Origin of the sequence: Streptomyces sp. NBC_01808, from assembly GCF_035917395.1 — a bacterium.
GTDB lineage: Bacteria > Actinomycetota > Actinomycetes > Streptomycetales > Streptomycetaceae > Streptomyces.
Genome location: NZ_CP109072.1, coordinates 6,651,553 through 6,707,759, shown reverse-complemented (window position 1 = coordinate 6,707,759; position 56,207 = coordinate 6,651,553). Strand labels below are relative to the sequence as shown.

Sequence of the window (56,207 nt, the reverse complement as noted above, 5' to 3'; positions counted from 1 at the left end):
GTCGGAGACGAAGGACAGGACGGCCTCCGGATCGGCCGCGCGCGGGCCGCCGGCGACGATCACCGGGATCGGGCAGGCCCGTACGACGTCGGCCATCTCCTCGGGCGTGCCCGCGTAGTCGGTCTTGACGACGTCGGCGCCGAGGTCGGCGGCGAGCAGCGCGGCGTGCGCCACGAGGTCCGGCGCGTGCGCGTCGCCGATCTGCGGCCCGCGGGCGTAGACCATGGCCAGCAGCGGTACGTTCCAGCGGTCGCACTCCCCCGCCACCGCGGCCAGGTCGGCGACCTGCCTGGCCTCCTGGCGGGAGCCGAGGTTGACGTGCACGCTGACGGCGTCGGCGCCCGCCCGCAGCGCCTCCTCGACGTGCGCGACCAGGTACTTGGCGTCCGGGTCCGGGGCGTGCCTGGTGCTCGCGTTCAGATGCAGGATCAGCGACATGCCGCCGAACCAGCCGTGGTCGAGGTGGCGCAGCGTGCCCTTGTGCAGCACGACGGCGTCGACGCCGGTGCCGGCCAGCTCGCCCAGCAGCGGGTCCAGCTCGCCGGGCCGCAGCGGCCCGTCGGTGACGGAGTGGTCGAGGGGGACGACGAGCAGCCGCCCGTCGCCGTGCCGGAAGAGGCGTCGCAGGCGCAGCCCGCGGCCGAACGAAGCGTTGAGTACAGCCACTTGTGTCCTGCCTCTCTCAAACGGTGGCGGAGTGGCCGGAGGCCGCGGGTGCGGCGCCGTCCGGTGGCGGCCCGCCGAGGTCGAACGCGCGGTGCAGGGTCTCCACGGCATCGACCGTGCGCTCCCGCGGCACGATCACGGACAGCCGCGTCTGCGAGGTGGAGATCCAGCTCGTCGGGATCCCGGCGGCGGCCAGCGCCGCCATCAGCCGGGCCGCGTACTCCGGCCGGCTGAGCAGGCCCATGCCGACCACGGAGACCTTGCCGACGTCCGTGTCGAAGTGCACGCCGCCGCCGAAGGAGGCGGCGACCTCGTGCAGCGCGTCGCGCACCCGGCCGGCCTCGCTGCGGCGGATCGTGAAACCCATCCGGAACTCGTTCTCGTACGGCCCCGACCTGGCCACCAGGTCCACGACGGTCCCGCGGGCGGCCAGCACGTCGAACACGTCGGGCGCGAGGTCGCGGCCGCTGTCCCGGCAGTGCACGAGCACCCGCGCGACGTCGGTGTCGTGGGTGACCGCGACGACCGCCCGCCGGGTCTCCAGCGGGCGGTCGTCCTGCCGCTCGGCGACCGTCGTCCCCGGCGCCTGCGACGACACGTTCCTCACGCGCACTTCGACCCCTTCCATGGCGGCCAGCTCGATGCAGCGGGTGTGCAGGACCCGGGCGCCCGCGAACGCCATCTCCGCCATCACGCCGGGATCGACCCACGGCAGGCAGCGGGCGGCGGGCAGCACCCGGGGGTCGGCGCTGAACACGCCGTCCACGTCGGTGTAGATCTCGCACCTCGCCGCGCGCAGCCGCGCCGCGAGCGCCACGGCGGTGGTGTCGGAGCCGCCGCGCCCCAGGGTCGCGACGTCGCCCGCGCCGTCGACGCCCTGGAACCCGGTGACCACGGCCACCACCCCGCGGTCCAGCGCGGCCCGTACCCGCTCGGCGCCGATGCCGGAGACGAGCGCGTCGCCGTGCCGGTCGGTGGTGCGGATCCCCGCCTGCGCGCCGGTCAGCGAGACCGCTGGCACGCCCATGGCGCCCAGCGTCAGGGCCATCAGCGCCGCCGACTCCGCCTCGCCCACGGCCAGCAGTTGGTCCAGCTCGCGGGAGGCGGCCGGGGCGCCGACGTCGGCGGCCAGCCGCAGCAGTTCGTCGGTACGGCCGCCGCGGGCGGAGACGACCACGGCCACCGACGGGCCGCTCCGCCACGCCTCCCGAATGCGCAGGGCGGCGCGGCGGACGCGGTCGAGCGTCTGCAGCGAGGTACCGCCGTATTTCTGGACGAGCACAGCCACCGCCGTTTCACCGCCTTCGTCGACCCGGTATGGCACGACAGTAAGCGCGGCTTTCTTCCCGGCCCACTACTCGCCCGGGTAGTGGCGTCGAATTCAGTGGGTCACGCCATGGCGAACGGGCGTTAACGCGAACACGCGATGGCGGCACCGCGCCGTACGCTATTGCGGCCCGCGGGAATTCGCCGGGTGCCGCGACCGCCGTACTGCCCGTCAAACTACTGTGTCCGCGGTAGTCGGATTGTCCTCCGCAAGCAGTACTCGGATGCCGGGAACTGCCGTTATGGTGCTCGGTATGAGCGCCCGGCTGTCCAAGGTCTGGGCCCGGGCGAGAAGCCTGGTGATCGCGGTCTGCGTAGCGGCCGTGCTCCTGATCACCGCGCTCTCCGGGGACCACGCCGCCACGAAGCTCGACCTGCTCGGCTACGGGCTGCTGGTGACCAGCGGCCTGGCGCTGGCCGGCAGCGCCCGCGCGCCCGTGCCGATCCTCGCCGTGACCGCGCTGTGCGTGGTGGGCTACAACGCCGCGGGCTTCGACGTGCCCGCCGTGGCCTACCTGTTCGCCGTCTACGCCGCCGTGCGCTCCGGGCACCGCATCGTCACGGTCGCGGTGAGCGTCGGGCTGGTGCTCAGCCTCCCGTACGCCGTGATGGCCTACCCGGGCGACGGCGCGGGCGACGCCTACGCGCAGGCCCGCGGCGTGCTCGAACTCGCCTGGCTGGTCGCCGCGGGCGCCGCCGGCGAGGCGCTGCGGCAGGCAATGCAGCGGGCGGACGAGGCCGAGCGCACCCGCGAGGAGACCGCGCGGCTGCGCGCCAGCGAGGAACGGCTGCACATAGCACGGGAGTTGCACGACTCGCTCACCCACCAGATCTCCATCATCAAGGTGCAGTCCGAGGTCGCCGTCCATCTGGCCCGCAAGCGCGGCGAGGACGTCCCCGAGTCGCTGCTCGCCATCCAGGAGGCGGGCCGGGAGGCGACCCGGGAGCTGCGCGCGACGCTGGAGACGCTGCGCGACGAGGAGGAACAGGCCCCGGCGCACGGTCTTGACCGGGTGCCGGAGCTGGTGGAGCGCACCCACGGGATAGGGCTGCACACGACACTCACCATCGAGGGGCAGCGGCACGAGGTGCCCGAGGCGGTGGGCCGTACCGCCTACCGGATCGTGCAGGAGTCGCTGACCAACACCGCCCGGCACGCCGCGGCCTCCACCGCCTCGATCCGCATCTCCTACCGCCCGGACGCCCTCGCCATCCGCATCGACGACGACGGGACGGCCCGGCCGGGCGCCGCGCCCAAGCCCGGCGTCGGCCTGCTGGGGATGCGCGAGCGCGTCGCCGCCCTCGGCGGCAGCCTGCGCGCCGAGCCGCGCACCGAGGGCGGCTTCACCGTCCAGGCCGAACTACCCGTGGCGAGAATCCCGTGATCCGTGTGCTGATGCTCGACGACCAGCCGCTGCTGCGCAGCGGGTTCCGCGCGCTGCTCGACGCCGAGGACGACATCGAGGTGGTGGCGGAGGCGGGCGACGGCAAGGAGGGCCTGGCGCTGGCGCGGGAGCACCTGCCGGACCTCGCGCTGGTGGACCTGTCGATGCCGGTGATGGACGGCATCGAGACGACCCGGCGGATCGCCGCGGACCCGGCGCTGGCCCACATCCACGTGGTGATCCTGACCAACTACGGCCTGGACGAGAACGTGTTCAACGCGCTGCGGGCCGGCGCGGCCGGGTTCCTGGTCAAGGACATCCTGCCCGAGGACCTGCTGCACGCCGTACGGGTGGCCGCCCGCGGCGACGCGCTGCTGGCCCCGTCGATCACCCGCAGGCTGATCAACAAGTACGTGTCCCAGCCGCCGCTGGACCCGTCGGCCGTCCGCGGCCTGGAGGAGCTGACCAACCGGGAGCGGGAGTCCGTCGCGCTGGCCGCGCAGGGTCTTTCCAACGACCAGATCGCCGACCGCATGGTGATCAGCCCGCTGACCGCGAAGACCCACATCAACCGGGCGATGTTCAAGCTGCACGCGCGCGACCGCGCCCAACTGGTGGTCATCGCCTACGAGTCTGGTCTGGTGACCCCGCGCGGCCGGTGACGGGCCGCGCGGGGCGCGGCTGGGCGCTCAGATGAAGTCCATCGTCCCGGCCTTCCAGCGGTAGTGCGACTCCAGCTTGTAGTACTCGCCCCCGGGCGCCACGGCGACGCCGTAGACGAACTTGCGGTCGCCGTCGCCGGCCGGGACGCCGCGCACGAACCGCTCGATCTCCGGCTCCACCCGGACCGGCAGCGCGGCCGGGTCGGGGGTGGTCACGGCGTAGCAGATCCGCTCGACGCGCGGCGAGTCCCAGCCGAGGGTGACGTACAGGCCGAACGCCTCCCGGCCCAGCCTGAGCATGTGCGCGCTCGGTTGCGCCATGCCCAGCTCGCGGAGCACCGCGGTGATTGCCTCCGGCTTGAAGAGACGCGGGGGCACGTCGTTGAAGTACACGTTCAGGGTGCGGTGGCGGTAGTCGACGCCGACGACGCCCACGCGGTCGGCGAGGCCGTGGCGGGCGAAGAAGCCGGCGTGCGCGGCCAGGGCGGGCGGCATGGCGGGCAGGTCGGCGAACTTCGCGACCTCCTGGAGATCGTCGGGGGTGAAGAAGGCGTAGACCTTCTTGAAGCCGCCGACGACGCCGAAGTCGACGCCGTGGCTGTCGACCCGGCAGCGCCCCTGCAGTTGGGCGAGCACCGCGGCCACGGGGTGGTCGGTGGGCGCGGTGAGGCCGGCGGCGAGCGCGGCGGCGTAGGGGTCGCGCTCGGCGGGGTGGGTCGTGAAACGGCAGTCGAGTTCGCCCGCGTGCCGCAGGCTGGTCGCGACGCGGAAGGCGACGACGGTCGCGTCGTGCCCGAAGGCGTCCGCGTACGCGGCGAGGACCGGGCGCACCGTCGCGGGCGCGCACGGCACGCCGAGCGTCCGGGCGGAGTGCTCGATGACCGAGTACAGCTCGTCCATCTCGGCGATTGCGGACATACGAACCCCTAGGTCGGCGAGTAATGTATTGCTGTACGTATCGGGGGTGCTGCGAATGCACCGTAATGGGATATCCAAAAAGTAATCCCGCCACGCGGCCCGGCCCACTACCCGTACGGGTAGTGGGGGCTACCCGAGTTGTCGGTACGGATTTCATTGACCCGCCATTGCCGCTCGATGACCATAAAAGCAAGGCTCATGGCTCGTGTTCGAGGATTCTCCACGGCACCGCGGGAGCGATCATGGCACCACTCGTAGGGCGTGAGGGCACACTGTCCGTGCTGGGCGGCCATCTGGACGCCGCGGCGCGGGGCGCCGGCGGCTGCGTCGTCGTCGAAGGGCCGCTGGGCATCGGCCGGAGCCGGCTGCTCCAGGCGACCGCGCGGGAGGGCGCGGAGCGCGGGCTGACCGTGGTGTCCGGGCGGGCCGGGGCGAATGGGGGCACCCCCGCCAGTGGGGGCACCCCCGCCAATGGGGGCACCCCCGCCAATGGGGGTGTAGCCGGTGGGGGAGGGGGTGTAGCCGGTGGGGGAGGGGGCGTAGCCGGTGGGGGAGGACAGCCGCTCCCCGTCCACCTGCTGTTGAACTACCTGCGGCGGGTGCTGTCCACCGATATGGACGTGGACGACCTGATACGTCCCGACGGCAACCCGTTCCGGCTGATGGACCAGGTCGGCGAGCTGGTCGAGATCGCGGCCCGCCGGCATCCGGTCGTCGTCCTGCTGGACGACGTGCACCTGGTGGACGACCTGGGCGGGCTTGCGCTGCGGGGGCTGGTGCAGTCGCTCGCGGAATCGCCGGTGCTGTGGCTGCTGACGCGGCGGTCGGTGGCGGCGCGGTCGCTCGCGCAGCACGCCGTCGACCGGCTGATCGACGGGGCCGCGGTCCGGCTGCACCTCGGGGCGCTGGACAACGAGGCGGTGGCGGAGCTGTGCACGGGGCTGCTGGGCGCCAAGCCGGACTCCTCCGTGCTGGACTGGGCGGCCCGCTGCGGGGGCAACCCGTGGCTGCTGGCGAGCGTCTTCGACGCGCTGGTCACCGCGGGCCGGGTGGTGTTCGTGGACGGAACGGCGGCGGCGCTGGGCGAGCAGCTCCCCGACGACGTGCCCGGCGTCGTCCGGGGGCTGCTCGACGAGCTGCCGGCGGCGGTGGGGCGGCTGCTGGTGGCCGGCGCGGGCATCGGCGCGGAGTTCACCGCCGGGCAGGCCGCCGCGGCGCTGGGCGCGCCGGAGGGTGTGCCGGTGGCGGGAGTGGACGAGGCGGTACGGGCCGGGCTGCTGCAACGGCACGGGGAGGAACTGGCGTTCGCGCACGGCGTGATCGCGGAGGCGCTGCGCCACCCGGTGTTCCGGCGGCGGGAACCGGCCGCCGCGGCGCTCCCGGCATCCGCCCCGGTACCGGCCGGCACCCCGGAGGCCGTACGGGACGGGCACCGCGAACAGCCGTACCCCGTACCGCCGGAGGACTCCCCCGCCGTGCCGCAGCGGCCCCGGTGCGGCTGTACGGGCCCGGTGGCCGGGGCGGTGGCGGCGCTGGCGGACCGCTCCGACACGGCGCCGCGCACCCTCGCGCGCGCCCTGCGGCTGCTGGCGGGCGCGGGGCGCACCGCGGAGGCCGCGCGGCTCGCGGAGGCCACCGTACGCGCCGGTGTCGACCTGCCCGACGCGCCCGCCGTGACCGACACGGCCGCCCGTTCCGCGGACCCCGCGCGCCCGGTGACCGCGCCCGCAAGTCCCGCCGCCGGGCGGCCGGACGGAGCGGCCGGGGCACACTGCGGCGTGTGCGCACGCCCGTTGTGGACCTGGCTGGTCCGCGCCCTGGTCGCCGCCGACGCCTTCGAGGAGGCGGCCGCAGTCTGCGACGCCGTACGGCACGGGGCCGGGCGGTACGGCGGGCCGTGGGCCGAGGGCCTGTGGCACGGCCACCGCGCCGAACTGCTGGCCGCTGCGGGGCGGCTGGAGGAGGCGCGCGCCGAGGCCGGGACGGCGCTGGGCCTGGCCGACCGGACGCCGCCGGAGGACCTGCTGCCCGCGCGGCTCGTACTCGCACGCATCAGCATGCACTGCGGCGATCTCGCCACCGCCAGCCAGCAGTTGCGGATGGCGGAGCGGCCCGCGGGCGCCGCCGCGGCGGCCGTGAAGCCGCGGCTGGACTGGACGCTGGCGCAGTTCCACGCGGCCAGCGGGCGGGCGGCGATGACGGTCCGCTCGCTGCTCGACGCCGAGCAGGGCGCGGCGCCGGAGCCGCTGCTGTTCGCCGAGGCGCCGACGGCGGCGGCGACGCTCGTACGGCTGGCGGGGCATACAGGGCTCGGCGAAGAGGCCGCGCAGGCGGCCGGGTTCGCCCGGCGGCTGGCCGCGGCCAACCCGGAGGTGACGTCCCTGGCCGCCGGTGCGGCGCACGCGGACGGCGTGCTGCACGACGACCTGGACGCCCTCCGGCGCGCCGCCGAGCTGTACCGGCTCGCCCGCCGGCCGCTGGCGGCCGCCGGCGCGCTGGAGGACGCGGCCCGCGGGAACGCTGCCGGGCCCGGGGACGGCGCCGCGCGGCTCCTCGCCGCGGCGGCGGACCTGTATCTGGAGTGCGGCGCGCAGCGCGACACGGCCCGGGTGCAGCGCAAGCTGCGCCGCCTCGGCGTGCCGCACGCGCGTGCCGCGCTGGGCGCGCAGCGGCCCAAGTCGGGGTGGGAGAGCCTGACGGGCGCGGAGCTGCGCGTCGTGCGGGCCATCGTCGACGGCAGGACCAACAGGGAGGCGGCCGGTGAGCTGTTCCTGTCGCCCCATACCGTCGACAGCCATCTGCGGCGGGTCTTCGCCAAGCTCGACATCAACAGCCGCGTCGAGCTGACCAAGCAGTTCCTGGCGCACGAGGCGGCCGCGCCCGAGGGCCCGGCCGCCTCCCGTCAGCTCGCTGCCGCGGGCCCCGAGCCGCGCTTGTCGTCGGTGAGGGAGTAGATGGCCGCGGCACCCGAGTAGGTGGCGGCCTCGCGGGCGAGTTCGACACGTGTGCCGATGCCCAGCTTCTTGTAGATCTTCCGCAGGTGGTAGTTGACCGTGTGCGCCGAGAGATGGACGCGCCGGGCGATCTGCCGGTTCGTCATCCCGACGCTGACCAGGTACGCGATGCGCCGTTCCATGTCGGACAGCACGACCCAGCAGGAGCTGTGCTGGTGCCCGGCAGTGCCGTCGGCGACCACCGCCGTGGCGTCGAGCGGGGCCGGCACGGCCCGCGGCCGGCGCGCCGGGGCCTGCCCGGCGTGCAGCCTGGCGAGCTCCTCGGTCGCCAGCGCTATGGAGATGGGGTCGGGCGACTGCGCGACGATGTGCGCGAGCGCCGAGGCGTCGCGCTCGGCGACCGCGTTGGCGTGCAGCGCGCTGAGACCGACGACGGAGATGCCGGGGTTGTCCCCGGCGAGGCCGTTGACGGTGTCGAGCACCGTGCGCCTGAGGCCGTCGTCGTCGGTGTCGAGCGCGAGCCGGACGAGGAACGCGGCGGCGGCCGGGTCCTCGACGTACAGCCGGCGCTCCGCCGGGAGGCGGTCGTACGCGCCGGACAGCAGGGCGACGCCCGCGCGGGGCCCCTCCCTTCTGACGGCGACCCGCACGTCCGTCCAGGCGTACCGCGGCGAGCGCCGTACGTCCCGGTCGTACGCGGGATCCGACCGGGCCCGCTCCAGGTGGTCGGTCGCCGTGGGCAGGTCTCCCGTATAGAGGGACACGGCGGCCAGGACCGCGTACGCGAAGGGCAGGAGCGCGGGGACGGCGTTCTGGTCCGTCGCCGCGGTGACCAGCTCCGCGTGCCTGCGGGCGTCCCGGAACCGGCCCGAGGCCAGGAACAGCCGGGCCCGCAGCGCGGCCGGCGCCGCGTGCCAGACGTCCGAGGACAGCGTGTACAGGCCCGCCTCGGCCTCGTCGACCAGCGCCTCGGCCTCGTCGTACTCGCGCAGGTCGGTGAGCTTGGCGGCCAGTTCGAGGCGGAAGTGCAGCCGCCACAGGGGGTCGGCGGCGCCGCAGTACCGGACCGCGGCGCGGCCCAGCCTGATGCCCTCGGCCAGCTCGCCGGCCCGCCAGCTCAGATGGGACAGCGCCGTCAGCGCCATCAGCGCGGCGACGTCGTCCGGCTCGTCCGTCCGCGCCGCCAGGATCTCCCGCGCCCGGGTCCCGGCCTCCTCCTCGCGGCCCAGCAGCAGGCCGCCCAGGAGGGCCGACGCCTCGGCGTCGAGCCGGTCCGCGGCGGGAATTCCGGGGGCGGCCAGGGTGCGTTGTGCGAGATCCGTGCCGACGGCCACCTTTCCTTTCATGATCAGCCCGTGTGCCCGCGAATAAGGGCCGCCGTCGCCCTCCGCCACCACGGCGAACCGCTGAGCCGGGTACTCGGTCACCCATGTTCTTCGGTCTGTTTCCTCCGCACTCCTGCCGGAATGGTGCATCGCCTCGCGCTGCAACGCACCGCGTGCGGGGGCGGGAATGGCGGCGACCGCGCCGCGCCTCAAGAAGTCGCTACGGAATACGAATTGACGCTCCGTAGCCGCCACGAACCCCGCGGACATCGCCTCGTCCAGCGGTGCGAGCAGGGTGGCCAGCGGGCGGTTCAGCATCCGGGAGACATCCTCGAGGAGGAAGGACCGCCCCTGCAGTGCGGCGATCTTCAGCAACTCCTGGCAACCGGGGCTCAGCTCGCCGAGCGCCAGCTTCACGAACGCCGGCACACAGCGCGCAGTCCGCGACTCCAGGAGCCGGACCGTGCCTTCATCCAGGGTCACCAGACCCTCGTCCACCAGCCCGTACGCCAGTTCGGCCAGTAACCTGCCGTTCTCACCCGCCGCTGCCGCCAGACCGCGCAACGCGTCGTCCAGATCGGCACCGAGCAGCTCGCTCAGAAACTGTTCGTTCGCCTCGGCGTGCACCGGCCCCGGCTGCGGACGCCCGTGCGTTCCGGCGTCACCGGGTATCGTCTCCGGCTTCTTCGTCCCCTTCTTCGACCACGTAGTCATATTGCCCCCGACTATCCAGGTATATCCCGGGACTTGCTCAGCCGTTACAGTGCCCTCCTCTCGACTCGTGTTCCACTTGATTTTCAACCTGTGGGCTTGGTCTGCACTTGGTGCCGACTTGGCGGCAAAATCAAGGGGAGTTGCTTCTTTTCCATAATATGGCGCACCCTTTACTTCCCTTTGACCACGCGCCAATTCGCGGGACAAAAGGGCGTACAAAAGATACCGGAAATACGCCATGCCGAAGCGGGGAACCCCGGCGTGGGATTCCCCGCCCGACTACCAGGAAAAGGTCAGACCTTGGCCTCTTCCCCGACCTCGGCCGGCGGTGGCGAGGTGGTCTCGGGTGCCCGGCGGCCGGGCATCCACCAGTTGGTCTTGCCGCACAGCTCCATCACCGCGGGCACGAGGATCATCCGCACGATGGTGGCGTCGATGAACACGGCGACGGCCATGCCCAGGCCGATCTGCTTGACCGACACGTCGTGGCCGAGGAGCGAGGTGGTGAAGACGGCGATCATGATGGCCGCGGCGGCGGTGATGACCTTGGCGGTCCGCGCCAGCCCACGGGTGACGGCCGTCCTGGTGTCGCCGGTGCGCTCGTACTCCTCGCGGACCCGCGAGATCAGGAAGACCTCGTAGTCCATCGACAGGCCGAAGAGCACCGGGAACATCATCATCGGCACCCAGGTCGTGATGGGCATGTCGGTCGGGAACCCGAGGGCGGAGCCCAGCCATCCCCACTGCACCACCGCGACCAGCACGCCGTACGCGGCACCGATCGACAGCAGGTTCATCACGGCGGCCTGGAGGGCGATCGTCACCGACCGCACCAGCGCGACCAGCAGCACCAGCGACAGCACGATCACGACCGCGATCATGAACGGCAGCCGCGAACCGGTCTCCTCCGCAAAGTCGATCGCCCCGGCGTTCGGCCCGCCGACGTGGACGGCCTCGCCGCCGGGCGCCTTGGGCAGCACGTCATCGCGTAGTTCGTGCACCAGGTCCGCGGTCTTCTCGTCCTGGTAGCCGGTCTCCGGGAACGCCATGAAGGTGGCGGCCTCGCCGTCCTCGCTCACCCGCGGCTGCGTCACCTGCGCGATGCCCGGCGTGCCGTCGACCGCCGCGACGGCGGGGGTCAGGTCGCCGCCCGCGGCGTCGACCTCGGCGGCGAAGATCAGCGGTGCGCCGTAGCCGGGGCCGAAGCCCTCGGAGACGATCTCGTACGAGGTGTAGCTGCTCCGGTCGCGCGGCTGGACGCTGGCGTCCGGCAGGCTGAGCCGCATCGACAGCGCCGGGGCGGCGAGCACCAGCAGCCCGGCGACGGCCAGCACCGCGGCGGCCAGCGGCCGGCGCTGCACCACGCCGGCCCAGCGCTCCGCGGGGGTGCGGCGCTCGGTGTCGGGAGTGTCGGAGCCGGCGCCCCGGGCCGTACGGCGGGGCAGCCGCAGCGAGTTGATCCGGTGCCCGGTGAAGCCGAGGAACGCCGGCAGCAGGGTCACCGCGGCGACCATCGTCACCAGCACCGTCAGGGACGCGGCGACCGCCACGCCGGTCATCAGCCGCTGCCCCATGGTGACCAGGCCGAGCAGCGCGATCACCACGGTGGTGCCGGCGAAGAGCACGGCGCGGCCCGCGGTGGTGATGGCGCCGACGGTGGCGTCCTCGGGGCTCTCGCCGTTCTGCAGCTTCTCCTTGTAGCGGGTCACGATGAACAGCGCGTAGTCGATGCCCACGCCGAGCCCGATGAGCGCGGAGACCAGGACGGTGAAGTCCGGCGAGGGGACGAGGTGCCCGGCGATCTTCATGAGGGCGATGCCGCCGAGGATCGCCATCAGCGCGGTGACGATCGGCAGCCCCATCGCCACCAGAGAGCCGAAGGAGATGAAGAGGATGACCGCGGCGGCCAGCACGCCGACGCTCTCGGCGGGGCCCTGCTTGGGCGTCTCGGCCTTCTCCGCCTTGTCGCCGCCGAGCCCCATCGTCACGCCGTCGCCTGAAGCGTCCTTGACGGTCGTCACCAGCGGCTTGACGTCGTCCTTCGTCGCTTCCTTGTCGGTGAGCGGGATGGTCGTACGGGCGATGCGGCGGTCCTCGGTGACCAGTTGGTCGTCGTCGTACGGCGACGTCACGGGCCCGGTGACCGGCGAGTCGGCCAGGTCGGCGACGACCTGCTCCACCTTCTGCCGCACGGCCGGGTCGTCGACGCCCGCGTCCGCCTTGATCGCGAGGGTCAGGGTGTCGCCCTGCTCCTCGGGGAAGTGCTTCTCCATCAGGGCCTGCGCCCTGGCCGACCCCGAGTCCCCGCCGGAGAAGTCGTTGTCGGGGTCGGCCGCGAGGCCGAAGCCGGCGGCCGCCACGGCGATCACGCCGACGATCCAGGCCAGCAGGACCAGGCGGCGGCGCCGGTGACAGAACCGGGCCAGCCTCGCCAGGGCGCCGTCCGGGCGGGCGGTCTCGGTGGGCATCATCGTCTCCTCGGGTCTCGTGCGGTGCACCCCTCATCCTCGGGACGGGGATCACCGGAGTCGACGTACAGACGCAGGCACTCCGCGGGCCGCACTACCGCGGCCGCGGTACTCCTCTTGCAGTACATGTCAATCGAAGGGAGCAGTCGTCCCGGCCGCGGACCGGACCGGGTGTGGACCGCTGACCGGGCGGGGAGCGGGCCTGGGAGGCCCGCGCCGACCGCCTAGGCCGACACCGCGCGGCGGGCGCGGGCCAGCGCCAGGCCGCCGAGGGCCAGTCCGGCGACGCCGAGCACCAGGGCCACGATCGCGCCGCCCCGGCCGGAGCCCGAGCCGACGCCGTCGGAGCCGGCGAGCGCCACCGCGCCGATGGCGATCCCTGCCACCGACACCACCACGGACACCAGCGGCCACCGCGGTCCCGCGCCCAGCTTGCGCGCCAGCGCGAGCCCGCCGAGGACCACGCCGATCAGCGCCAGGACCGCCGCGGCCGTGGCCGGGCCGCGCCCCTGGCCGTCGTCGCTCTCGGCCGCGACCGCAACTCGCGCGGCCGCAGGCGCCGCGGACACGAGGACGGCGAGCACGGCGGTCGCGGCGGCGGTGGACAGGTGACGAACGGACATCGGGGACCCCTTCGGTCGCACGGCGGTTGGCGGCGTCAGCGTACGAACCGGCCGGGGCCCGGGGCGTCCTCCAGACGCGGCCGGTTTCCGCTACCACCGCGGCGGTAGCGGCGCCCGGCGACGTCTGCGGCCACAGCACCCGGCTACCGCGGCCGCAGCACCGCGCGCCCCCACGCACCGCGGGGTTTCTCCGAATGGCGTCGAAACGCCCTGGAAGTGCCCCGCCACCCCGGCGTTAGCTGCGGCCATGGCTTCCAAGGTGAGTTCCTCTCCGCAGGCGCGGGGCGCGGGATGGCTGCTGTGCCTGATGTTCGCCACCTTCGTCATCGGCACGGACGACTTCGTCATCGCGGGCGTGCTCCCCGACATCGCCGCCGACCTCGACGTGAGCGAGGCCGCCGCCGGGCAGTTGGTGACGGTCTTCTCGGTCACCTTCGCCGTGGCCGCGCCCGTACTGGCCGTGGCCACCGCGCGGCTGCCCCGCAAGACCCTGATCGTCGGCGGCCTTTCCGCCTTCGCCGTGGCCAACACCGCCACCGCGCTGGCCCCGAACTACGCGACCCTCATGGGCGCCCGCGTGCTGACCGCGCTGATCGCCGCCACCGTCTCCCCCGCTGCCTTCGCCGCGGCGGCGCGGCTGGCGGCGCCGGAGCGGATGGGCCGGGCCATCGGCACGGTCGCGGCGGGGCTCACGCTCTCGCTCTTCACCGCCGTGCCCGCGGGCACGCTGCTGGGCGACGCCTTCGGCTGGCGGTCGACCTTCGTGGCGGTCGCGGTGGCCACCGCGCTGGTGGCGGGGGCGTCCGCCGCGGCGCTGCCCCGGCTGTCCGGGGCACCGCAGCTCGGCGTACGGGGGCAGTTGCGGATCCTGGGCCGCCCGGCGGTCCTGCTCTGCGCCGCCGGCACCGTGGTCTGCGCCGGCAGCGGCCTGATGGTCTACACCTACGTCGCGCCCCTGACCCGGGACCTCACCGGCCGAGGCGGCGGCGTGCTGGCGCTGTTCATCGCCGTGGTCGGCGTCGCCGGGGCGGTGGGCACCGGCGCGGGTGCGCTGCTGACGGACCGCTGGGGCCCGGACCGTACGCTGCGCGCGTCGGTCGCCGGAGTCGTGGCCGCGACCGCGCTGCTGGCCGTCACCGGGGCGACGGGCCGGACGGCGCCGGTGTGGCTGGTGGCGCTCAACCTGGCGGTGTGGGGTTGCGCGGCGTGGAGCTTCACCCCGCCGACGAACACCCGGATCCTGCAACTCGCGGGCGAGGCAGGCACGGAGGCGGTGGCGCTCAACACCAGCGGGCTGTACGTGGGCGTCGCGCTGGCCGGCGCGGGCGGCGGCGCGGCGCTGGCGGTCTCCGACGGCACCGGGGTGGCGGTCACGGCGACGGCGGTGGGCCTGGTCGCGTACGCGGTGACGGCGCTGGCGATCCGCCACTACCCGGCGGGCGCGCCCGACCCGGGAGCGCGGCAGCCCGCTCCCGTGCCCGTATCCCCGCGCCCGCGGCCGGAGGAAATACCGTGAACGCGGGATGAGCCCGCGGCCCCTGGCCGGGGTACGGTCGGGGCACCGGCTGTCCCCGGCCCCCGGGGGTCGACGGCATCCCCGCGCCCGCGTTCAGCGGTCGCTCGCCGTGATCCGCCACGGGCCCCACCACCCGGTCGCGCCCTGCCCGCGCTCCCGCTCCGCGCGGGAGTAGCGGGCGAGGTCGCGGGCCGAGAAGAGGGCCATCCCCGCGTGGAAGCCGGCCACCGGCACCGGCACCCGCGCCCAGTAGGCCAGCCGCCCGTCGACGTACCACTCCACCTCGGAGGTCCCTGCCCGGTAGCCGACCGCGTAGCGGTGCGCCTGCCCGGGTTCCGTGGGCACGTCCATGACGACCCGGTGGATGTAGTGGTCCTCGGGACGGCTCACCCCGGGGATCACCAGCCGCTCGACGACCGCGTACACCGTGTCGTTGGTGGCGGCGGCGTTGATGACGACGCCGGTCCGCAGATCGAAGAGGTTGACGGTGCCGAAGGCGTCGAGCAGGTCGTACGGCACCTGCCCGAAGGTCCGCACCGCCATCTCCACCTCGAACGCCAGCCGCCCCCCGGCCGGCACGTCGAACCGCCGCACCGACCGGTACATCTGCTTGGCGTTGTTGCGCCGCGGGTCGGTGTCGTGGAAGCGGCTGAACGGGTTCACGGTCAGCGTCAGCCGCCCGTCCCCGGTGCGGACCCGGGCGTTGTCGTCCCGGTACTCGTGCCGTACGCCCCCGGCCCCCGTCATCTCCATGACCCGCCAGCGGGCCGGGTCGAGGGCGACGCGGGTGAAGTCGTCGTACGTCCACGTACTTGCCACGGATGCGGAAGTCATACGCCCCACCATCGGCGCGCCCGCGCGGCCCGGAACATCCCGGGTTCACGCGGTCCGCCCGCTCTCCGACGCCAATTCCCGCCGGCGGGGCGGAGTTCCACTCCGTCGTGGGCGGGTCCGAGGGCTGGATCCGGGATCACCGAGGGCAGTTGGGCCGCACGGGCCGCTTCCCTCCCGGGGTGCTCAAGGTCCGTTCCCACGACTGCGATTACCGCTTCCGCCCGCACAGCGGGTACGCCTGGCTGACCGGTCTGACCGGCGAGGACCAGGCGGCGATGGCGGTGATCGCCGAGGGGCTGTACGACTGGGGCGTGCTGCGCGGCATCGGCGTGCGGATCGAGGACGGCCTCGTCATCGCCGAGGACGGCGCCCGGCTGATGTCGGACGGGCTGCCGCGGGACCCGGACGCCGTCGAGGAGTGGATGGGGACTCTGCTCGACGGCGGCCGCCGGGCGGTCTGAGCGGAGAGCCGGGCGGTGCGCCGTCGTCGCCCGCGTCCGGCCCCGCCCGCCCGGCCGTCCCACCGCCCGCAGCGCGGCACGGCGCCGCGGGCGGCTCCGCGTTGGCGCGCCGCGGGTGGCGCCGTGTATCAGCCCTCGCCGAGGCGCAGTGCGCTCGCGCGCTTCTCGGCGCTGCGCCGGCCGGCCGCCCACAGGGTACGGATGTGGCCGAGGTGTCCCGCCATCAGCTCCTGGGCCGCGGTGGCGTTGCCGGCGATCATCAGGTCGAGCAGGGTGAGGTGCTCCTGCGCGGAGTCGACGAGCACGCCGGCGCGGTCGAGGTCCGTCAGGCCGTACAGCCGGGAGCGGTTGCGCAGTTCGGCGACGACGGTGACCAGGTGGTCGTTGCCGGCGAGCGCGAGCAGGTCGAGGTGGAAGCGGCGGTCGGCCTCCAGATAGCCGATGAGGTCGTGGTCCCGGGTGGCCTTGACGATGTCCTCCGCCAGCGGGCGCAACGCCTCCAACTGCTCCTCGGTGGCCACTTCGGTCACCCGGCCCACGGTGGGGACCTCGATCAGCTCGCGGATCTCCGTGTAGTTGTCGAGGTCGCCCTCGGTCATCTCGGTGACGCGGAAGCCCTTGTTGCGTACGGCCTCGACCAGGCCCTCGCGGGCGAGGTCGAGCATCGCCTCGCGCACGGGCGTGGCCGAGACGCCGAACTCCGTGGCCAGCGCGGGCGCGGAGTAGATGACGCCGGGCCGCAGCTCGCCCGCAATCAGCGCGGCCCGCAGGGCGTTGGCGACCTGGTCACGCAGGTGCTTCTGCACCGAGATGAGCTTGCCCCGCTTCGCCTCAGCCATGGTGTTCCCTCCGGGAGCGGCGGGGCCCGCTGCGCGATGTGACATTGCTGTATCGTACTCCGCCCTTCCGCCCCGGCGGCCGGGACCGGGACGGAAGGCGGCTGCGGGTCCGTACGCGGGTAGGGTCCGTACGCGGATGACGCTGCCGGTCAGCCCAGGCCCTCGGCGAGCAGCTTCTCCGTGACGCCCCTGACCACCGCGGCCTGTTCGTCCGCCAGCGGCGAGCGCGGCGGGCGGCAGGGGCCGCCGTGCAGCCCGGCGACGTCCATGGACAGCTTGATCGCCTGGACGAACTCCGGCTTGGAGTCCCAGCGGAGCAGCGGGTGCAGGGCCCGGTAGAGCGGCTTGGCCAGCGCCAGGTCGCCGCCGGTGGCGGCGCGGTAGAGAGTGGCGCAGGCGTCGGGCAGCGCGTTGGGGAAGCCGGCGATCCAGCCGACGGCGCCGGCGATGGCCAGCTCCAGCAGCACGTCGTCCGCGCCGACGAGCAGGTCGAGTCCGGGCGCCAGCTCGGCGAGTTCGTAGGCGCGGCGGACGTCGCCGGTGAACTCCTTGACGGCGACGATGCTCTCCTCGCCGTGTATGGCGGCGAGGAGCGCGGGGGTGAGGTCGGTGCGGGTGTCGTACGGGTTGTTGTACGCGACCACCGGCAGGCCGACCTTCGCCACCTCGGCGTAGTGCGCGCGCACCGCCGCCTCGTCCGCCCGGTACGCGGTGGGCGGGAGCAGCAGGACCGAGCCGGCGCCGGCCTCCGCCGCCCGCTCGGTCCAGCCGCGGGCCTCCGCGCTGCCGTACGCCGCGGCGCCCGCCATGACCCGGTCGCCGTCGCCGGCCGCGGCCACGGCGGTGTGCACCAAGCGGATGCGCTCGTCGTCGGTGAGGGTCTGGTACTCGCCGAGGGAGCCGTTGGTCACGACCCCGTCGCAGCCGGCGTCGAGGAGCCGGCGCACGTGCTCGGCGTAGGCGTCGAAGTCAACGGTCAGGTCGGCGCGCAGCGGGAGCGCGGTGGCGACCATGAGGCCGTGCCAGGGGCGGGACCGTTCCTGTGGGGCAGAAGTCATGGAGCACTCCGGGGTGAGTCGCGGCAGGCAGGCGCGGGCCGCGCGGTCGCGGGCCCGCGAACAACAGTACAATGTCACATGATTCTCTGGATACCCGCCCGGGCGGCCGATGTCCCGGGGCCCGCGCGCCGGGCGCGCCGACGGCCCGGGTGGCGGCGGTGGTGCGCTCCCCTCGCCACCCGGGCTCCGGGCAGGAAGCCGTCGCTCACCTCTTCTTCCGGGCGTCGAGTTCGATGGCGAGCGGGGTGGCGGTGAAGACCGAGGAGTACGTGCCCGCGGCGATGCCGACGAGGAGTGCGAGCGCGAAGTCGGTGAGTGCACCGCCGCCGAGCAGCGCCAGCGCGGCGAGGATGAAGACGGCGCCCATGCCGGTGTTCACCGTGCGCGGCAGGGTCTGCAGGATCGCCGTGTTCGCGGCGGTGCGGAACGGCTTGCGGCGGTCGGCGGCGACGAGTTCGCGGACGCGGTCGTACAGGACGACGGAGTCGTTGACGGAGTAGCCGATGACGGTGAGCAGGGCGGCGAGGAAGATGCCGTCGATGGGCTTGCCGAGCCAGGCGAAGACGCCGACGAGGATCACCGCGTCGTGGACGAGCGCCGCGACCGCGGAGGTGGCGTACGTCCAGCGGAAGCGGACGGCGAGATAGACCAGTTGGGCGGCCAGGGCGACGCCGAGCGCGATGAGCGCGCCGGTGCGCAGCTCCTCGCCGAGGCTGGGCCCGATCATCTCGTCGCGGACCTTCTCCGCGCCGCCGCCCAGCTCGTCCACCGCGGCGGTGACCTCGGCCGCCTCGTCGTCGGAGAGTTCTTCCGTACGGACGGTCAGCTCGCTGTCGCCCGAGGTGTTGACGACGGCACGGGGCTGCCCGGCGTCGGCGAGCGCGGTGCGGGCGTCGTCGGCGTCGACGGGCTGCGTGGTGGCGTACTCGATGAGCCGGCCGCCGGTGAACTCCACGCCGAAGTCCAGCCCGCGGACCACGATGCCGCTGCCGGCCAGCAGCAGGGCGACGCCCGAGAGCGCGAGCCAGCGGCGCGAGTGGCGCATCAGCCTCGGGTCGCGCCGGACCAGCCAGGCCCGTACCCGGCCGTGGCCCGCGATCCCGGAGCGGCCGGGGCGTACCCGAAGGGCGCGGCGGCCCGCGGCGTAATCGGCGAGGACCCGGGTGACGAACAGCGCGCTGAACATCGAGGCCAGCACGCCGATCGCGAGCGTGACGCCGAAGCCGCGCACGGGACCTGAGGCCAGGAAGAAGAGCAGCCCGGCGGCGATGAGCGTGGTGACGTTGGAGTCGGCGATGGCGCTGAACGCCTTGCGGAACCCGCCGGCCAGCGCGGTGCGCACGGTCGGCCGCCGGCCGGCGGCGTACTCCTCCCTGGCCCGCTCGAAGACCAGCACGTTCGCGTCCACGGCCATGCCGATGGCCAGTACGAAGCCGGCGAGCCCGGGCAGCGTGAGGGTGGCGCCGAGGGCGGCCAGGGCGGCGTACGAGATCAGCGCGTAGCAGGCGAGGGCGACGGTGGCCAGGAAGCCCAGCAGCCGGTAGACGACGATGATGAACACCGAGGTGAGGGCGGCACCGATGAGCGCGGCCCAGGCGCTGGCGGAGATCGCCTCGGCGCCGAGGGTCGGGCCGACGGTGCGCTGCTCGACGGTCTCCAGCGGCATGGGAAGGGCGCCGCCGTTGACGAGCAGGGCCAGTTCGCGGGCCTCGTCGCGGCCGAAGTCGCCGGTGATCTGGGTGGAGCCGCCGGTGATGCCGGTGCGGCAGCCGACGCCGGGGTCGACCTGGGGCGAGGAGATGACCTTGCCGTCGAGGACGATGGCGATGCGGCGCTCCGGATCGCCGGGGGGCGCGCACGCGGCGGCGCCGGTCAGCCCGGCCCACCCGGAGCCGCCGTCGCCGTCGAAGCCGACGGTGACGAACCAGCCGCGGGCCTGCTGGGTGTCGAAGAGCGCCTCGGCGTCGGCGACGTCGGCGCCGGTGAGCGCGGCGGGCCCGAGGCGCAGCGGCTGCCCGGCCTCGTCGCGCAGCACCTTGCCGCCTGCTCCCTTGCCGTCTGCCGCGGCGTCGTCCGCGATGCCGAGGACGGGGTGGAAGGTGAGCTGGGCGGTACGGCCGAGGAGGTCGGCGGCCTCGCGGGGGTCCTGGACACCGGGCAGGTCGACGATGATGCGGTCGTCGCCGGAGCGGGTCAGGGTGGGCTCGGTGACGCCGAGGGCGTCGACGCGGTTGCGCAGTACTTCGAGGGTGTGGTCGGTGGTGTCCGCGTCGGCCTCCGCGGCGTCGGAGTCGCGGGCCTCCAGGACGATCTGGGTACCGCCGCGCAGGTCGAGCCCCAGGTGTACGGGGACGAGCACGGCGACGGTGACGGACAGGGCGAGCACGGCGAGGGCCAGCACGGCCCGCACGCGGGTAGCGCGTGTCATGGGGTTTGCTCCAGCCAGGCATGGCGCGGTGGCCCGCGTGCGCGGGGGCGCGCCGGGGTGGATGAAAAGGGGGTGGTGTCAGATGCCTGGAGCCGGCGGAGGTGCTCGTTCCCCACCGGGAGCGGGGCTGAAGCCGGGGAGGGTGCCGCCGTCCGGCGGGGCCGGAGCGGGGACGGAGGGGGTACGAGGGAGGTCGTTCGGGGGCCGGGGTACGGCGACGAACGGCGCGGAGGGCCGCTCCGCGGCGGCGCCGCGCTGGCCCTGCTGGGGCGCGGCGTGGTCCTCGGGCCCGGCCCCCGGGGCGCCGGCGAGGTGCTGATCGGCGCTCGGGGCGGGCTCGCCGACGACGTCGAAGGCGGCACCGTACGACGAAGGACCGCCGTACACCGCCGCCCCGCCACCCTGCCCGGCGCCGACCCCGAGCACACCGGCGACGGCGAGCACGACGGCGACGACCACACCCCGCCACCGGCCCCCACCGGGGGAGCCGGGACCGACCGCGCGCGCGTACCTGCTCATACGCGGTCTCCTAGGTAGCCGGATGGGGCCCGCAGAGCGAGCACGAACAGGCCACCCTACTCACCCCCATCCCACAAAGACACCCGCCCCCGCCGGACCCGGGAGCGGGGAACCGGCCCGGCGGATGCGGCGGCGCATGGGTGAGAGATGTCATGGGCATGTCTATACGCGTAGACGCGGCGGGCCGTTCGAACCTGCGTCAACCGTAGAGCAGTTCGACACCGGCGGACTTCGCCGGCTCTCCGCTCCGTTGCAGATGCTCCTCCTCACCCCCCTGGAGGCCCTGTTGCCCGGATCCTCGGCGATATCCCCGCGCGGCTGGATCGCCGCGCTCGCCCTGCTGGCCCTCGCCCTCGGTGTCGCGCTCGGTGCGGCGCCGCCGGCGGCGGCGTTTCCGCCCGATGTGCCGCCCAAGGCGCAAGTCCAGGCCGAGCTCAACAGCCTGACCGTGGCCGCGGAAGGCTCGATGACCGGCTACTCCCGTGATCTGTTCCCCCACTGGACCACCGTCTCCGGCACCTGCAACACCCGCGAGACGGTCCTCAAGCGCGACGGCACCAACGTCACCACCGGTGCCGACTGCTACCCCACCGGCGGCTCCTGGTACAGCTACTTCGACGGCGTCACCCGCAGCTCGCCCACGCAGATCTCCATCGACCACATCGTGGCCCTGGCCGAGGCCTGGCGCTCCGGCGCCAGCTCCTGGACCACCACCCGCCGCCAGCAGTTCGCCAACGACATCACCGGCCCGCAGCTCATCGCGGTGACCACCGAGGTCAACAGCTCCAAGGGCGACAGCGACCCGGCCGACTGGAAGCCCCCGCGCACCGCGTCCTGGTGCGGATACGCCAAGTTCTGGATCCACACCAAGTACCGCTGGAACCTGAAGATCGACTCCGCGGAGAAGTCCGCGGTGCAGAGCATGCTCAACGGCTGCTCGTACTAGACACCACCGCCGGGCGCCCTGGCCGACTACCGGGGTGCCCGGTGCCGCCGGGTCCGGTCAGCCGAGGGCGCGCAGCACGGCCCGTACGGCTCCCGAGATCCCGCGGCCGATCCACCCGAGTACGCCCAGCGACACGGCCATGTCCGCGCCTTCCACGGCCACGTCCGCCCGGCTCGACCCGGCCTGGCACGCCGGGCACGAACGGGGCCAGCGGCGCTTCCCTGCACCGCACTTCCTGCAAGTCGCCACGAACTCGATCTCCCCGCTGCTCCCGGCCCGAGGGCCCGCACCGCGTCCGGATCAGGTTACACAGCGGGCTGCGGGCCCCCGCGGGTCAGATCGCGCCGGTACCACGTCCCCGGCTTGCCGCCGAGGTGGGCGGGATCCGCCGGTCCTGCGGCCGCGAAACCCGCCTTGACCAGGACGCGCCGGGACGCGGCGTTCCCGTGGACGATGGCCGCCCGCATGGTGTGCAGGCCGTACGCGGCCGGCGCCCGGCGGCACAGCTCGCGGACGGCCTCGGTCGCCAGCCCGCGGCCGGTGGCGTGCTCCGCGACCCGGTAGCCGAGTTCCGCGGTCCCGTCCTCGATGTCTATCAGGTTGAACCTGCCGAGCACCGCGCCGTCCTCCCCGACCAGCACGTGGAAGGCGCAGACGCCGGCCTCCTGCTCCGCCAGCAGCGCGCCGAACCGGTCCGGGAAACGGTCGAAGAAGGCGTCGCCGCGGTCGGGGACCGCGGCCGCGAAGTAGGCACGGTTCGCCAGCTCGAAGGCCAGGACCGCCGCCGCATGTCCGGCACGCAGCCGCTCCAGCTCGGGCATCGTCCGACTCTACCCACGCGGCCACACGGAAAGCCCCCGGTTTTTCGCCGGGGGCGTCAGACGAAGAGGGTGAACATCTTCGCTTCGTAAGGCGCCAGCCCCGCGTGCTCCTCGGCCGCGATACCGGCCCGGCCCCTCGAAGAGACACGTCGAACATGCTGGACACTCCAGAACCGGAACGCCTGCAGACGTCAGAAGTCAGAGGTGAACAGAGGCAGGTCGTACAGGTCGTCGGGCAGGGCGGCGCCGAACGGATAGCCCTCGGTGAGGAACTCGTGCAGGAACTCCGAGAGGGTGGTGCCGTGGTCGGTGAATTCGGGGTCCCGGCCCTTGTTGAGCATGACGGTCCAGCCATCGGGGTCGTCGGTGGCGGCGAGCCAGTAGCCGGTGTCGCCGTTGTCGGTGACCAGGCAGGGATACAGCAGGCCGGGAAGCGCGGCGTCGTCCAGGTGCTCGTGTCCGTGCTCCCAGACGGTGATGTCGGCCACCGCGCGCACCGTGGCGATCAGCTCGGCCTCCCTGCCGAGCAGACTGCCGCCGAGGGCGCCGAGCGGGTGCTGCACCCACAGGAAGTCGAGGAAGCGACCCGGGGGCAGGTGGTCGCACAGTCGCTTGCAGTCGCCGGGCAACTGGTGGCCCAACTCGCCCTCGACCGCGACGGCATCCCCGCCGGGAGGAGGGCGGCGCAGAGCAGGCCGGCGAGGGCGGGGACGACGTAGCCGAGGAGCGCGCCGGGGCTGGGCGGGCCGATCCAGGCCACCTGCTCCGACTGCCGGGAGCTGACCACGGCGAGCGGGGCCAGCGCCGCCGCCACCGCGCCCGCCGTCCACGTCCAGGCCCGCAGGTCCTTGCGGGAGGAGGGCGAGATACGGAGGGTGGCCCCGTGCGCGTCCACGGCGAGCACCGCGAACTCGTGCAGCAGGCAACCGGCAAGGGCCACCGCCCCGTAGCCCGCCCACAGCCGGGTCCTGCGCTCTTCCAGGGCGCGTACGAAGAGCCAGGTCGCCCAGGTGACGGCGGCGCAGACGAGCGCGTACGAGCGGCCTTCCTGCGCGTAGCGCTGCACCGCGGGCAGCAGCGCGAAGGCCACGCCCGCGAGCAGCCCGGCACGGGGTACCGCCAGCCGGCCGCCGAGCAGCGCGACGCCGGCGGCCGCGGCGGACATGGCGAGCAGCGAGGGCAGGCGCAGCGCGTACAGGCTGTCGCCGAACACGGCGAACACCCCGTGCATCAGCAGGTAGTACAGGCCGTGGACCGCGTCCACGGTGGCGAGCGTGTCCAGGAGTTCGGGGAGGCTGCGCCGGGCCATGTCGTACGTGGCGGCCTCGTCCCGCCACATCGACCCCCGGCGGGTGAGCCCCCACAGCCCGAGGACGAGGGTGACGACGGCGGGGACCAGGTGGCCGCCCCGCGGCCGGTGCCGGGCCCGGCGGCGCGCCAGGGCTCCGTGCCGCCGCAGGAGGCACGGTCCGCTCCGGCAGCGCTACTCCGGTGCACCCGGCGCGGACGGACCGACCGCCGCCGCCTCAACCGGCCCCCGCCCCGGCGAGGGCCGGTTTCCGCTTCCGCCACCGGGCCCGGAGCCGAGGCTTCCCCTTCCCGGCCTGGTGTGGCATCTTGTACGTACAACAGATACGTACAAGTTCGGCGCCCGCGCCGTTCCTGATGCCGACGAGGAGGTTGGCGTGAGCGGTCCAGAGAAGTCCAGGGTCCCCCTGTTCGCCACCATGCAGCGCATACCTGGCGGACTGATGCTGATCCCGCTGATCCTCGGCGCGATCTTCGGCACCTTCGCCCCCGGGGCCCTCGGGATCGGCAGCTTCACCACCGCGCTCTTCCAGGACAGCGCGCTGCCCCTCATCGCCCTGCTGATCTTCGCGACGGGTACCCAGGTCTCCCTCCGCACCGGCGGTCCGATCCTCGCCCACGCGGGCACGGTGCTGCTGATGAAGAGCCTGATCCCCGCCACGCTGGTGGTGCTGCTCGGGCTCGGCGTCGGCCTCGACGGGCTGCTCGGCGTCTCGCTGCTCGCCCTGCTCGCCTCGATGGACAACAGCAACGGCGGCCTGTGGCTCGCCTTCTCCGGGCAGTACGGCGACGAGCGGGACCGCGGGGCGTACGTGGCCAGCGCCGTCAACGACGGGCCCTTCCTGACGCTGCTCTTCCTCGGCGCCTCCGGCCTCGGCGACATCCCGTTCCTCGCCCTGCTCGGCGCGATCGTCCCGTTCCTGCTGGGCGTGCTGGTGGGCAACGTCGACGCCGAGTGGCGCAAGGTCGTCCAGCCGGTGCCGAACATCGTCATCCCGTTCTTCGCGTTCTCCCTCGGCACCGGCATCGACCTCGGCGACATCGTCACCGGCGGCGTGACCGGCCTGCTCCTCGGCCTGGTCATCGCGCCGTTCACGGGCTACCTGGTCTACCTCGGATACCGGTACATCCTGCGCCGGGGCACCATGTCCGGCCTCGGCTTCGCCGCCGGCACCACCGCGGGCAACGCCATCGCCACCCCCGCCGTCGTGGCCGCCGCGGACCCCCGTTTCGAGGAGTACGTCGGCACCGCCACGGCGCAGGTCGCGGCGTCGGCCCTGGTCACGGCGATCGTCGCACCGCTGCTCGCGGCGTACATGCTGAAGCGGAAGGGCGCCCTGCGGCTGGGCGGCGTCGCGGAGGAGCCGGGAGACGCAGCCGGCACGGGCGGGGCAGCCGACACAGCCGACGCGGACGACACCGTGCACCATTCCGCGGGCGGCCTCGCGGACCGCCCGGAGCAGGAGCAGCGCGCATGACGTACGAGGTGGCGATCGTCGCCGACGACCTCACCGGCGCCGGCGACACCGCCGTGCAGTTCGCCGAGGCGGGCTGGCCCACCCTGCTGCGGCTGGGCGGCGACCGGCCCGGGGCGGCCGACGGGAGCGGCGGTGACATCTCCGTCGTGGCGATCACCACGGACTCCCGCGCCCGGCCCGACGCCGGGGCGGCCGACCTCGTACGCGAGGCGACCACCGGGCTGCTGCGCAGCGGCGTGACCCACCTCTTCAAGAAGGTGGACTCGACGCTGCGCGGGCCGGTCCGCGCCGAGATCGACGCCATGCTCGACGTGCTCGCCCCCGGCACCGTCGCGCTCGTGTGCCCCGCCTTCCCGGCCGTGGGCCGCACCGTCGTGGACGGCGTCCTGCTGGTCGAAGGACGCCCGGTCAGCGAGACCGCGGTGGGCCGCGACCCGGTGACGCCCGTGACGGTCAGCCATCTGCCGACGCTGCTCGACGCCCCGCTCGTACGCCTCGATCCGCGGGGCACACCCGCCGCCTGGGCCGCGGAGGTCCGCGCGGCGGGCAGCCGGATCGTCGTGCTCGACGCCGCGAGCGACGAGGACCTGGACCGGATCGCGCGTACGGTCGCGGACCTCGGCGAGCGGGCGCTCCCCGTCGGCTCCGCGGGTCTCGCGGGCCCGCTGGCCGCCCGGTGGCGGCCGCGGGAGGCGCAGGCGCCCGGCACCGCGCCGGAGGACAGCGCGGGCGCCGTATCCGCCGGGGACCCCGCGGGCACCGCCCTCGTGGTGGTGACGAGCCTGCACGACGCCTCCCGCGCCCAGGCCGAAGCCCTCGCCGCGTACTCCGCCGAACACCTGCGGCCCACCGCGCGGGACCTCACCGAGGACGACGCGTGGGCCGGGTTCCTCGACCGGGTGCGGACGGCGGCGGCCGGCCGCCCGGCCACGCTGCTGCTGAGCACCCCGGACCGGGGCGCCCCGGCCGTCGACCCGGAGCTGGTCGCCCGCCGGCTCTCGGCCGCCGCCGCGCACGCGGTGGCCGCGGGCGCGGTCGCCGGCCTCGTCGCCACCGGCGGCGACGGCGCCCGCGCGGTCCTGGAGCGCCTCGGCGGGACCGGTATCAGGCTGTACGACACCGTCGAGCCGGGCGTGCCGCTCGGCGTCGTCGTCGGCGGCCCGGCCGCCGGACTGCCCGTGGCCACCAAGGCCGGGGGCTTCGGCAGCCCCGATGTACTGATCAAGGCCGCGCAAGCGGTGCGAACGGAGAGGAGTCACCGGTGAACGACCCGCAGGTGCCCACGCTTGCCCTCACCCTGGGCGACGTGGCCGGAATCGGACCGGAGATCACGGCCCGTACCCTGCTGCACCACGACGAGCTGCGCGGCGTCAGCCGGCCGGTGGTGATCGGCGACGCCGACGCCGTCCGCAGAGCCGTCGCGCTGATCGGCGAGGACCCGGCCGCGGTGCGCGTCGTCGACTCGCCGCGCGACGCCGGGAACGAGCCGGGGACCATCGACCTGGTGCAGGACGGTCCTTCCCTGGGCGCGGTCCCGTACGGCGAACTCAGCGCGGCGGCCGGCGACGGCTCCGCCCGCTTCGTCAAGCGCGCCTGCGCCCTGGCCCGCGACGGGCTGGTCGACGGCATCGTCACCGCGCCGCTGAACAAGGCCGCCATGCACGCCGGCGGCCACCTCTGGCCCGGGCACACCGAGTTGCTGGCGCACGAGTTCGGCGTCGAGAACTTCAGCCTCGTGCTTTCCGCGGGCGAGCTGTACTTCTTCCACCTCACCACCCACGTGTCCCTCACCGAGGCCATCGCCGGGGTCTCCCCCGCGCGTACGGACAACGTCCTGCGCCTCGTCGGTTCGTTCGCCCGCGCCCTCGGCCTGCCCGAGGAGCCGATCGGCGTCGCCGGACTCAACCCGCACGCGGGCGAGAACCGCCTCTTCGGCGACGAGGACGCCGACGTGCTGGCTCCCGCGGTGGAGCGGGCGAACGACGCGGGCATCCGCGCGGTCGGACCGCTGCCCGCCGACGCGCTCATCCCCGCCGCGGTCAGGGGCGCGTGGAAGTTCGTCGTCGTCTGCTACCACGACCAGGGGCACGCCCCCTTCAAGGCGGTGTACGGCGACGACGGCGTGAACATCACCGTCGGCCTGCCCGTCGTCCGGGTCTCCGTCGACCACGGCACCGCCTTCGACATCGCGGGCAAGGGCGTGGCCCGGGAGGCGAGCCTGGTGCTGGCCACCCGGCGCGCGGCCGAACTGGCGCCGGGCTGGGGCCAGGTGTGGCGGACCGCGCAGGCGGGCGAGTCGGCCGCGGCGACCGCGGCGGCCGCCGTGGAGCGGCCGGGGACGGCCTCGTAGACTCCGGGCGATATGGCAGTCGACAGAAGTGACCCACGGCCCCTGCACCAGCAGGTCGCCCAGTCCCTGCGCCAGCAGATCCTGGGCCACGACCTGCCGCCGGGGGCGCCCCTGCCGAGCGAGGCCGAGCTGTGCGCCACGTTCGGCGTCGGGCGCAGCGTCGTGCGCCAGGCGGTGGCGGGGCTGGCGGCCGACGGCCTGGTCATCCGCCGCCAGGGGCGGCCGACGCTGGTGGCGTCGCCGGCCGAGTACCGGCGGCTGGTGCAGCGGGCGACCGGGCTCTCCGACCAGTTCGCCGTCGCCGGGCAGGAGTTGCACACCGTCGTCCGCACGCTGGGCCCCGGCACCCCGCCGCCGCGCGCGCAGGCGTTCCTGCACACGGCGGAGGCGCTGCGGCTGGAGCGCCTCCGCCTCGTCGGCGGCGACCCGCTGGCGTACGTACGCACCTGGCTGCCCGCCGCCAAGGTCCCGGGGCTGCGCGCCGAAGACCTGACCGACGCCTCGCTGCACCGGCTGCTCACCCGGAACTACGGGCTGCGGCCGGTCAGCGGGCGGCGGCAGGTCCGCGCGGTCGCGGCCGACGACATGCTCGCCGAGGCGCTGCGCACCGAGCCGGGCGGGCCGTTGCTGATGCTCGAAGGGGAGACCACCGACCAGCACGGGCACGCGCTGGAGTGGTTCACCACCTGGCACCGCGCCGACCGCGTGGTCTTCGACATCGACGTCTCCGAGACCACCGAGACCGTACGGCTGAGTGCGCTCGACGCCGAAGGCACCGATGCCCCCGAGGCCCCCGAGGCCGGCCCGGGCACCAGCGGGACCGGGGCACCGGCACCCGCCGACCTGGAGCGGGCCCGCGAACTCGCCGAGGAACTGCGGCGGCTGCTCGGCTGACCGGCCCGGCGGGCCGACCGGACCGTACCTCCCGGTCAGTACCGCCGGCGGGTGGCGTCGACGGTCTCGGCCCGGGAGCGGTCGGCGAAGAGACCGTCCTCCGCCCCGCGTACCGCGAGCAGCGCGTCGAAGAGGTGGTCCCCCATCGCCTTGCGCAGCACCACCGAGCCCCTGAGGTGCCGTACCGCTTCCGCCAGACCGGTCGGCAGCCGCTCGATGCCGCGCTGCGCGAGTTCACCGGGGTCGGCGTGGGCCGGGTCGTCGGTGAACTCCTCGGGCAGGCGCAGCGCGTCCTCGCGGCCCGCCAGCCCCGCGGCGATGACCGAGCCCACCACCAGGTACGGATTGGCCGCCTGGTCGAAGCACTTGAGCTCGGCGTTCGCGCGCTGGGCCGCCTCGCCCGCGGGCCCGGTGATGAAGCGCAGCGCCGCCTCCCGGTTCTCCCAGCCCCAGCAGCGGTAGGCGCCGGACCACGACGACGGTGCCAGCCGCAGATAGCTGGCCGGGGACGGGCAGCCGACGCCGGTCAGGGCGGGCAGCGACCGCAGCAGCCCGGCGAGGAACGCCTCGCCGTCCGGCGTCATGCCGCGCGGGCCCGTACCGCCGTGCATCAGGTTCTTCTCGCCGCGCCACAGGCTCAGGTGCACGTGCCCGCCGTTGCCGATGCCGGAGTGCCCGGGGAGGGGCGCGAAGGAGGCCCGCAGCCCGTGGGCGTGGGAGACGGCCCGTACCGTGTGCCGGACGAGGACGGCGGTGTCGGCGGCGTCCAGCGGGGCTTCCGGGACGGTGGAGATCTCGAACTGCCCCGGCTCGTACTCCGGGTGGATCTGGAGGACCTCCACGCCCTGCGCGGTGAGCGCGTCGACGATGTCGAGGAGGTACGCGCCGGAGTCCGCCAGCCTGGCCAGCCCGTACGCCGGGCCTTCGCCGAGGGCGCCGGGGCCGACGCTCCACTCGGTCTCGAACCCCATCCGCAGGCTCAGCCCCTGGCCGGCCGCGGCGCGCACCATGCGGTTGACGAAGGACCGGTGGCACCCCGGGTACCGCTCGCCGTCCTGGCTGTACCGGTCCGCGGGCGCCCACGCCCAGCCGGGCTGTGCGGCGAGCCGGGTGAGCCGGTTCAGGTCCGGCAGCAGGAGCAGGTCGCCGACGGGGCCGCCGTAGCCGTCGGTACGCGCCATCGAGTCGTCCACGAGGAAGGTGTCGAACACCGGGGACATCCCCACGCCGTGGACCGCGAGCCGGGGAAGCCGGGCGAGCGGCACGGTCTTGACCCGGCCGATGCCCGCGTTGTCGACCCAGCTCAACGCGATGAGCCGGACGCCGGCCTCGGACATCGCGGCCATCGCCCGGTCCACCGATGCCGCTCCGTCAACGGTACGCACAGTCATGCCCACATGATTGGGCCGGACGGGTCACCGGCGCCCCCGCCACTCCGACGGCGGACACGGTGTTCACCCGATCGGCGGCAGCGACGTCCCGCACCGGCGGGTCGACCCGGGGCCCCGGTGGGCTCGTTCAGCCTGGCAGGTCCTCGGGGCGCTTCTTCGCGAAGATGCCTTCGAGCATGCCGGTGGCCTGCCCCACCTCGATCAGATAGCCGTCGGGGTCGCGCAGGTAGCAGCGCTTCTCCGCCCCGCGGTCGATGGGCGGCGTGACGAAGGTGGCTCCCTTCGCGCTCCACTCCCGGTAGACCGCGTCGATGTCGGCGACGCGGAGGTTCATGAAGCTGGAGACGGTGTCGCCGGGCTCGTAGTCCACGACGGTGATATCCGGCTTGTCGGGGGTCGGGCCGCCGCCCGGATTCATGATCACCCACGAGTTGGCGAGCTTGACGATGCAGGGGTTCTCCTCAAGGACCACCTGCCCGCCCAGGACCTCGCTGTAGAAGGCCCGGGAGCGGGCGATGCGCCGGACGGTCAGGAAGAGCGTCACGACCATCCCGGTCTCGGGGGCGGGCAGGTTCTCCAGGTCGATGGCCGGCTTCCGGTCGGTCATGGCTCTCCCTCTGTCAGCGCGGCCCCGCCCGGCGGACGGGGTCGTCCTCCAGGGCGGCGCGGTCCCAGTCGCCGTGGAGGGCGGCCGCCTCGTACGTGGACTGCAGGAAGCCCAGCAGCAGGGCGTCGGAGTCCGCGGCGGTGCGTACGGTCTCGTACGGCAGGAGGAACTGCTTCCACTCCTGCGAGTAGGCACCGGCCGGGACCGGATGGTCGCTGAAGCCCGGCGGCTCCGGATAGGCGTACGCGTAGAACATGCCCTCGCCGTCGCCGCCCGGCCAGAAGCCGGCGCTGCTCAGCTCGTGCGAGTAGCCCTCGGTCATCACCCAGTCCGGGCAGTTGGGGGCGCCGCCTGAGTGGACGGGCGCGGTGCGTCCCGAGAACCGCGTGACGGCCATGTCCATGCCGCCCCAGAAGAAGTGCACGGGGCTGACCTTGCCGATGAAGCGCGACCGGAACTCGCTCAGCACCCGCGACGCCTGCACCAACTGGCCCCAGAAGGCGTGCGCGTGCGCGGGGTCGTACGCGGTGTGGGTACGGTCCTCGGCGAACGGGATCGCCACATCCACCTCGACCGGGCGGGCCAGAATGGAGACGTCGACCCCGGCCCGCTCCAGGGCGGCCATCGTCTCCCGGTAGAAGTCGGCGACCGGCTTCGCCTCCAGCGCGACGGTCTCCACGGCTCCGGCGGTGGTGCGCAGCCGCAACTGGTGGTCGACGAAGTCGAACTCCATGTCGAACGTGCGGCGGCCGGGGATCGCGGACGTCGTCAGTCCGCGGGCGGAGACGTAGAACGCCACCTGCCACCAGTGGTTGACCATCGGCGCCAGCGCCAGCCGGACCTTCCCGACGATCTGGGTCCACATGTGCAGGGTCTCGCGGGTGTCCGCCCAGTCCGCGACGCGCAGCGCCGGCCACGGGTCGGCGGTGGGAAGCACATTCGTCATCGACAGCTCCAGGACGCGTCAGTGGAGGTGCTGCTGCCAGTCCTGCGGAACCTTCCCCGCGGGCCCCGGCACGGGCTGCCCGTCGGGGTGCGCGTGCGGCGGGCTCATCGCGGGCCCGTCGACGAACTGCCCGGTGTCGGCGTTCCAGAACCAGTCCTCGCCGGGCTCGAAACTGGTCAGCACCGGGTGCCCGCTCTCCCGCGCGTGCCGGCTGGCGTGCTGCGAGGGCGAGGAGTCACAGCACCCGATCCGCCCACAGGCGGCACACCGCCGCAGGTGAAACCACCACCCGGGCCCCTCCCCGGCCAAACACCCGGCACACCCTTCGCCACTGGGGCTGGAGGCAGGATCGATCCCAGACATCCGCTCGGCATCCATACCCCCATGCTGCGCGCGAGGTCCGGCCAAAGCCTCCCGAGAGACCCATTCGAGTGCCACCGCACCGCCGGGCGGACCTGTAGGCCCGTCGCGAAGTCGCAGCTCAGCCCGCCTGTGTGGGGGTACGGACCGGAGCCCGTACCCCCACAGGGCCATGCGTCGTGCTGCTCCCGGCCCGGGGGCCTACGGCGTGCCTCCTCCGTTGCCCAGGGAGAGGCGGTCGAGGTCTGGGGCGGCGTCTGTGGCGTTGCCGATTCTGAGGGTGTTGGTGCCCGGCTGGAGGGTGATCGGGAGCGACGTCGTGCGGGGGGTGTTGTTGCCGATGTCCGTCACCGTCGCCTCCGCCGGCGGGCCGCCGTTGACGCTCACCTCGAACGTGCGCGTGCCGTTCACCGTGTAGTCGATGTACAGCGTCCGCTCACCGCCCTCGGCCACCCTCACGTCCGGGAAGACCACCGACGCCCCCCCGCTGCCGCCGATGTTGCGGACCTTCTCGTCGCCCGAGCAGGGGCCGCACCCGGTGATTCCCGTCGTGCCGAGGTCGTTCGCCGAGTCCTCCGCCTCCCGCATCCACGCCCGGTCCCCGGGCAGCGTCCGCAGCGACACCTCGTCCGACACGCTCTCGCCGCGCCCGAGCACGTCGAAGTCCGCCGCCACCGGGATGTCCGCCGAGCCGATGTCCTGCCCGGGCGGTGACGTGACCGTCCAGCTCGCCTCAAGCGTCTGGCCCAGCCGCAGCGACGAGGCCGTGGCCGGCCCGCCCTCCGCCGTCCAGCCGGCCGGCAGCCGCGGCGCGAGGCGGACGTCGGTGAGCTGCTCGTCGTCGTCCAGCCGGAGCTGCGCGGTGACCGTGGTCGAGCGCTGCCCGGCGCCGGCCCACTGCAGGCCGTGCGGGCGGACGGTGAGCGTCGTCTTCGGCCGGTACGAGGCCGGGGGCAGGGGGCCGACCGAGATCCGGTCCAGGCCGGGGCCCCGGCGGTCGGTGCTGAAGACCTTCACCGTGTTCGCCCCGGCCTTCAGCGGTACGGAGACCGCCGTGCTCTCCGGCACCTCCGCGTTGCTGCCGGCGACGGAGACGCCGACCGGCGCCGCGCCGTTGACGCTCACCGACAGCGACGAGTCGCCGCCCGCGGTGTGGTCGAGCTGGAGGCGGTAGTCGCCGTCCGCGGGGGCGCGGACGTCGTGGTACGTGACGGAGCTGCGCTCCCCGCCGCCGAGCCCGGCGACGTGCCGCGAGCCGGAGCAGGCGTCGCACCCCGCCGCACGGGCCCCGCCCTGGAGGCGGTTGTCCCGTGCCTCGGCCTCCAGCGGCAGCGCGGTGGGGGTGGCCGCCGGGCGGCCGTGGGCCACCTGGATCTCGTCGACGCGCAACTGGCCGAAGAACTCCGGGGCCTGCGGGCCGCCCCAGAGGCTGCGTACCTCCAGCTTGAGGTAACGGGCCTGCTGGTCGCCGATGTCGACGACCTGCACCCCGCGGGCGCTGCGCATCGCCCCGGCGCGTACCTGCCTGAAGTGCTTGCCGTCGTCGCTGGCGTAGACGCGGTAGTCCTTGATGCGCGCGGAGTCCTCGGGGCGGCCGAAGGTCGTACGGGCGTGCGTCGGGGACCACTCGCGCTGGTTGACCGCCAGCGCCGTGGCGGGCTTGCGCGCTCCCAGGTCCAGGGTGACGGAGGCGGGCAGTTCGGCGTCGCTGTCCCAGTAGGTCTCGTAGTCGCCGTCGGTGAGGTCGGCGGCCGGGTGGCCGGCGCGTGCGGAGGAGGCGGTGGCGGTCACCCCGGCGGCGTCGTAGTAGGGCTGCCGGCCGTCGGTGGTGACCTTGAAGACGGTGTCGTACGGGTCCCAGTCGCGGATGTCCAGGATCGACAGGTAGCCGCCGGACTGGCTGAAGCGCATCTCCTCGCCGGTGCGCAGGTCGGTCACCGCGGTCGCGCGATAGCCGTTGTCGCGCAGCCGGACGGAGTCCGTACGGGGCCGGGTGAGCACGTGGACGTACTGGGTACGGGTGCCGCCGTCGCCCCGGCCGACGGTGACCACGCCGTGGGCGCCGTCGTTCCAGAAGCCCGGCTGCATGCCGCCGTACATGTAGCCGCCGCCCTCGACGCCGTAGACCGACTCCCTGACGGGCTCGACCCACCGGCCCATGAAGTCGTTGAACTCCTCCTGCTGCGGCGGCATCTTGCCGTTCACCATCGGGGTCTCGGCCATGAGCGACTTCATCGAGGCGCCGGCGTTGGTGATGTACCGGCCGGTGCTCAGCCGGGCGTCGACCTCGTGGTCGCCGCCGTCGTACCACCAGCTACCGGTGGTGGGCAGCTTGTAGTCCGCCTCCGTCAGCCGCGGCATGGGCACGGTCACGGCGGACGGGTAGTCGTACGAGGGGGTCATACCGGTCTTCTGCTCGTTGCTGACGGTGTCCATGATCGGCGTGTCTTCGTTGTTGTTGCTCAGCAGCCAGTCGGGACGCCGCTCGCGGATCTGCTCGTAGAGGCCGTTCTCCTCCCAGTACTCGTTGTCGTTGTCGATCCAGAAGCCGGCCAGGCCGGGGTAGTTCTCCATCAGCTCGAAGAACAGGTCGTAGCTGTACATGCCGAACCCTGGGCGGGTGGTCAGGTCCACGTCCCGGCCCTTGTGGGCGGAGTACGCGGCCGAGTCGAGCGTCTCGACGCCCTGCTCGTTGTGCCACTGGGGGTCGTCGGTCATATACATGATGATCTTGACGTCCTTCTCCTGCCCGGCCGCGACGAGTTCGCCGAGCAGGTCGCGCTCCGTGGCGCAACTGCCCGGGATCTTCGACGGCCACGGGCGGGCGTAGCCGAGCCGGCTGTGGAAGGTCGCCAGCACGATGTACGAGGCGCCGAGCTTCTTCGCCTCGTCCACCCAGTAGTCCGCCGACCAGCCGCCCCCGGTGACGTCGCGCTCCCACTCCTCGCAGTCGAGGTGCCGGGGCGCGGTGAACATGCCCCAGTGCAGGAAGAGGCCGGCGGTGGAGTCGCGGAGCCACTCCTGCCGCGGATGCTGGACCTCCGCCTGGGTGGCCGGGGCGGCAAGGAGGCCGGCGGCCAGCGCCAGGACGAGCGCCACGAACAGGGCGCGCCAGCGGGAGAGCGGTGCTCTTCGCCGGCCGCGGTGTGAAAGCCGTGCTGCCATGTGTGTCACTCCTCGGGTCCTCGGAACCTGGCCTTCGCGCTTCTCCCCCACTCAGTCCACGTCCCCGTACGACGTCCCGACCTTCAGCGCGTCCACGTAGTGGTCGACAGCCGAGGATCCGGCGCCGTAGACGCCCCACTTCGGGTGGTTCTCGGCGTCGAAGGTGCGGCAGGCCCACCGCTGTGTGCCGTCGCTGAAGGTCTGCCTGGCTCCGTCGATCCACAGTTCGACCCAGCCGCCGCGGGTCTCGTCGGACAGGTGGAGGCCGACGACGATGTGGCTCCAGGAGTTCGCCGCGAAGGGGCGGGACCAGATCGTGTCCACGGTGCCGTCGGGCTGCCGCTGGATCATCGTCAGCCTGCCGTTGATCATCTTGAGCACCACCGGCCAGTTCTGCAGGTGGTCGCCGTAGGACTTCCACTGGAAGACCGCGTTGTTGTCCACCGCGGCCGACAGCTTGCTCGTCCAGCCCAGGTAGTACGTGCCGCCGTTGGCGAAGGTGTAGTCCGTACCGCCGACGGCGATGCCGCGGCTCTCGCAGCGGTCGGAGCCGGCGGGCTTGCGGAAGCGCCACACGTCGCCCCGCGCGGTGTCGGCGACCGCGGTCACGCTGCCGGGCGCGGCGCAGTTGCTGCCGATGTGGGCGAAGACGCCGGTACCGCGGGAGGCGTCTCCGTCCCAGATGACCGCCGCGTGCGCCTGGCCCGCGAGCAGGGTCGTCACCGCCAGGACAGCGGTGCCGAGCGTGGTCAGGGAGGTGCGCTTGTGCCTGTTCACAGGAGCCTCCTCGTCGGTGGCGTGGGCGTCAGGAGTCCCACGCGATCGCCGTGCGGGTCACGAACTCCACGGTCAGCGGCCGGTCGACGGCGAGCTTGAGGATCATGTCCGGCGTGGACTTGGTGAACGTACGCAGATCGAGAAGCAGATCGCCCTTCTCGTCCTCGGTGTAGGGCACGGCCCTTCCGTCGAAGGTCCTGACGGACCGCACCCGGGCGTTGAGGCGGGGCAGCCGCAGCCTGGCCGGCCTGAGGTCGTCGGTGAGGTGTACGTAGACCGTGCTGCCGCGGTACGTCGACCCGCCGATGCCGCTCGCGCGGTACGGCCCGCCGTGCGTCCCGACGATCGCCTCCCGCCCGTACTCCGCCATCCACTGACCGACCTCGCGCAGCGTCGCGGTGACGCCGTCCTCCAGGTAACCGGTCTTCGTCGGCGGGACGTTGAGCAGCAGGTTGCCGTCTCCGACGGCCGCCGCGACGAGGGTCTTGACCACGGTCGTGAAGTCGGAGTGCGGCCGGCCGGGCTGCCAGGACCAGTGCGGCGGGGTGATGGTGAGGCACGACTCCCACGGCCGGATCGGGTCGAACGCCCCGACGCGGTGCTCGGGTGTGCTGTAGTCCCCGGCGAGGGTGGCCGGCTTCGGCTCGAAGCCCATGGTGGCGTAGCCCCGGTCGTTGACCAGCAGGCCGGGCTGCAATTCCCGGGTCACGAACATGCCGAACCACAGGGAGGCGAGCTTGTCGCCGGCCTGCCGCGGGTCCGGGCCCGTCACCGACCCGTGCGCTGCCCGCGGCCCGCCGCCGGCCGCCCCCGCGGCGGAGCCGGCCGTGACGACGAGGGGTACGCCGAGCGCGGTCGCGAGCACGCCGCGCCGCCCGAACGTTGCAGACATCCGACTCTCCTGTCAGGGGATCGCGGAGGAACGTAAAGGCGGTTTCATCGGATGTCAATGGGCTACGTCGTCATCAAGTACGGGGCAAACAGCCCGACTTGGGACGCATTAGTCGGAGGTCTGACTCATGCAGCACGCACGCATCGGTCGTTCAGATATCCCACAGAAGCAATCAGAAAACAACAGTCACTGCGGGACCGGCGCCGGGCGCACCTGCCGTCGGACGGCTCCTGACCGCCGCCGGGCCTCCCTGCGGAACGGCACGAGGCGCGGTCGGAGCGCCGGACGAGCGTGAGGGGCCCCGGTCGTCAGTCCGCCCCTGCCTCCCCACCGGGTGCGGCGCGGGGGCGGGGGGCGACCGGGGTGCCGCCGGGGTCCGCCGACGGCGGGGCGGCGGCGGGGCGTTCCTGCTGCTCACGTACGTCGAGCGGACGGGCTTCCGCGTCGACCCGGGCACGCAGCAGGGTGGTGAAGGGGGAAGCGGGAGCGAGGACGTCCAGCAGGGCGTGAGCGCGGTGGCGCAGGTCGGCCAGGAGCCGGTTGCACGGGCGCAGCACGTCCGGGGACCTGAGGAGTTCCGTCAGCTCGCGGTGGTGGGGTTCGGAGACGGCGGCCCGGCTGAACAGCAGCCGCACCCGCTCCCTCTCCGTCTTGTCCGGCCGGTGCAGCAACTGCGCGAGGCGGTAGGTGGCCGTCCCGTTCCGGAGGTCCGCGCCGGTGCCGTCGCGCAGGTCGTCGTGGTCGTTGCGGAGCTGCGCCAGGATCCCCAGGACCTCGCCGAACTCACCCCACGCCGCGACCTGGTCCGCTTCGGGCCCGGCCACGGCAGACCCGGCGCCGTGCGCCACCCGGGCGGCCAGGAGGCAGGCCATGGCGTAGACCGCGCCGCTCTTCTTCCGGTAGACCTCGCGCACCTCGTCGGGCCCCACCTCGCCCGGCTCGTTGAGGAGGTCGCCGAGCTGCCCGTCGGTGGCGGCGGTCCAGCTTTCGAGGTAGTCGGCGGTCAGGGCGCGGCGCAGCGGCTCCGGCGCGGGCAGGGTGGCGAGCACGCGCAGCGGCAGTCCGTAGCCGCACTCCAGGGCGGCGGTCAGCGCGGCGCTCCCGTCCATCCCGTACGTCCGCGGGCCCGCGTCTCCGTCGACCACGTCGTCGAGCGCGTTGGCCGCCCGCCACCACAGCGCGTGCACCGCCGCGACCGGCTCGGCGGGCCCGGTGCCGCCGCGGATCGCCGCGTGCACGAGGAGGGGCAGGGAGAACTCCTGGGGATCGCGCCGGCCGCGGGCGACGAGCGTCTTCAGCGAGGCGTGGAGCATCGGGTGCGGGACCGCGTAGCAGCGGTCGATCAGCTCGTCGAGGTACTGCTGTACGCGCGGGAAGGCTGCCCGGAGGTGACTCTCCGGGCTCGGCCGGGCCTGGACGGCCGGGCCGTCACGGTGGAGGTGGCCAGAGGGCGGGTGGGACAACCTGGGCTCCAGGAGTCGAGGGCTGCGGAGGGCATCGCACGCGTCGGCAGGCGGCGTCACTCACGCTGCCGGCACGGACCGGCAGGAGCCGGCGGGCCGTACCGGCCCCTGCGCGGAGAGCGCGCACCGCAAGGGAACTATCGACCGGCCGCGCCCGGCCCCGATCCCGGCGGCGGTTGGCCCAACAGGGCTAACGGTGCCACCCCTCCGTATGCACACGGCCGGGGCGAGGCCACCCTGCGGCCGCTCTGCCGGGACGCGTCCTGGACCTCGGGACGCGTCAACGCCTTCGGCCACCTCATCGTGCCGGCACTGGCGACCCTGCCGATCGCCCTGGCCCTGCGCAAGCGGCTCCGGACCCCGTCCCGCTGCCGCGGGTTTCGGACCTCACGGCAGCAAGGAAGGGACACCGCATGACGGATTTCACGACGGCACCGCTCACGCCCGCGACATGGCGGGACTTCAGCGTCGACGACGCCCGCGCGGCGGCGGCCGTCGGCACCCGCTGCGTGCTCTACGCCAGCGGGCTGCACTCCGGCACCGCCCTCCGCGCGGAGGGCTTCCCGGTCACCCGGACCCTGAAGGACGCCTTGGCCACCGCTCTCGGCCCCACCCGATGACGGAACCGGAGACCGCCCAGGCGGACGGCGGCCCGCCGGGTCATCGACCGCACCGGACAGCCTTCCGTCCTCCGACAAGCCGGCGAGAGGATCCGTGGAGACGTGTCCGGGTGCGGGACGGGGTTCTACGCTGGGTCCTCGCTGCCGTGGCGGCACTCGGGGAGGAACGGCGTCGTGCATCTGATCGAATTTCCAGCAGGAACTCCACCTGGACCTGGATGTCGAGGCTCGCCAGGGTGTCCTCGCCGTCGGCGATGACCTCCGCGACGGCGCTCTCCAGTTCCTCGCCCGTACACCGGTAGTGGGCGAAACCGGGGACGGCGGACGACGACGCGTCCTCCTTCGTCCAGGACGACAGCACGTACTCGTCCGTCTCGACGTCGAACCACTCGACCTGTATGGCGAGGTAGGCGGTCGGCTCGCCGGCGGACGCCGGCACGGGAGCCAGGGTGCGGCGCAGCTCCTCCCACGCGGGGAGCAGGCCGAGCGCCGTCGCCACCGCGGTGTTCCAGTCGCACAGCCGGCCGGCGGACACGGCGGGCGCGAACGCGGCGACGTGCTCGACGTAGACCATGCGGGGCAGCAGTCCGTCGGACTGCGCGTTCGCCTCCAGGAGATGCTCGAAGGCGCGCAGGACGTCGGAGCGACCGGGTGGCAGCCGCTCGTAGACGCCGCGCGCCGCACGGTGCAGCTCCGCGACGGGCAGCCCCCGGCAGCCCGGCCGGCCCGGTCAGCAGCTCGCGGATCTGCGCCAGTTCCTCCGTCGTTGCCAACACATCCGACGATGCGGGAGGGCTGTTCGTCATGTTCGGCGGTGAGCGGGCCCCTGGTGAACCCGATCTCCTCCCACCCCCACCCGAGGGAGCCGGGGAGGCGGGTCAACCGGCCGCCCGGTCGCTGCGGGTCAACGGCCGCCCGTACCCTCTGCATGAGGACTTCGACGCCTTCAGCAAAGACGCGGTGGCGGGGAAGACCGCGCTGCTGAAGACGACGATCGCCGGCCTGAGCATCGACGACATGAGTCGGCTGTTCGGCGCCATGTCAGCGGCGTTCGGTGAGGACTCCCCCGAAACGCGCGCCGTGTCCGCTGCGGACTTCTACTGCCTGACGTGCTTCGAGGGCTACTCGTCGGCGGTCGTCTTCCTCCGCGATCGCCTGCACAGGGGCGGACGTGCGAACGCTCAGGACATCACCGAGTGCCGGGGCTGCGGCGGCCAGGATGCGGTGTGGATCTACCGGCCACCGCCGAAGGACCCCTCGTGAACCACCTGCTCACGCCGCTCCACACCCGGGTCGGCCAGCCGCCCCGGCCCCTCCGTACGCCGGTGAGACCTTTTGGCTACTGGAAGTCGCAGCCGGGGTTGGGGGCATCCTCCGACAGTGGTGCACCGTGAGGGAGGACATACAGCACGTCCAGGACGACGGGTGTGGTGCCGAGGTTGCGCCCGATGTGGACGTTCTGTGCACCGGAAGGTTCGGTCAACGCACTTCCCGCCTCGTAGACACCGTCGGACTTGCACGTGGAGTCGAAGTGGCTGAGCGTTCCCTTCTCGACGTAGCCGTACAGAGTGCCGTCATGGAAGTGCCAGCCGGTGCTCTGACCCGCAGGGATGGTGATCTGGCGCAAGAGGTAGTCCTTGCCGCCCACCGTCGTCTGCGCAATGGTCTTTCCTGTCACGCCAGGGCCACTTGGTGTCGCCCCGGCCGTGGCCACACCCGCCAGTGTTGCTGTCGCGGCGACAGCCGCGACCATTCCCACTCGCATCCGCTTGCTCATGTCGATGTCCTTACGTTCGGGACGGCCCTCGCCGCCCGCGGAAGACGCGGCGCCGGCGAACCGCCGGTACGGCGCAGCCCAGGGCCGAGCCCCGGGCACCCATCGGAACACGTCATCGCCTGGCCTCACGGCTCCGAAACCCCCGGCGGACTCGGACCGACGCCCTCACGTCGCGACCGTCGGGTTCCACCCGGAGACGTACTTCCACCTCCGCAACGTCACCAGCGGGCTCGCCCTCGACGGCGGTGGCGGACGCCGAACCGGGGAGCGACGCCAAGCAGGGGGCCTGGGACGGCAGTCCGGACCTGCTGGGGGGCGTTCGGCACGTAAGCCCGGGTGGGTCCGCAGGCAGGAGACTCCGGGAAGGGCTGACCGCCCCTCCCCGGGGAAGACGATCGTGAAGACCCCCGAGCGGGTGGGGCCGGTGGCGTCAGCGCCGGGCCCCACCCCCCGCACGCTGCTGACCGGCCACCGGGCAGCGATACGCCCCTGGAGGAACGCCGGCCATGAAAGTCCGCCTCGCCTACGGTACGAATGGGCTGGACATCGACGTCGACCCGGCCGTGACCACCGTCGTACGCCCCGTCCACCACGACGCGGCGCCGGACCAGGCGGCGGTCCTCGCCGCCGCCCTGCGGAATCCCGTCGCCGGGCCGCCGCTGCGCGAGCGCGTCCGGCCGGGCCAGACGGTGGCGATCTCGGTGTGCGACGGCACGCGCCCCCAGCCGCGGCACCTCATGGTCCCCGCGGTCCTCGCCGAACTCGACGGGATCATCCGCCCGGAGGACGTCGTCATCCTGGTCGCCACCGGCACCCACCGCGGCAACACCGACGCCGAGCTGCGGCGGATGCTCGGCGACGAGATCGTCGACCACGTGCGGATCGTCAACCACGACGCCCGCGACCGCGAGGAGCTGACCTGGGCGGGCACCCTCGGGGACGGCGTCCCGGTGTGGCTGAACTCCGCGTGGCTGCGGGCGGACGTCCGGATCACCACCGGCTTCGTCGAGCCGCACTTCTTCGCCGGGTTCTCCGGCGGCCCCAAGCTCGTCGCCCCGGGCCTTGCCGCGCTGGAGACCGTGCTGACCCTCCACGACGCCGCCCGCATCGCCAGCCCCCGGGCGACCTGGGGCGTCATCCACGGCAATCCCGTCCACGACGACGTACGCGCCATCGCCGAGGCCACCGGCGTGACGTACGCCCTGGACGTCATCCTCAACCGGGACCAGCAGATCGTCGCCGCCTTCGGCGGTGACCTGCTGCCCATGCACGCCGCGGCCACCGCCGCCGCCGGACGGCTGACCATGCGGCCCGTACCGCGGCCCTTCGACGTGGTGGTGACCACCAACTCCGGCTTCCCGCTGGACCAGAACCTCTACCAGGCGGTCAAGGGCATGTCGGCGGCGTACCAGGTGACCCGCCCCGGCGGCACGATCGTGTGCGCCGCCGAGTGCCGCGACGGCTTCCCCGACCACGGCTCGTACCGGGCCGTCCTGGCCTCCGAGCCCTCGCCGCAACGGCTGCTGGAGACGATCGAGGCCCGATCGGCCGGCGAGACGGTGCCGGACCAGTGGCAGGTCCAGATCCAGGCCCGCATCCAGGCACGTACCGACGTGCTGATGCACACCGGCTACCTCGGCGACGACGAACTCGCCACCGCGCACCTGCGCCAGACCCGCGACATCTCCGGCACCGTCGCGCGCGCCCTCGCCACCGCGGGACCGCGGGCGCGGCTGTGCGTCCTTCCCGAAGGCCCCCAGACCATCCCCTACCTGGCACCGGCGCCGGATGCCCCGCCGCCGGCGGCCGGGCGCTGACCGGTCTTGGCCGGCGGCAGGCCGGCGACAGGGCGGCGGCCCCGAGCCGGGTGGAGACGTAGGCGGCCGAACCGGCCGCGGTACGGCGGCAGGTGACGGCGGGCCGGCCCGCCAAGTCGCCCGAGCGGTAGTGGGCGAGAGCCTCGGTGGCGGGGTCGGTGAGCGTGATCTGATCGGACCACAGGGTGCCGGTCAGCCCGCTCGCTGGTCCACCAGGAGTCCCAGTCGAAGAGGACGGCGACCTCGGCCGGCTCGCGCCCGGGCGCCGGCCGCCGCCACGGGGCTTGACGCGTACCCGATGGCCGAGCACACTCCACCGCGGGGCCTGTTTGCGTAAACATCCTGATGGTGCCGGTGCTGTACGCACCTCCGCGCCGCGTACGACAACCTGTCCCCGACCCGCAGGAGAGGTACCCCCATGCCGCTCGGCCGCCGCACGTTCCTGCTCTCCTCCGGTGCCGCGCTCGCCGGCGGCGCCGGCCTGGCCGCCGCCCGTCCCGCCGTGGCGCAACCCGCCGCCCCGCTCGCGTGGGAGACCGTGATCGGCACCGGCACCTTCGCCGACTACGGCGCACTGGAGTCCACCTGGAACTACCTCTACCCGTGGGGCTCCGACCACAACGGCACCGCCCGGATGTACGCCGGCGCCGCCGACCACAACCACGTCTACCTGGAGTCCGGCGTCCTCGTTCTCAAGGCGTCGCGCATCGGCTGGAACGAGGGCAACAGCAGCAAGGACCCCTACCTGCCGATCCGCTACCACTCCGGAGCGATCCACTCCAAGCTGCGGCTCACGGTGTCCGACCGGTACCCGCAGTGGGAGGTCAAGGGCGAGTTCCAGGCGCCGTCCGCGCGCGGCACCTGGCCCGCGTTCTGGCTGACCGGCGCCAGCAGTTGGCCGCCGGAGAGCGACATCCTGGAGTACAAGGGCGACGCCCGCAACTGGTTCAACACCTACGACGGCGGATGGGAGAACACCGTCGTCCCGGTTTCCGACCCCGGCGCCTGGCACGGATACCGGGCCTGGATCGCCAAGGTGAACGGCGCCGACGTCGACATCCACTACTACCTCGACGGCACCTGGGTCGGGCAGCACCGCGGCTCGAACTTCGTCGGGGCCCCGATGCACCTCATCCTCAACCTGCAGATGGAGGGCTCGTCCGGGTCGTCGGGGCCGTCCGGGGACACGTACTTCCGCGCCCGCAACGTCTACGTGGGCCGCGCCGACAACGGTTGACAGCGCTGCGCGGGAGCCGGGCCGGGGCGGCGGCTCCCGCGCGGCGCGGGCTTCAGTCCCCCCTGCGGCAGATGCCCGTCAGCCGGTCGTCGTCGCGCATGCTCGCCGTCCACGAGGTACTGACGACGTGGCAGCCGGCGCCCACCCGCACGGCGATGCGGTCGCCGTCGCGTTCGCCCCGGACGGGTCTGCCGTCGACGAACACCACCGCTCCCTCATGGCCCTCGGGTGCGAGCACGCCGACCGTCCCCGTCGTGTTGCCTGGTACGCGGACGCCGAGATCCTGCCGGTCGCCGGACCGGTGGAAGGAGACGCCGATGGTGCCCTTGACGGTCGGCAGCGTGACGGAACCGAAGCGCTGGTCGCCGGTCTGCGGCTTGACCCGGAAGGTCGCGTAGCCCGGCGAGGTGGGTTCGATGCCGTACATGTCGCGTGGGATGACGTAGGCGGGGGCCGTCGCCCAGGGGTGCGACCAGGTCATGTTGGCCTTCTGGCCGGGGTCCCAGGCTTCGCCGGTGGCGCCTGCGCCGATGTCGAGCATGTGCAGCCAGCCGTTCGTGCCGGAGGAGGTCAGCAGGTCGAGCGCGTCCTGACCGTGATCGGCGTCGTACAGGGCCTCCAGCAGGAACCCGGAGCAGTAGACGCTGCACGCCATGCCCCGGGAGGCGATGTAGTCCGCGACGGCGCCGCGCTGGTCTGCGTCGGCGGGGACTCCGAAGGCGGCCGGGAAGACGCTCGCGTGCACGGCACGGTGACCGGTCGGGACGCCGTCCTTGTCCAGCCCGTCGTCGTACGCGCCCTGTCCCGGGTCGTAGAAACGGGTGTTCAGGGCGTCGCGGATCGTCCGGGCCTTCGTCCGGAAGTCCTCGGCGTCCCGGACGTGGCCGAGTTCCCGGGCGATGGTCTCCATCTGCCGGTAGTTGCTGTACGCGAGGGCGTTGAGGACGGTGTTCCGGTCGGTGAACCGGTAGCCGTCGCGCTGGCTGTCGGGCCAGTCGACGATGGCGTCGCGCTGGACGATGGTGCCGGTGACCGGGTCGTAGTCCTCGTCGAGCAGTTTGGGCCTGAGCGTGTCGTAGGCGCGCTCGATCTGGGCGGTGGAGCCGGTGCGTTGCCAGGTGTCGTACACGGCGCTGATCACGTACATCGGCCACTCGGTCGGCCAGGTGCGGTTCTCCTCGAAGTAGTCCATGGAGTACTGGCTGAGCGTCGGGTCCTCGGTGAGGTGGAGGTTGGACAGCAACTGGATGTAGGCGTCGGCCTCGTAGTTGGTGCGTTCGCGGGTCCAGGAGTCGGTGAAGAAGTTCTGGTTGGCGGTCTCGATGGTGTCCTTGGTGAACTGCCAGACCTTGACGAGGTCGGGGTCGGAGGAGGTCAGCTCGGCCGCGTCGCGGTCGAAGGGGTAGACCAGGGCGAGTGCGCTCAGGTTCTCCTCCGTGATCGGGACGGGCGAGTCGACGATGTTCAGGTAGCGGAAGACGCGCATGCCCCAGGTGCCGGCGGTCTGCCGGCCGTCTCGGAGGGTGAGGACGTCCTCGTACGTGTTGCCGGTACGCATCCGGTAGCGGGCGGTGTGCGGCGCCGACAGCTCCTCGCCGAACCGCAGCCGGACCTGCTGGTCCTGCCGGCCGTCCAGGGTGAGCCGCACGCCGCCCATCCAGGTGCGGCCGAAGTCGACGAAGTAGTCCCCGCCGCCGAGGTCGACGATCTTCTCGGGGGCGTGCGTCTGCTCCTCGACCTTCGCGAACGGTGTGGGGGCGAGCTTGTCGAACGGCTCCTTGACCTCGGGGGCGGTCCAGCCGGGGCCGGTGAAGCCGGGCTTCTCGAACCCGTCGGGGAACGCGGCCATGTCGACGTCTTCCTGGGGCGCGTACCAGTAGTTCGTGCCGATGCTGTCCGTCGACGTCCAGATGTCACTTCCGGTCCTGGCCTGCCAGCCGGCTCCGGTGCCGAGGGTCTGGGTGGTGCCGTCGGTGTAGCGCACGATCACGTGGGCCTGGAAGCGCCGGTCCTTCGTGGCGTAGGCGATCGCGGACAGCGTGTGCGAGCCGCGTGCGCGGAGCCGGTCCGTGAGGTCGAAGCCGTCGTAGCGGACCTCGTCGCCGGTCGGGCTCGTCGGGCCGAGCCCGACGAACTCCCCGTCCAGGTACATCTTGTACACGTACTGCTTGGCGCTGGAGAAGGCGGAGCCGGTGGCGAAGACGGTGGCCCAGGCGACCTTCTTTCCCGGCGCGAGCGAGAAGTCGTTGCGGAACAGCGCCCAGTCGTCGGCCCTGTTGACGTTGAGGCAGTCGACGCCCGTTCCGAGGCTGAGCGCCCCGTTCTCGACGGTCCCGCACGGGAAGCCCGCCGCGGGGTCGTCGAAGTCGTTGCGGTACAGCTCGGCGCCGTCACCCGAGCCGGTCAGGTCGGTGACGCGGACGTCGTCCACGACGCCCGTCTCGCTGCCGCCGTTGCGGAAGCCGATGACGCCCTCGGCGAAGGCGGTGTCGGTGCGGCGGTCCACGACGCGGCCGTCGAGGGAGGTGGTGAGGGTGGAGCCGACGGCTTCGATGCTGACCCGGTGCTCGGTGCCGGTCTTCAGCTCCGCCCCGAGCGGCACCGGTGAGCCGGCACGGAACGTGCCGTCCGTCTGGATGTGCGGCACCAGGGTGTTGGGGTTGGCCGCGCCTGCCGCCCGGAACTGCCACATGTAGCCGTTCTTCGCGTCCGGCGACCGGAAGCGCACGCCGAGCGCGGTACGGGTGACCGTAAGCGTCAGATCGACGCGGTAGTCGGTCCACTTCTCACCGGCCGGCCGGCGGGGCCACACGGGCGCCGAATCACCCCAGTCGGCGCCGGGACCGGTGCCGAACGAAGCGTGCTCGGACCACCCGGAGGCCCGGCGGTTCTCGTCCCAGACCTGCACGCGCCACCGGTAGCGCTCGCCCGTCCGGAGCGCGGGACCGGCGTAGCGCACGGCGGACGACTGCGCCGACTCGACCTTGCCGGTCGCCCACACCGGGCGGTCCGCGCCGAGGCGCGTCACCTCGATCTTGTACGCGCCCTGCCGGCGCAGCGCCGACTGCCAGCCGAACTCGACCGGGTGTCCACGACTGGTCGGCGCCGGTCGTCAGCCGGTTGATCACGAAATGTTTTCGTAAACATGGCGTAGCCGGAAGTGTGCGGCGGGGGTGGGAGCATGTCAAGGATGCGGACGGCTGCAGTCGCCGCTTTTGACCGCGAACCTTGTTGACGTCAACATTCACAAGGGTGGGACGTACCGTGAGTGCGCCCCCGAGGCTTCGGGGAAGGAGCGGTCGAAGGTGGCGGACAAGGTCACGAGAACGCCCCGCTCGCGCCCGCCCCGCAAGTGGCCGTCCATGGCGGAGGTCGCGGCGCACGCCGGGGTGTCCTCGCAGACCGTCTCGCGCGTGGCGAACAACCACGACAACGTCGACGAGACGACCCGCGCGAAGGTGCTGGCCTCGATGGACGAGCTGGGCTACCGCCCCAACGCCGCGGCGCGTGCGCTGGTCACGGGCAAGTTCGGGGCGATCGGCGTGGTCAGCTTCGACGTGGGCGCGCACGGCAACGCCCGTACGCTCGGCGCCATCGCCGACGCGGCGCGGGAGGCGGGCTTCTCGGTCAACTTCATGGGCATCAGGGCGCAGACCGAAGCCGCGGTGCGGCAGGCGTTCCAGCACCTCATGCTCCAGTCCGTCGACGGCATCGTGCTGGTCGAGTCGCGGGTGCTCGACACCCCGTCGCTGCATCTGCCGTCCACGATGCCGGTGGTCGTCGCCGACGGCGACACCGGCCACGCGTACGCGACCGTGGACTTCGCCCAGGCCCGCGGCACCCAGAGCGTGGTCAACCACCTGCTGGAACTGGGCCACCGCAGCGTCTACCACGTCAGCGGCCCGCCCGACTCCTTCGCCGCCCGGCGCCGCGCCGAAGCCTGGGAGCGGACGCTCGTCGCGGCCGGCGCGCCGGTACGTCCTGCGCTGTGGGGGGACTGGACCGCCAAGTCCGGCTACCTCGCCGGCCGGACCCTGGTGCAGATTCCCGACGCCACGGCGGTGTTCGCGGCGAACGACCAGATGGCGCTGGGCGTCCTGCGCGCGATGCACGAGGCGGGTCGGTCCGTGCCGGACGAGATCAGCGTGGCGGGTTTCGACGACGTTCCCGAAGCCTCGTTCTTCGAGCCGCCGTTGACCACGGTGCACCAGGACTTCGACGTGGTGGGCCGGCACTGCGTGACGCTGCTGCTGGAACAGATAGAGCCCCGGGGCAGCAGCCCCCGGCGCCTCGCGGTCGAGCCCACGCTCGTGGTGCGGGCCAGCACGGCACCGCCACCTGCCTGAGGGATCCCGGGCCGCCTGCCCGGGATAACCCTTTTTGTCCGCTGAATCCCGTCATAAGCCCACCGCCTCTCGGCTTCGGGGCCACTGCGGTCCGGCGCCTTGGAGCCGGTGCCCCCCGGGTGGAGGGCACCGGCCGGTCGGGGGCGGGGTTGTCAGTTGCGCCAGGTGTCGTGGAGCGTGAGGGAGCCGCCGGTGGGGACGGCGCCCTGGCGGTTGGAGCCGGATTCCCAGGTCACGCCGGTCTGGCCGTCCCAGCGGCGGATGTACTTGTACTGGAACGTGGTGCGGCCGGCAGGGAGAGCCGGTACTTCCAGACGGGGTAGCTGTCACTGCTGAGCTTGATCGCCTGGGCGGGGTTCCAGTCACCGAGCTGCGGGATGCTGCCGACCACGTAGATGTTCTCGCCGGGCTGGGTGGTGGCGTTGACGTTGAAGGATGCGCCGCCGACCGGGTCGGGGTCGCCGCCGTCGCAGTCCCGTGCGCCGGTGTGCAGGGCCAGCGCCGTATCGGCGCCCAGGGTGGCGGTGAACTGACCGGAGCCGTTGACGGTCACGGCACGGTCGCTCTGGACGTCGCAGTAGGTGCCGGCGGCCAGGGAGGTCTGGAAGGTACGGGTGAGGGAACCGGACTCGTGGTTGAGGGCCACGTAGCCCTGGCTGCCGCGGCCGAAGGCGATCGCGTCGCCCCCGTTGTCCCACCAGTTGGTGACCCCCTGGCCGCGGACGGCGTTGCGGAAGCCGACCATGGACTCGATCTCGGGCCAGGCGTGCTGGCACTTCCAGCCGTCCTGGTAGCACGCGTTGACCGCGCCGTTGTTGGGCGGGCCGGCGTCGTTGTTGCTGAACTCGTAGCCGGAGTGGACGTCGGGAGACCCGTAGGGCCAGGCCAGCATGAAGACGTTGGCCAGGGTGTAGTTGGCGCCGCTCTTGTAGCTGAGGGTGGAGCCGTTGCGCTCGGTGTCGTGGTTGTCGACGAAGACGGCGCTGCCGCCCGAGGGCATGTAGTTCCAGCCCTCGCCGAAGTTCTTCAGGTAGGCGAGGTTCTCGTTCTCGAAGACCCGCTTCAGGTCACGGCCGTAGCGGAACTCCTGGACGTCGCCGGTGCCCCGGTACTCGTCCGGCAGGATCGGCTCGCCGGCTCCGAAGATCGCCTCCTGCTTCCAGTAGACGTTCGGGTTGGTGAGCCGGGACTTGATGTTGGCGAGGTCGCCGGCCGGGATGTGCTTGACCGCGTCGATGCGGAAGCCCGCCACGCCCAGTGAGAGCAGGTCGTTGAGGTAGCCCGCGATACGGCCCCGGACGTAGTCCTTGCCGGTGTTGAGGTCGGCCAGGCCCACCAGCTCGCAGTTCTGCACGTTGCCGCGGTCGCCGTAGTTGTCGCCGATCGGCCGGCGGCAGTCGTTGAAGTCCCAGTCGCTGTAGGGCGCGTCGGGGTAGTCGTACTTGGTGTAGTTCGAGCCCGCGGTGCCGGTGCCGGAGCCGGCGGACATGTGGTTGACCACCGCGTCCACCACGACGCCGACCCCCGCGTTGCGGCAGGTGCCGACCATGTTGCGGAACTGGTCGCGATTGCCGAGGCGGCTTTCGATGCGGTAGCTGACGGGCTGGTAGGCGGTCCACCACTGGCCGCCCTGGATCTGCTCCTGGGGCGGGGAGACCTGGACGTAGCCGTAGCCGGCCGGGCCCAGACGCTGGGTGCATTCGCGGGCGATGGAGTCGAATCGCCAGTTGAACATCACCGCGGTGACGTCCTTGGACCCGGGCGGTGCCGCCTGGGCCGTGGGGGTCGTGACGGTCATCGAGAGGACGCTGCCGGAGACGGCGATCAGGCCGGCCATGAACGCGCCGATGGACCTCTTCCAGCCTGGAGTTCCGTGTCTGCGTTGACGACGAGCGAACAAGGCTCCTCCTGGGAGTGGACGGGTTGAGGCCGCGAAGGCAACGCGCCATGCCCGACAGCCCGGGGCACACCCTTTGCAAGCTCTCTGCAAGAGATTGCACAGGGGAACGTAGAGCCGCCCCCGAAGCCGGTCAAGGGTTCTGACACGTTCGCTGACACGAGCCGCCGAGCCGACGCCCGCGACCGCGAACGCGGCGGAATCCCGGCCTGGGTTGGCCGCGGACCTGGACGCCGGGCCGCTCGCCTCCCGCCCCGGACCAGCAGAAAACGGCCGCCACCTGGGAGAAGACATCCAGGCACCACCCGCTGCCGCCCCTTCCCTTGAACGTGCAGCTCCCGCCGGAGTCGAGATCGCGCGGTGCGGGCCAACGGCAGGGATTGCCGCAAGAAATTTCAGCCCGGCGTTGATGCAGCCGGGCCGCGGGCCGCAAGAAGATCCGGTTCCTCACCGAGCAGAGCGAGGACGGGTTGTACGTGATCCCCCCGGACGGACCGGCGTGAACTCCTGCTGGAGGAGAGCGTGCCGCAGATCGGTGCCCCCGCCGCGTGGGACGCCGGGTACACGGGCCCTGGCCCGTGTGCTTGCACCGGTCGTGGGGATCCCATCGAACGGGAACACGGACCCGAGCACGCATCAGCTCCGGCTGTTCCTCACCCTGGCAGAGGAACTGCACTTCGGCCGTGCCGCGGCGCATCTGTTCATGACCCAGCCGGCATTCAGTCAGCAGATCCGCTCCCTGGAACGGCACCTGCGGGTCCAGCTGATCGACCGCACTTCCCGCGCCGTCGAGCTGACCCCTGCCGGGCGTGCACTGCTACCCCGTGTGCGGGCGGTGACGGACGCCATGGCCGAGCTGCGCCGCGCTGCCGAGGCCCGGTCGCGGGAGGTCTCCGAACGCGTCGTGGTCGGCATACTCGCGGCCGAGCCCGCGATGCCGCAAACCCGCGCCAGCCTCGATGAATTGCACAGACGGCAGCCTGGACTGACCGTCGGGATACGCGGCCTCAACTTCGTCACCCAGTACGAGGCGTTGGCCTCCGGAGAGGTGGACATCACGGATACGCCGTGCGGAATCCGCCTTGGCCCCGTGCACAGAGTTGCGTGAAAAACCCTGACCGCGTCGGCTTCGTTGGCGAACTACCGCTTGAGCACCTCCACGAGACTGGTCAGGCTGCCGCGTTCGCGGCCTGCGGCGACTCCGCGGCGGAACAGGTCGAGAACCGCGGTCAGGACGGATGCGTCGACGCCCGAATCCTCGGCTGTGTGCACGACATGCGTCAGGCTGGCCACGGCCATGCCGACGTTGTCGACGTCGCCTTCGTGGTTCCCGGCGTCGATGCGTGGTGCGTAGAACTCCAGGAAGTACGTGAAGTCCATGGTCTTCACCGCATGTTCGAGGAACTGTTCGGCGGAGATGCCGTTCGCCGCGGCCACCGCCTGCCCGTGCAGGTAGCCGACAAGACCGGTCCAGAACATGTCGATCCCGATCTGGTAGTACAGCGCCGCGAGGCCGGGGTCCTCGCCGAGGTATTCGATGCCGGTCAGCACTTCGAGGGCCGCCCGGTGCCGTGCGACCGCGTCGGCGGGGCCGCTGTAGTACGTCGCCGCATCCGCGCTGCCGATTCCCGACGGCGGGGTCTGGACGCCTCCGGTGATCTGTACGGCGCCGCGTTCGGCGAGCCATGCGGCGGTCGTGCGCGCCTTTGCCGGGGTGTCCGAGGTGAGGTTGGCGACGGTGCGCCCGTTCAGCGCCTGCGGCGCCTGTTCGAGGATCGCGTACACGGCGTCGTAGTCGGTGAGGCTGAGCACCACCAGTTCGTTGGCGCGCAAAGCCTCTTCGACGCTGCCGGCCAACCGGGCGCCGCGCGCGACCAGACCGCCCGCACGGGCGGCCGTGCGGTTCCACAGGGTCACCTCGTACCCGCGGTCGAGGTAGGCGGAGGCCATCGCATGACCCATGGGGCCCAGGCCGACGACGGTGACGGATGTTTCAGGCATGACGACTCCCACGACTAAAATGAGCGTTCTATCTACTGCGGCGACCATAGCAGGTCACTAGAACGAACGCTCTATCCAGTACTCTGTGCCGTATGCGAACCAAGCACGAGGTCGGCACCAAGGACCGCATCGTCCGCGCTACGTCGAGGCTGATGCAGCGGCAGGGCTACGAGGGGACGGGCCTCAAGGACATCTCGCGGGAAGCCGAGGCCACGCTGGGCTCGGTGTACCACTTCTTCCCGGGCGGCAAGGTCGAGCTGGCCGTCGAGGCGATCGGCCACGGCGACCGCGAGTTCGCGGACCTGCTGCGCACCGCCATGGGACGCGAGGACGACCCGGCGGACGCGATGGTCACCTGCGCCCGCGAACTCGCCACCGGCATGCGCGATTCCGAGTGGATGGACGGATGCCCCGTCACCACCACCGCCCTGGCGAGCGCGCGCCGCCTTCCGCAAGTCCGCGACGCCGCCGAGCGCGCCTTCGCGAACTGGCACGGCATCGTCCGCGACAAGCTCACGGCCGCCGGAATAGACGAAGGCACCGCGAGTGACCTTGCCCACACCGTGGTCAGCACCTTCGAAGGTGCCGAGATGACCGCCCAGATCACCCGGAGCACGACGCCCCTGGACCTCGCCGGGACGCACCTGGCCCGTCTGGTCCGCTCCTATCGCCCGTAACCGCTGACGGTGGGTAAGGGACGTGGGGCAGGGCCCGCGGCGTGGGCTGTCTTCGCTGGACGGCTAGGCGTTCCAGCCGCTGGCCACCGAACTCACACCCATCCGGATCAATGCCTCTCCCCCGGACGCGTCGACACGCCATGGTGGGACGGGCTCGCCGCCAGGGAACGAGAGGGCTTCTTCGCCCAGGCAGCCGCTTCCTGCCCACCAAGCGCATCGCCACCGCACCCGACATCGCCGAGGCCATCGTGCTCGCGGCAACCAACCCCAACGTCACCGGCACCGTCCTCGAAACAGACGGCGGCGCCCACCTCACCGCCTGACGCCCCTGCCCTTCCTGCCGAGCCGCCGGCCCGCCCGGCCTGATAGCGGGTGTGCTGCTGAGGGTGGGTTGTACGGGTGCGGGGGCGGTCGAGTGGGTACCCGGACGCGGCAGCAACGCACTCATCGCCATGAACGGAGGTCAGCCTCATGGGACTTGGCGGATGCATTCTTCTGATGGCCGCAGGTGGCATTTTCGCCTTTGCCACCGACTGGAACGTCAACGGTCTGGATGTCCAGGTGATGGGCTGGATCATGATGCTCGCCGGCTTCGTCGGCCTGGTCGTCATCTCCAGCGTGCAGCGCCGCCGCCGCGCGGTCGCGCCTCCCACCGAGGCCGTCGTCGAGGAGCGGCATCGCTACTACGAATAGCGGCGCACGGCCACCGGTGTTCACACCCGCCGAGGCGTGGTACCCGCTCCTCCGTGACGGACAAGCCGACGACGCTTATGCCATCGGACCAGCTCACCGACGAGGGAGCCCCCTCATCCGTGCCCGCACGATGGGTTGCGCGAGGAACTGTGGCGGCCACTTCGCCGCAACGGCGGCGGCGCTGCGCAACCTCGCCCGGGTCCGCACCGAGGAGCCGGACCCGCTGCCGCACACCGCGGCGGAGGGAGAAGCGGTGCCGGGGGCCGACGTGCCGCTCCCGTGGCGCAGGCCCGGGTCCCGGTGACCTTGCGGGAGCCGGCCTCCGGGCCGTCGGGGGAACTGCCGCCGAGCAAGCGTTTCGACGAGATCAGGGAGAGGACGATTCATCATGGCAAGCACGCAGGACAAGTTGCGCGAGCAGGTGGAGACGGCTCGCGGCCGACTGGGTGACGGCGTCGAGGAGTTGGTCGCCAGGACGGGCGTGAAACACCGGGCCCGGAAGGGGGCCGCGGACGTCAGACGGGTCGTCGACGACAAGACGCCGGACCGGGTGCGCCACGCCGCCGGCCGTGCGGGCCGTGTGGCCGAGCGCGCGGCCCGTACGGGCAAGAAGCGCCCGGTGCCGACGGCGAGCGTCGTCGGTGGTGCGGTGCTGGCGCTGGTCTTCCTGCTCTTCCGCCGCAGCCGGGGCAACGGCCGCTGAGCGGGCGGCCGAACCGGCGGCACCGGATTCTTCGACGTCGCCCTCCCGGGCCCGGCGCTCCCCAGGTCGTCCGTTCGGCAAGGGGGGACCCTCACGCCGGGCCCGGGGGCCGGCGGCCCTCGGGGCCGCCGCAGGTGCGTCGCGAAGCCGTTGCCCGGGCTCCGGTCACCTCCCGGTGAGCCATCCCGTTCGGCGCACAGCCGGGCCCCGCACCGAACGGAAACGGTCAACCCCGGTTCACGGGCGCCGGCGGCCGGTGAACACGCCGTGGAAGCCGAACGGCACCGCGTGCGGCACCTCCGCCCGCGCCAACTCCGCGAAGGTCCTGGCGTCCAGCACCAGCAGGAACGACGTGCCCGCCGCCGAGTCAAGGACCACGGACAGCACCACCCCGTCATCCTCACCCGCGGCATCCGACGCGGCCGTCGGCGCCGCCACGAAGACCGGCTCGCCGGGGTAGCAGCCCTCCTCCGACCAGGTCAGCGTGTCACCGGTGGTCACATCGAGCTTCACGAGCTGGTCGATGAAGTGGGCACTGCTGCGGTCGCGCGTGCCCACGCCGTACGCATACCGGTAGGGGGAGCCATTGTGTCGCGCGTAGGAGATGCGCGGCAGTTCGAGGGTCTCCTCCGACAGCCGCTGCACGCCGACACTCCCACCGCCGGCGCCGTCGCCGAGAGGGATCCGGTAGCGGGTCGGCCGCGCCAGCGGGATGACGCCGCCCCCGTGCAGCCGGTCCAGATACAGCGCCTCGATGATCGAGGCATCGTCGTACGAGCAGATGTCGAGCACCACGTCATCGCCGTCGTCGAAGGCGTTGATGTGGTGGAACGCGAAGAACGCGGGCCCTTCGTACGTGCCGCGCACGGTCCCGTCGCGGGAGTCCATGACCGTGAAGCGGGTACCGCGCTCCGGCTCCCAGTGGTAGTTCTCGATGAACGGGCGGCCGCTGAGCACGATGCTCAGGGGATTCACCACGAGCGGGAACTCCGCCAGGACGACGTGCCGCCGGGTGATGGCGAAGCTGTGCATGTACGAGGGGCGGGCGACCTTGCGGCTGCCGATCAGCTCGCGGGTGGTGCCCGAGGACGGCTGACGGTAGATGCGGTACTCACTCGTGCGCGAGAAGTGCAGCACGTAGTTGACCAAGTCGCCGGTGGCCGGGTCCTGGTGCGGGTGCGCCGTGGTCAACTGCCCGCTCAAGGCGTCGTCGTAGCCGACCACTCCGGCAGTCGCCAGCGTGTCGGGGTCGAACGCCACCGGCAGCGGCGTTTCGGTCAGGGCGACGTAGCGGTCGCCGAAGCGGGTGATGTTGACGTTGGCGTTCGCGCTGGGCTTGCGCGAGAAGCGGGTGAAGAAACGGGCGAACAGCGAGCGGCACGGGTCGGTGGCGAACTCGCGGAAGGAGATCCGCCCCGCCGCCATGGCGCGGTTGGCGGGGGTGTCGAGGTAGCGGTTGGCGTAGGAGACCTGACCACCGCCGAAGGTGAAGCGGTGCAGCATCGCCTGGCCGTCGAACCAGTGGCGTACGGACCGTTCGCCCGCGTCGTACCGGGCCGGGCCGTTGCGCAGCAGGCTGCCCTCCAGCCAGCCGGGGAGCGCGCCCTTGACCGGCAGTTCCTCGATGGTGGTCTCGTCGCCCAGGGTGCGGAACCCGATGCTGTGGGCCGATACGTTCATCGCCTTCGCCTCCTCACGGCGACATGACACAGTGGACTGTGCGTGCTTCTCCATCGCACACCGTCCACAGTGGAATGTCAACCGGGAAGAACCTGATGGCCGACCTCAATCCCACCGCGGCATCGCTCCTCGGCTTCCTGCACGCCGGGGAGGCCAGCGGATACGAGCTGGTGAACACCGCGCAGCAACTCATCGGTGACTTCTGGACCCTCACCAGGAGCCAGGTCTACCGGGAACTGGCCGTACTCGCCCAGCGCGGTCTCGTCGAGGCCGGCCCCGCAGGGCCCCGGTCGCGGCAGCCGTACCGGCTCACCGACGCCGGCCGCGCCGCCTTCAGCACCTGGCTCGCCGAGCCGCCCGGCGCCGAACAGATCCGCTACCCGCTGCTCCTCACCCTCGCCTTCGGCTCCGCTCTGGACCGCGACCGGCTGATGGGATTCGTCGCGGACCACCGCACGGTCCACCAAAAGCGGCTCGCCGACTACCGGGAAAGGCAGGCCCACGGCGTCCCCGACCGCTTCACCGAGGCCACCCTCGCCTTCGGCATCCGCTACGAGGAAGGGGTCCTGGCCTGGATGGACGAGCTGCCCGCCATCCTCGGCGAACGCTGAGCGCGCCGCCGGTGACCGCCGAACAGGAGGACGTCATGCGGCTGGTGGTACGCG

The 56,207-nt window shown here is 72.8% G+C and carries 49 protein-coding genes and 3 pseudogenes (1 of these 52 running past the window's edge); 22 read left to right on the top strand and 30 right to left on the bottom strand.

Features of this window, described 5'->3' with window-relative positions:
• Positions 1–666, bottom strand: partial view of a 2-amino-3,7-dideoxy-D-threo-hept-6-ulosonate synthase gene (locus tag OG946_RS29605; RefSeq protein ID WP_326799016.1) — the 5' portion only. The gene continues 159 nt to the left of window position 1, outside the view; only the first 666 of its 825 coding nucleotides appear in the window; it begins with the start codon at positions 664–666; its stop codon lies off the left edge, out of view.
• 16 nt (positions 667–682) lie between these two features.
• On the bottom strand, positions 683–1,954 hold the full coding sequence (locus OG946_RS29600; RefSeq protein ID WP_326799015.1) for an aspartate kinase: 1,272 nt from the start codon (positions 1,952–1,954) through the stop codon (positions 683–685).
• Between the two features lie 292 nt (positions 1,955–2,246).
• Between OG946_RS29600 and OG946_RS29595 the strand changes: the two genes are divergently transcribed.
• Positions 2,247–3,377, top strand: a complete 1,131-nt coding sequence (locus OG946_RS29595) for a sensor histidine kinase (protein ID WP_326799014.1) — start codon at positions 2,247–2,249, stop codon at positions 3,375–3,377.
• Complete coding sequence (locus OG946_RS29590) at positions 3,374–4,039, top strand: response regulator (RefSeq protein WP_101420942.1); 666 nt, start codon at positions 3,374–3,376, stop codon at positions 4,037–4,039. The genes OG946_RS29595 and OG946_RS29590 overlap by 4 nt, the downstream gene beginning before the upstream one ends.
• A gap of 27 nt (positions 4,040–4,066) precedes the next feature.
• Here OG946_RS29590 and OG946_RS29585 read toward each other — a convergent pair whose 3' ends face one another.
• Entirely contained in the window at positions 4,067–4,957 is an 891-nt protein-coding gene (locus OG946_RS29585) for an aromatic prenyltransferase (RefSeq protein ID WP_326799013.1), read from the bottom strand.
• A 242-nt stretch (positions 4,958–5,199) separates the two neighbouring features.
• Here OG946_RS29585 and OG946_RS29580 point away from each other — a divergent pair, with 242 nt between their 5' ends.
• Entirely contained in the window at positions 5,200–7,911 is a 2,712-nt protein-coding gene (locus OG946_RS29580) for a LuxR C-terminal-related transcriptional regulator (protein WP_326799012.1), read from the top strand.
• On the opposite strand, the gene OG946_RS29575 is transcribed toward OG946_RS29580, so the two are convergent.
• The 3 genes from OG946_RS29575 to OG946_RS29565 all read right to left on the bottom strand — a co-directional run bounded on the left by OG946_RS29575 (position 7,860) and on the right by OG946_RS29565 (position 13,041).
• Positions 7,860–9,950 carry a LuxR C-terminal-related transcriptional regulator gene (locus OG946_RS29575; protein ID WP_326799011.1) on the bottom strand — a complete coding sequence of 697 codons (2,091 nt, stop codon included), beginning with the start codon at positions 9,948–9,950 and terminating at the stop codon, positions 7,860–7,862. The genes OG946_RS29580 and OG946_RS29575 overlap by 52 nt on opposite strands.
• A gap of 293 nt (positions 9,951–10,243) precedes the next feature.
• A complete protein-coding gene (locus OG946_RS29570; RefSeq protein ID WP_326799010.1) occupies positions 10,244–12,448 on the bottom strand; it encodes an MMPL family transporter in 2,205 nt (734 codons plus the stop codon).
• A gap of 194 nt (positions 12,449–12,642) precedes the next feature.
• The gene (locus OG946_RS29565) at positions 12,643–13,041 is read right to left on the bottom strand and encodes a DUF6223 family protein (RefSeq protein ID WP_326799009.1); all 399 of its coding nucleotides are present in this window, start codon (positions 13,039–13,041) and stop codon (positions 12,643–12,645) included.
• A gap of 247 nt (positions 13,042–13,288) precedes the next feature.
• Here OG946_RS29565 and OG946_RS29560 point away from each other — a divergent pair, with 247 nt between their 5' ends.
• Positions 13,289–14,557, top strand: coding sequence for an MFS transporter (locus OG946_RS29560; protein WP_326799008.1), 1,269 nt, complete (start codon positions 13,289–13,291; stop codon positions 14,555–14,557).
• 93 nt (positions 14,558–14,650) lie between these two features.
• On the opposite strand, the gene OG946_RS29555 is transcribed toward OG946_RS29560, so the two are convergent.
• Positions 14,651–15,391 carry a DUF6081 family protein gene (locus OG946_RS29555; RefSeq protein ID WP_326799007.1) on the bottom strand — a complete coding sequence of 247 codons (741 nt, stop codon included), beginning with the start codon at positions 15,389–15,391 and terminating at the stop codon, positions 14,651–14,653.
• A 179-nt stretch (positions 15,392–15,570) separates the two neighbouring features.
• Between OG946_RS29555 and OG946_RS29550 the strand changes: the two genes are divergently transcribed.
• Positions 15,571–15,852 (top strand): hypothetical protein, encoded by a 282-nt coding sequence (locus OG946_RS29550; RefSeq protein WP_326800484.1) that lies wholly within the window; start codon positions 15,571–15,573, stop codon positions 15,850–15,852.
• 128 nt (positions 15,853–15,980) lie between these two features.
• On the opposite strand, the gene OG946_RS29545 is transcribed toward OG946_RS29550, so the two are convergent.
• The 4 genes from OG946_RS29545 to OG946_RS29530 form a co-directional block, all read right to left on the bottom strand.
• Complete coding sequence (locus tag OG946_RS29545; protein WP_326799006.1) at positions 15,981–16,691, bottom strand: GntR family transcriptional regulator; 711 nt, start codon at positions 16,689–16,691, stop codon at positions 15,981–15,983.
• Between the two features lie 149 nt (positions 16,692–16,840).
• Positions 16,841–17,704: a dihydrodipicolinate synthase family protein gene (locus OG946_RS29540; protein ID WP_326800401.1), complete on the bottom strand. Its 864-nt coding sequence runs from the start codon at positions 17,702–17,704 to the stop codon at positions 16,841–16,843.
• Between the two features lie 250 nt (positions 17,705–17,954).
• Complete coding sequence (gene secD / locus OG946_RS29535; protein ID WP_326799005.1) at positions 17,955–20,177, bottom strand: protein translocase subunit SecD; 2,223 nt, start codon at positions 20,175–20,177, stop codon at positions 17,955–17,957.
• Between the two features lie 78 nt (positions 20,178–20,255).
• Positions 20,256–20,696 (bottom strand): hypothetical protein, encoded by a 441-nt coding sequence (locus OG946_RS29530; RefSeq protein ID WP_326799004.1) that lies wholly within the window; start codon positions 20,694–20,696, stop codon positions 20,256–20,258.
• A 283-nt stretch (positions 20,697–20,979) separates the two neighbouring features.
• Here OG946_RS29530 and OG946_RS29525 point away from each other — a divergent pair, with 283 nt between their 5' ends.
• Complete coding sequence (locus OG946_RS29525; RefSeq protein WP_326800400.1) at positions 20,980–21,642, top strand: HNH endonuclease family protein; 663 nt, start codon at positions 20,980–20,982, stop codon at positions 21,640–21,642.
• Positions 21,643–21,947: 305 nt separating this feature from the next.
• Here the strand turns inward: OG946_RS29525 and OG946_RS29520 are convergent, their stop codons facing one another.
• From OG946_RS29520 to OG946_RS29510, 3 genes are all read right to left on the bottom strand, one after another.
• Entirely contained in the window at positions 21,948–22,463 is a 516-nt protein-coding gene (locus OG946_RS29520) for a GNAT family N-acetyltransferase (protein WP_326799003.1), read from the bottom strand.
• Between the two features lie 191 nt (positions 22,464–22,654).
• The gene (locus tag OG946_RS29515) at positions 22,655–23,026 is read right to left on the bottom strand and encodes a hypothetical protein (protein ID WP_326799002.1); all 372 of its coding nucleotides are present in this window, start codon (positions 23,024–23,026) and stop codon (positions 22,655–22,657) included.
• Positions 22,969–23,802 carry a glycosyltransferase family 39 protein gene (locus OG946_RS29510; RefSeq protein WP_326799001.1) on the bottom strand — a complete coding sequence of 278 codons (834 nt, stop codon included), beginning with the start codon at positions 23,800–23,802 and terminating at the stop codon, positions 22,969–22,971. Before OG946_RS29510 ends, OG946_RS29515 begins: the two co-directional genes overlap by 58 nt.
• 346 nt (positions 23,803–24,148) lie before the next feature.
• Here OG946_RS29510 and OG946_RS29505 point away from each other — a divergent pair, with 346 nt between their 5' ends.
• Genes OG946_RS29505 through OG946_RS29490 form a run of 4 tightly spaced genes read left to right on the top strand, consistent with a single transcriptional unit; the run spans position 24,149 to position 28,493 of the window.
• Positions 24,149–25,249, top strand: coding sequence for a 2-keto-3-deoxygluconate permease (locus tag OG946_RS29505; RefSeq protein ID WP_326799000.1), 1,101 nt, complete (start codon positions 24,149–24,151; stop codon positions 25,247–25,249).
• Positions 25,246–26,514: a four-carbon acid sugar kinase family protein gene (locus OG946_RS29500; protein WP_326798999.1), complete on the top strand. Its 1,269-nt coding sequence runs from the start codon at positions 25,246–25,248 to the stop codon at positions 26,512–26,514. The genes OG946_RS29505 and OG946_RS29500 overlap by 4 nt, the downstream gene beginning before the upstream one ends.
• Entirely contained in the window at positions 26,511–27,599 is a 1,089-nt protein-coding gene (gene pdxA, locus OG946_RS29495; protein ID WP_326798998.1) for a 4-hydroxythreonine-4-phosphate dehydrogenase PdxA, read from the top strand. Before OG946_RS29500 ends, pdxA begins: the two co-directional genes overlap by 4 nt.
• 12 nt (positions 27,600–27,611) lie before the next feature.
• Positions 27,612–28,493, top strand: a complete 882-nt coding sequence (locus OG946_RS29490) for a GntR family transcriptional regulator (protein ID WP_326798997.1) — start codon at positions 27,612–27,614, stop codon at positions 28,491–28,493.
• Positions 28,494–28,528: 35 nt separating this feature from the next.
• Here the strand turns inward: OG946_RS29490 and OG946_RS29485 are convergent, their stop codons facing one another.
• The 8 genes from OG946_RS29485 to OG946_RS29450 all read right to left on the bottom strand — a co-directional run bounded on the left by OG946_RS29485 (position 28,529) and on the right by OG946_RS29450 (position 38,094).
• Entirely contained in the window at positions 28,529–29,884 is a 1,356-nt protein-coding gene (locus tag OG946_RS29485; RefSeq protein WP_326798996.1) for a glutamine synthetase family protein, read from the bottom strand.
• Positions 29,885–30,011: 127 nt separating this feature from the next.
• Complete coding sequence (locus tag OG946_RS29480) at positions 30,012–30,491, bottom strand: VOC family protein (RefSeq protein WP_326798995.1); 480 nt, start codon at positions 30,489–30,491, stop codon at positions 30,012–30,014.
• 13 nt (positions 30,492–30,504) lie between these two features.
• Positions 30,505–31,437: a DUF5996 family protein gene (locus OG946_RS29475; protein WP_326798994.1), complete on the bottom strand. Its 933-nt coding sequence runs from the start codon at positions 31,435–31,437 to the stop codon at positions 30,505–30,507.
• 18 nt (positions 31,438–31,455) lie between these two features.
• Positions 31,456–31,815 (bottom strand): UBP-type zinc finger domain-containing protein, encoded by a 360-nt coding sequence (locus OG946_RS29470; RefSeq protein WP_326798993.1) that lies wholly within the window; start codon positions 31,813–31,815, stop codon positions 31,456–31,458.
• Positions 31,816–31,998: 183 nt separating this feature from the next.
• A complete protein-coding gene (locus OG946_RS29465; RefSeq protein WP_326798992.1) occupies positions 31,999–34,962 on the bottom strand; it encodes an alpha-L-fucosidase in 2,964 nt (987 codons plus the stop codon).
• 51 nt (positions 34,963–35,013) lie between these two features.
• Positions 35,014–35,739 carry a hypothetical protein gene (locus tag OG946_RS29460; protein ID WP_326798991.1) on the bottom strand — a complete coding sequence of 242 codons (726 nt, stop codon included), beginning with the start codon at positions 35,737–35,739 and terminating at the stop codon, positions 35,014–35,016.
• 28 nt (positions 35,740–35,767) lie between these two features.
• Positions 35,768–36,631, bottom strand: coding sequence for an alpha-L-fucosidase (locus OG946_RS29455; RefSeq protein WP_326798990.1), 864 nt, complete (start codon positions 36,629–36,631; stop codon positions 35,768–35,770).
• Positions 36,632–36,939: 308 nt separating this feature from the next.
• Positions 36,940–38,094, bottom strand: a complete 1,155-nt coding sequence (locus OG946_RS29450; RefSeq protein WP_326798989.1) for a hypothetical protein — start codon at positions 38,092–38,094, stop codon at positions 36,940–36,942.
• Between the two features lie 413 nt (positions 38,095–38,507).
• Here OG946_RS29450 and OG946_RS29445 point away from each other — a divergent pair, with 413 nt between their 5' ends.
• Positions 38,508–38,714, top strand: coding sequence for a hypothetical protein (locus tag OG946_RS29445; protein WP_326798988.1), 207 nt, complete (start codon positions 38,508–38,510; stop codon positions 38,712–38,714).
• A gap of 40 nt (positions 38,715–38,754) precedes the next feature.
• Here the strand turns inward: OG946_RS29445 and OG946_RS29440 are convergent, their stop codons facing one another.
• On the bottom strand, positions 38,755–39,405 hold the full coding sequence (locus OG946_RS29440; protein WP_326800399.1) for a hypothetical protein: 651 nt from the start codon (positions 39,403–39,405) through the stop codon (positions 38,755–38,757).
• Between the two features lie 269 nt (positions 39,406–39,674).
• Here OG946_RS29440 and OG946_RS29435 point away from each other — a divergent pair, with 269 nt between their 5' ends.
• Positions 39,675–39,977: a hypothetical protein gene (locus OG946_RS29435; protein ID WP_326798987.1), complete on the top strand. Its 303-nt coding sequence runs from the start codon at positions 39,675–39,677 to the stop codon at positions 39,975–39,977.
• Positions 39,978–40,053: 76 nt separating this feature from the next.
• Here the strand turns inward: OG946_RS29435 and OG946_RS29430 are convergent, their stop codons facing one another.
• Positions 40,054–40,491: a cupin domain-containing protein gene (locus OG946_RS29430; protein WP_326798986.1), complete on the bottom strand. Its 438-nt coding sequence runs from the start codon at positions 40,489–40,491 to the stop codon at positions 40,054–40,056.
• Positions 40,492–40,997: 506 nt separating this feature from the next.
• On the opposite strand from OG946_RS29430, the gene larA reads away from it, so the two are divergent.
• The gene (gene larA, locus OG946_RS29425; protein ID WP_326798985.1) at positions 40,998–42,308 is read left to right on the top strand and encodes a nickel-dependent lactate racemase; all 1,311 of its coding nucleotides are present in this window, start codon (positions 40,998–41,000) and stop codon (positions 42,306–42,308) included.
• An 88-nt stretch (positions 42,309–42,396) separates the two neighbouring features.
• Here the strand turns inward: larA and OG946_RS36235 are convergent.
• Positions 42,397–42,618 (bottom strand): annotated as a pseudogene (locus OG946_RS36235) (hypothetical protein); the annotation flags it as partial.
• Between the two features lie 108 nt (positions 42,619–42,726).
• On the opposite strand from OG946_RS36235, the gene OG946_RS29415 reads away from it, so the two are divergent.
• A complete protein-coding gene (locus OG946_RS29415; RefSeq protein WP_326798984.1) occupies positions 42,727–43,545 on the top strand; it encodes a glycoside hydrolase family 16 protein in 819 nt (272 codons plus the stop codon).
• 52 nt (positions 43,546–43,597) lie between these two features.
• On the opposite strand, the gene OG946_RS36230 is transcribed toward OG946_RS29415, so the two are convergent.
• Complete coding sequence (locus OG946_RS36230) at positions 43,598–43,972, bottom strand: alpha-L-rhamnosidase C-terminal domain-containing protein (RefSeq protein ID WP_442814653.1); 375 nt, start codon at positions 43,970–43,972, stop codon at positions 43,598–43,600.
• Between the two features lie 21 nt (positions 43,973–43,993).
• A pseudogene (locus tag OG946_RS29410) lies at positions 43,994–46,609 on the bottom strand (family 78 glycoside hydrolase catalytic domain); the annotation flags it as partial.
• Between the two features lie 298 nt (positions 46,610–46,907).
• Here OG946_RS29410 and OG946_RS29405 point away from each other — a divergent pair.
• Positions 46,908–47,891: a LacI family DNA-binding transcriptional regulator gene (locus OG946_RS29405; protein ID WP_326800398.1), complete on the top strand. Its 984-nt coding sequence runs from the start codon at positions 46,908–46,910 to the stop codon at positions 47,889–47,891.
• Positions 47,892–48,043: 152 nt separating this feature from the next.
• Here OG946_RS29405 and OG946_RS29400 read toward each other — a convergent pair.
• Positions 48,044–49,728 (bottom strand): annotated as a pseudogene (locus tag OG946_RS29400) (carbohydrate-binding module family 20 domain-containing protein).
• A gap of 640 nt (positions 49,729–50,368) precedes the next feature.
• Between OG946_RS29400 and OG946_RS29395 the strand changes: the two are divergent.
• On the top strand, positions 50,369–50,896 hold the full coding sequence (locus tag OG946_RS29395; RefSeq protein ID WP_326798982.1) for a LysR family transcriptional regulator: 528 nt from the start codon (positions 50,369–50,371) through the stop codon (positions 50,894–50,896).
• 32 nt (positions 50,897–50,928) lie between these two features.
• On the opposite strand, the gene OG946_RS29390 is transcribed toward OG946_RS29395, so the two are convergent.
• A complete protein-coding gene (locus tag OG946_RS29390) occupies positions 50,929–51,789 on the bottom strand; it encodes an NAD(P)-dependent oxidoreductase (protein ID WP_326798981.1) in 861 nt (286 codons plus the stop codon).
• Positions 51,790–51,881: 92 nt separating this feature from the next.
• Between OG946_RS29390 and OG946_RS29385 the strand changes: the two genes are divergently transcribed.
• The 5 genes from OG946_RS29385 to OG946_RS29365 all read left to right on the top strand — a co-directional run bounded on the left by OG946_RS29385 (position 51,882) and on the right by OG946_RS29365 (position 53,862).
• Positions 51,882–52,466: a TetR/AcrR family transcriptional regulator gene (locus OG946_RS29385; RefSeq protein WP_326798980.1), complete on the top strand. Its 585-nt coding sequence runs from the start codon at positions 51,882–51,884 to the stop codon at positions 52,464–52,466.
• Positions 52,467–52,606: 140 nt separating this feature from the next.
• Positions 52,607–52,789, top strand: a complete 183-nt coding sequence (locus OG946_RS29380; protein ID WP_326798979.1) for a hypothetical protein — start codon at positions 52,607–52,609, stop codon at positions 52,787–52,789.
• 148 nt (positions 52,790–52,937) lie between these two features.
• A complete protein-coding gene (locus OG946_RS29375) occupies positions 52,938–53,159 on the top strand; it encodes a DUF6458 family protein (protein WP_326798978.1) in 222 nt (73 codons plus the stop codon).
• 130 nt (positions 53,160–53,289) lie between these two features.
• A complete protein-coding gene (locus OG946_RS29370) occupies positions 53,290–53,463 on the top strand; it encodes a hypothetical protein (RefSeq protein ID WP_326798977.1) in 174 nt (57 codons plus the stop codon).
• A gap of 84 nt (positions 53,464–53,547) precedes the next feature.
• Positions 53,548–53,862, top strand: a complete 315-nt coding sequence (locus OG946_RS29365) for a DUF3618 domain-containing protein (RefSeq protein ID WP_326798976.1) — start codon at positions 53,548–53,550, stop codon at positions 53,860–53,862.
• 237 nt (positions 53,863–54,099) lie between these two features.
• On the opposite strand, the gene OG946_RS29360 is transcribed toward OG946_RS29365, so the two are convergent.
• Positions 54,100–55,542: a carotenoid oxygenase family protein gene (locus tag OG946_RS29360; RefSeq protein WP_326798974.1), complete on the bottom strand. Its 1,443-nt coding sequence runs from the start codon at positions 55,540–55,542 to the stop codon at positions 54,100–54,102.
• A 95-nt stretch (positions 55,543–55,637) separates the two neighbouring features.
• On the opposite strand from OG946_RS29360, the gene OG946_RS29355 reads away from it, so the two are divergent.
• Positions 55,638–56,153 (top strand): PadR family transcriptional regulator, encoded by a 516-nt coding sequence (locus OG946_RS29355; protein ID WP_326798973.1) that lies wholly within the window; start codon positions 55,638–55,640, stop codon positions 56,151–56,153.
• The last annotated feature ends 54 nt before the right edge of the window (positions 56,154–56,207 follow it).

What these genes read in the sequence shown, in the direction of transcription:
- OG946_RS29595 (WP_326799014.1), top strand. Translation starts at nt 2,247, where the DNA reads ATGAGCGCCCGGCTGTCCAAGGTCTGGGCCCGGGCGAGAAGCCTGGTG.
- OG946_RS29585 (WP_326799013.1), bottom strand. Translation starts at nt 4,957, where the DNA reads ATGTCCGCAATCGCCGAGATGGACGAGCTGTACTCGGTCATCGAGCAC.
- OG946_RS29580 (WP_326799012.1), top strand. Translation starts at nt 5,200, where the DNA reads ATGGCACCACTCGTAGGGCGTGAGGGCACACTGTCCGTGCTGGGCGGC.
- OG946_RS29575 (WP_326799011.1), bottom strand. Translation starts at nt 9,950, where the DNA reads ATGACTACGTGGTCGAAGAAGGGGACGAAGAAGCCGGAGACGATACCC.
- OG946_RS29565 (WP_326799009.1), bottom strand. Translation starts at nt 13,041, where the DNA reads ATGTCCGTTCGTCACCTGTCCACCGCCGCCGCGACCGCCGTGCTCGCC.
- OG946_RS29560 (WP_326799008.1), top strand. Translation starts at nt 13,289, where the DNA reads ATGGCTTCCAAGGTGAGTTCCTCTCCGCAGGCGCGGGGCGCGGGATGG.
- OG946_RS29555 (WP_326799007.1), bottom strand. Translation starts at nt 15,391, where the DNA reads ATGACTTCCGCATCCGTGGCAAGTACGTGGACGTACGACGACTTCACC.
- OG946_RS29545 (WP_326799006.1), bottom strand. Translation starts at nt 16,691, where the DNA reads ATGGCTGAGGCGAAGCGGGGCAAGCTCATCTCGGTGCAGAAGCACCTG.
- OG946_RS29540 (WP_326800401.1), bottom strand. Translation starts at nt 17,704, where the DNA reads ATGGTCGCCACCGCGCTCCCGCTGCGCGCCGACCTGACCGTTGACTTC.
- secD (WP_326799005.1), bottom strand. Translation starts at nt 20,177, where the DNA reads ATGACACGCGCTACCCGCGTGCGGGCCGTGCTGGCCCTCGCCGTGCTC.
- OG946_RS29530 (WP_326799004.1), bottom strand. Translation starts at nt 20,696, where the DNA reads ATGAGCAGGTACGCGCGCGCGGTCGGTCCCGGCTCCCCCGGTGGGGGC.
- OG946_RS29520 (WP_326799003.1), bottom strand. Translation starts at nt 22,463, where the DNA reads ATGCCCGAGCTGGAGCGGCTGCGTGCCGGACATGCGGCGGCGGTCCTG.
- OG946_RS29510 (WP_326799001.1), bottom strand. Translation starts at nt 23,802, where the DNA reads ATGTGGCGGGACGAGGCCGCCACGTACGACATGGCCCGGCGCAGCCTC.
- OG946_RS29500 (WP_326798999.1), top strand. Translation starts at nt 25,246, where the DNA reads ATGACGTACGAGGTGGCGATCGTCGCCGACGACCTCACCGGCGCCGGC.
- OG946_RS29490 (WP_326798997.1), top strand. Translation starts at nt 27,612, where the DNA reads ATGGCAGTCGACAGAAGTGACCCACGGCCCCTGCACCAGCAGGTCGCC.
- OG946_RS29485 (WP_326798996.1), bottom strand. Translation starts at nt 29,884, where the DNA reads ATGACTGTGCGTACCGTTGACGGAGCGGCATCGGTGGACCGGGCGATG.
- OG946_RS29480 (WP_326798995.1), bottom strand. Translation starts at nt 30,491, where the DNA reads ATGACCGACCGGAAGCCGGCCATCGACCTGGAGAACCTGCCCGCCCCC.
- OG946_RS29475 (WP_326798994.1), bottom strand. Translation starts at nt 31,437, where the DNA reads ATGACGAATGTGCTTCCCACCGCCGACCCGTGGCCGGCGCTGCGCGTC.
- OG946_RS29470 (WP_326798993.1), bottom strand. Translation starts at nt 31,815, where the DNA reads ATGGATGCCGAGCGGATGTCTGGGATCGATCCTGCCTCCAGCCCCAGT.
- OG946_RS29465 (WP_326798992.1), bottom strand. Translation starts at nt 34,962, where the DNA reads ATGGCAGCACGGCTTTCACACCGCGGCCGGCGAAGAGCACCGCTCTCC.
- OG946_RS29455 (WP_326798990.1), bottom strand. Translation starts at nt 36,631, where the DNA reads ATGTCTGCAACGTTCGGGCGGCGCGGCGTGCTCGCGACCGCGCTCGGC.
- OG946_RS29445 (WP_326798988.1), top strand. Translation starts at nt 38,508, where the DNA reads ATGACGGATTTCACGACGGCACCGCTCACGCCCGCGACATGGCGGGAC.
- OG946_RS29430 (WP_326798986.1), bottom strand. Translation starts at nt 40,491, where the DNA reads ATGAGCAAGCGGATGCGAGTGGGAATGGTCGCGGCTGTCGCCGCGACA.
- larA (WP_326798985.1), top strand. Translation starts at nt 40,998, where the DNA reads ATGAAAGTCCGCCTCGCCTACGGTACGAATGGGCTGGACATCGACGTC.
- OG946_RS29415 (WP_326798984.1), top strand. Translation starts at nt 42,727, where the DNA reads ATGCCGCTCGGCCGCCGCACGTTCCTGCTCTCCTCCGGTGCCGCGCTC.
- OG946_RS36230 (WP_442814653.1), bottom strand. Translation starts at nt 43,972, where the DNA reads ATGTACGGCATCGAACCCACCTCGCCGGGCTACGCGACCTTCCGGGTC.
- OG946_RS29405 (WP_326800398.1), top strand. Translation starts at nt 46,908, where the DNA reads ATGGCGGAGGTCGCGGCGCACGCCGGGGTGTCCTCGCAGACCGTCTCG.
- OG946_RS29390 (WP_326798981.1), bottom strand. Translation starts at nt 51,789, where the DNA reads ATGCCTGAAACATCCGTCACCGTCGTCGGCCTGGGCCCCATGGGTCAT.
- OG946_RS29385 (WP_326798980.1), top strand. Translation starts at nt 51,882, where the DNA reads ATGCGAACCAAGCACGAGGTCGGCACCAAGGACCGCATCGTCCGCGCT.
- OG946_RS29380 (WP_326798979.1), top strand. Translation starts at nt 52,607, where the DNA reads ATGGTGGGACGGGCTCGCCGCCAGGGAACGAGAGGGCTTCTTCGCCCA.
- OG946_RS29375 (WP_326798978.1), top strand. Translation starts at nt 52,938, where the DNA reads ATGGGACTTGGCGGATGCATTCTTCTGATGGCCGCAGGTGGCATTTTC.
- OG946_RS29370 (WP_326798977.1), top strand. Translation starts at nt 53,290, where the DNA reads ATGGGTTGCGCGAGGAACTGTGGCGGCCACTTCGCCGCAACGGCGGCG.
- OG946_RS29365 (WP_326798976.1), top strand. Translation starts at nt 53,548, where the DNA reads ATGGCAAGCACGCAGGACAAGTTGCGCGAGCAGGTGGAGACGGCTCGC.
- OG946_RS29360 (WP_326798974.1), bottom strand. Translation starts at nt 55,542, where the DNA reads ATGAACGTATCGGCCCACAGCATCGGGTTCCGCACCCTGGGCGACGAG.
- OG946_RS29355 (WP_326798973.1), top strand. Translation starts at nt 55,638, where the DNA reads ATGGCCGACCTCAATCCCACCGCGGCATCGCTCCTCGGCTTCCTGCAC.